Annotated in this window: 51 protein-coding genes and 3 pseudogenes (1 of these 54 cut by a window edge); 30 read left to right on the top strand and 24 right to left on the bottom strand. The window is 68.7% G+C overall.

The features are described from left to right. The 3 genes from LV78_RS27910 to LV78_RS27900 all read left to right on the top strand — a co-directional run. Positions 1 to 966: IS701 family transposase (locus tag LV78_RS27910; RefSeq protein WP_253848621.1), on the top strand; the 966-nt coding region annotated here is incomplete at its 5' end. 195 nt (positions 967 to 1,161) lie between these two features. Beyond that, positions 1,162 to 1,941: a transposase family protein gene (locus tag LV78_RS27905; protein WP_253848620.1), complete on the top strand. Its 780-nt coding sequence runs from the start codon at positions 1,162 to 1,164 to the stop codon at positions 1,939 to 1,941. Between the two features lie 61 nt (positions 1,942 to 2,002). Continuing rightward, the gene (locus LV78_RS27900) at positions 2,003 to 2,779 is read left to right on the top strand and encodes a nucleotidyltransferase domain-containing protein (protein WP_253848619.1); all 777 of its coding nucleotides are present in this window, start codon (positions 2,003 to 2,005) and stop codon (positions 2,777 to 2,779) included. Here LV78_RS27900 and LV78_RS27895 read toward each other — a convergent pair. Continuing rightward, positions 2,766 to 4,001, bottom strand: coding sequence for a GMC oxidoreductase (locus tag LV78_RS27895; RefSeq protein ID WP_253848618.1), 1,236 nt, complete (start codon positions 3,999 to 4,001; stop codon positions 2,766 to 2,768). The two genes, LV78_RS27900 and LV78_RS27895, sit on opposite strands and share 14 nt — an antisense overlap. A 47-nt stretch (positions 4,002 to 4,048) precedes the next feature. Continuing rightward, positions 4,049 to 4,216 carry a hypothetical protein gene (locus LV78_RS27890; protein ID WP_253848617.1) on the bottom strand — a complete coding sequence of 56 codons (168 nt, stop codon included), beginning with the start codon at positions 4,214 to 4,216 and terminating at the stop codon, positions 4,049 to 4,051. A 25-nt stretch (positions 4,217 to 4,241) separates the two neighbouring features. Here LV78_RS27890 and LV78_RS27885 point away from each other — a divergent pair, with 25 nt between their 5' ends. Continuing rightward, on the top strand, positions 4,242 to 7,274 hold the full coding sequence (locus tag LV78_RS27885; RefSeq protein WP_253848616.1) for a non-ribosomal peptide synthetase: 3,033 nt from the start codon (positions 4,242 to 4,244) through the stop codon (positions 7,272 to 7,274). Here LV78_RS27885 and LV78_RS27880 read toward each other — a convergent pair. Continuing rightward, positions 7,267 to 7,872: a nucleotidyltransferase domain-containing protein gene (locus LV78_RS27880; RefSeq protein WP_253848615.1), complete on the bottom strand. Its 606-nt coding sequence runs from the start codon at positions 7,870 to 7,872 to the stop codon at positions 7,267 to 7,269. The two genes, LV78_RS27885 and LV78_RS27880, sit on opposite strands and share 8 nt — an antisense overlap. 204 nt (positions 7,873 to 8,076) lie before the next feature. Here LV78_RS27880 and LV78_RS27875 point away from each other — a divergent pair, with 204 nt between their 5' ends. Then, positions 8,077 to 8,613: a 2'-5' RNA ligase family protein gene (locus tag LV78_RS27875; protein WP_118947195.1), complete on the top strand. Its 537-nt coding sequence runs from the start codon at positions 8,077 to 8,079 to the stop codon at positions 8,611 to 8,613. A 96-nt stretch (positions 8,614 to 8,709) separates the two neighbouring features. Then, on the top strand, positions 8,710 to 8,952 hold the full coding sequence (locus LV78_RS42080) for an HNH endonuclease (protein WP_372495000.1): 243 nt from the start codon (positions 8,710 to 8,712) through the stop codon (positions 8,950 to 8,952). Here the strand turns inward: LV78_RS42080 and LV78_RS27870 are convergent. The 3 genes from LV78_RS27870 to LV78_RS41075 form a co-directional block, all read right to left on the bottom strand. Then, positions 8,885 to 9,175, bottom strand: a complete 291-nt coding sequence (locus tag LV78_RS27870; RefSeq protein WP_253848614.1) for a DUF4342 domain-containing protein — start codon at positions 9,173 to 9,175, stop codon at positions 8,885 to 8,887. The two genes, LV78_RS42080 and LV78_RS27870, sit on opposite strands and share 68 nt — an antisense overlap. 92 nt (positions 9,176 to 9,267) lie before the next feature. Next, a complete protein-coding gene (locus LV78_RS27865) occupies positions 9,268 to 9,552 on the bottom strand; it encodes an IS110 family transposase (RefSeq protein ID WP_301307466.1) in 285 nt (94 codons plus the stop codon). 15 nt (positions 9,553 to 9,567) lie between these two features. Continuing rightward, positions 9,568 to 9,696 carry a hypothetical protein gene (locus LV78_RS41075; RefSeq protein ID WP_301307435.1) on the bottom strand — a complete coding sequence of 43 codons (129 nt, stop codon included), beginning with the start codon at positions 9,694 to 9,696 and terminating at the stop codon, positions 9,568 to 9,570. On the opposite strand from LV78_RS41075, the gene LV78_RS42075 reads away from it, so the two are divergent. Beyond that, entirely contained in the window at positions 9,635 to 9,799 is a 165-nt protein-coding gene (locus tag LV78_RS42075; protein WP_372495001.1) for an IS3 family transposase, read from the top strand. The genes LV78_RS41075 and LV78_RS42075 overlap by 62 nt on opposite strands. 11 nt (positions 9,800 to 9,810) lie before the next feature. On the opposite strand, the pseudogene LV78_RS27860 reads toward LV78_RS42075, so the two are convergent. From LV78_RS27860 to LV78_RS27850, 3 genes and pseudogenes are all read right to left on the bottom strand, one after another. After that, a pseudogene (locus LV78_RS27860) lies at positions 9,811 to 11,045 on the bottom strand (IS3 family transposase). 32 nt (positions 11,046 to 11,077) lie between these two features. After that, the gene (locus LV78_RS27855; protein WP_253848612.1) at positions 11,078 to 11,386 is read right to left on the bottom strand and encodes a hypothetical protein; all 309 of its coding nucleotides are present in this window, start codon (positions 11,384 to 11,386) and stop codon (positions 11,078 to 11,080) included. 63 nt (positions 11,387 to 11,449) lie between these two features. After that, positions 11,450 to 11,656 (bottom strand): hypothetical protein, encoded by a 207-nt coding sequence (locus LV78_RS27850; protein ID WP_253848611.1) that lies wholly within the window; start codon positions 11,654 to 11,656, stop codon positions 11,450 to 11,452. 20 nt (positions 11,657 to 11,676) lie between these two features. Here LV78_RS27850 and LV78_RS27845 point away from each other — a divergent pair. The 3 genes and pseudogenes from LV78_RS27845 to LV78_RS27835 form a co-directional block, all read left to right on the top strand. After that, positions 11,677 to 11,916, top strand: a pseudogene (locus tag LV78_RS27845) (shikimate dehydrogenase); the annotation flags it as partial. Further along, a complete protein-coding gene (locus LV78_RS27840; protein ID WP_253848610.1) occupies positions 11,913 to 12,266 on the top strand; it encodes a hypothetical protein in 354 nt (117 codons plus the stop codon). The pseudogene LV78_RS27845 and the gene LV78_RS27840, both read left to right, overlap by 4 nt. A 415-nt stretch (positions 12,267 to 12,681) precedes the next feature. Continuing rightward, complete coding sequence (locus LV78_RS27835; protein ID WP_253848609.1) at positions 12,682 to 14,469, top strand: recombinase family protein; 1,788 nt, start codon at positions 12,682 to 12,684, stop codon at positions 14,467 to 14,469. A 157-nt stretch (positions 14,470 to 14,626) separates the two neighbouring features. Here the strand turns inward: LV78_RS27835 and LV78_RS27830 are convergent. Then, positions 14,627 to 15,388 (bottom strand): annotated as a pseudogene (locus LV78_RS27830) (transposase family protein). Between the two features lie 166 nt (positions 15,389 to 15,554). Next, a complete protein-coding gene (locus tag LV78_RS27825; protein ID WP_308208765.1) occupies positions 15,555 to 16,052 on the bottom strand; it encodes a transposase in 498 nt (165 codons plus the stop codon). An 862-nt stretch (positions 16,053 to 16,914) separates the two neighbouring features. Between LV78_RS27825 and LV78_RS27820 the strand changes: the two genes are divergently transcribed. The 3 genes from LV78_RS27820 (at position 16,915) to LV78_RS27810 (ending at position 21,204) form a co-directional block, all read left to right on the top strand. Beyond that, the gene (locus LV78_RS27820; protein ID WP_253848607.1) at positions 16,915 to 17,436 is read left to right on the top strand and encodes a hypothetical protein; all 522 of its coding nucleotides are present in this window, start codon (positions 16,915 to 16,917) and stop codon (positions 17,434 to 17,436) included. Next, a complete protein-coding gene (locus LV78_RS27815) occupies positions 17,426 to 18,457 on the top strand; it encodes a tyrosine-type recombinase/integrase (RefSeq protein WP_253848606.1) in 1,032 nt (343 codons plus the stop codon). Before LV78_RS27820 ends, LV78_RS27815 begins: the two co-directional genes overlap by 11 nt. 392 nt (positions 18,458 to 18,849) lie before the next feature. Then, complete coding sequence (locus tag LV78_RS27810) at positions 18,850 to 21,204, top strand: ATP-binding protein (protein ID WP_253848605.1); 2,355 nt, start codon at positions 18,850 to 18,852, stop codon at positions 21,202 to 21,204. A gap of 41 nt (positions 21,205 to 21,245) precedes the next feature. Here LV78_RS27810 and LV78_RS27805 read toward each other — a convergent pair whose 3' ends face one another. Further along, entirely contained in the window at positions 21,246 to 22,451 is a 1,206-nt protein-coding gene (locus LV78_RS27805; protein ID WP_253848604.1) for a cytochrome P450 family protein, read from the bottom strand. A gap of 1,050 nt (positions 22,452 to 23,501) precedes the next feature. Between LV78_RS27805 and LV78_RS27800 the strand changes: the two genes are divergently transcribed. Then, complete coding sequence (locus LV78_RS27800; protein WP_253848603.1) at positions 23,502 to 23,870, top strand: helix-turn-helix domain-containing protein; 369 nt, start codon at positions 23,502 to 23,504, stop codon at positions 23,868 to 23,870. Beyond that, on the top strand, positions 23,864 to 24,448 hold the full coding sequence (locus LV78_RS27795; RefSeq protein WP_253848602.1) for a hypothetical protein: 585 nt from the start codon (positions 23,864 to 23,866) through the stop codon (positions 24,446 to 24,448). The genes LV78_RS27800 and LV78_RS27795 overlap by 7 nt, the downstream gene beginning before the upstream one ends. A gap of 323 nt (positions 24,449 to 24,771) precedes the next feature. Here LV78_RS27795 and LV78_RS27790 read toward each other — a convergent pair whose 3' ends face one another. The 6 genes from LV78_RS27790 to LV78_RS27765 form a co-directional block, all read right to left on the bottom strand. Then, positions 24,772 to 24,945, bottom strand: a complete 174-nt coding sequence (locus tag LV78_RS27790) for a hypothetical protein (protein ID WP_253848601.1) — start codon at positions 24,943 to 24,945, stop codon at positions 24,772 to 24,774. 9 nt (positions 24,946 to 24,954) lie between these two features. Continuing rightward, the gene (locus LV78_RS27785; protein WP_253848600.1) at positions 24,955 to 25,218 is read right to left on the bottom strand and encodes a hypothetical protein; all 264 of its coding nucleotides are present in this window, start codon (positions 25,216 to 25,218) and stop codon (positions 24,955 to 24,957) included. 529 nt (positions 25,219 to 25,747) lie between these two features. Beyond that, a complete protein-coding gene (locus tag LV78_RS27780; RefSeq protein ID WP_253848599.1) occupies positions 25,748 to 26,452 on the bottom strand; it encodes a DUF3558 domain-containing protein in 705 nt (234 codons plus the stop codon). Between the two features lie 24 nt (positions 26,453 to 26,476). After that, positions 26,477 to 27,181: a hypothetical protein gene (locus tag LV78_RS27775; RefSeq protein WP_253848598.1), complete on the bottom strand. Its 705-nt coding sequence runs from the start codon at positions 27,179 to 27,181 to the stop codon at positions 26,477 to 26,479. Next, positions 27,178 to 28,251 (bottom strand): hypothetical protein, encoded by a 1,074-nt coding sequence (locus LV78_RS27770; RefSeq protein WP_253848597.1) that lies wholly within the window; start codon positions 28,249 to 28,251, stop codon positions 27,178 to 27,180. The genes LV78_RS27775 and LV78_RS27770 overlap by 4 nt, the downstream gene beginning before the upstream one ends. A 39-nt stretch (positions 28,252 to 28,290) precedes the next feature. Continuing rightward, complete coding sequence (locus LV78_RS27765; RefSeq protein WP_253848596.1) at positions 28,291 to 29,088, bottom strand: YczE/YyaS/YitT family protein; 798 nt, start codon at positions 29,086 to 29,088, stop codon at positions 28,291 to 28,293. 645 nt (positions 29,089 to 29,733) lie between these two features. On the opposite strand from LV78_RS27765, the gene LV78_RS27760 reads away from it, so the two are divergent. The 4 genes from LV78_RS27760 (at position 29,734) to LV78_RS27745 (ending at position 32,886) form a co-directional block, all read left to right on the top strand. Next, positions 29,734 to 30,591, top strand: coding sequence for a hypothetical protein (locus LV78_RS27760; protein WP_253848595.1), 858 nt, complete (start codon positions 29,734 to 29,736; stop codon positions 30,589 to 30,591). Between the two features lie 32 nt (positions 30,592 to 30,623). Further along, entirely contained in the window at positions 30,624 to 31,019 is a 396-nt protein-coding gene (locus LV78_RS27755; protein ID WP_253848594.1) for a hypothetical protein, read from the top strand. A gap of 250 nt (positions 31,020 to 31,269) precedes the next feature. Next, positions 31,270 to 31,818 (top strand): DUF6355 family natural product biosynthesis protein, encoded by a 549-nt coding sequence (locus LV78_RS27750; RefSeq protein WP_253848593.1) that lies wholly within the window; start codon positions 31,270 to 31,272, stop codon positions 31,816 to 31,818. Positions 31,819 to 31,944: 126 nt separating this feature from the next. Beyond that, the gene (locus LV78_RS27745; protein WP_253848627.1) at positions 31,945 to 32,886 is read left to right on the top strand and encodes a L,D-transpeptidase; all 942 of its coding nucleotides are present in this window, start codon (positions 31,945 to 31,947) and stop codon (positions 32,884 to 32,886) included. Positions 32,887 to 32,901: 15 nt separating this feature from the next. On the opposite strand, the gene LV78_RS27740 is transcribed toward LV78_RS27745, so the two are convergent. Then, complete coding sequence (locus LV78_RS27740; RefSeq protein WP_253848592.1) at positions 32,902 to 33,249, bottom strand: hypothetical protein; 348 nt, start codon at positions 33,247 to 33,249, stop codon at positions 32,902 to 32,904. A gap of 194 nt (positions 33,250 to 33,443) precedes the next feature. Between LV78_RS27740 and LV78_RS27735 the strand changes: the two genes are divergently transcribed. Continuing rightward, entirely contained in the window at positions 33,444 to 33,875 is a 432-nt protein-coding gene (locus tag LV78_RS27735; protein WP_253848591.1) for a hypothetical protein, read from the top strand. A gap of 247 nt (positions 33,876 to 34,122) precedes the next feature. After that, positions 34,123 to 35,154, top strand: a complete 1,032-nt coding sequence (locus LV78_RS27730; RefSeq protein ID WP_308208766.1) for a DUF6545 domain-containing protein — start codon at positions 34,123 to 34,125, stop codon at positions 35,152 to 35,154. Positions 35,155 to 35,248: 94 nt separating this feature from the next. On the opposite strand, the gene LV78_RS27725 is transcribed toward LV78_RS27730, so the two are convergent. Further along, on the bottom strand, positions 35,249 to 35,713 hold the full coding sequence (locus LV78_RS27725; protein ID WP_253848589.1) for an XRE family transcriptional regulator: 465 nt from the start codon (positions 35,711 to 35,713) through the stop codon (positions 35,249 to 35,251). A gap of 612 nt (positions 35,714 to 36,325) precedes the next feature. Between LV78_RS27725 and LV78_RS27720 the strand changes: the two genes are divergently transcribed. Genes LV78_RS27720 through LV78_RS27680 form a run of 9 tightly spaced genes read left to right on the top strand, consistent with a single transcriptional unit; the run spans position 36,326 to position 46,911 of the window. Beyond that, entirely contained in the window at positions 36,326 to 37,717 is a 1,392-nt protein-coding gene (locus tag LV78_RS27720) for a hypothetical protein (protein ID WP_253848588.1), read from the top strand. Beyond that, positions 37,714 to 38,016 (top strand): NapC/NirT family cytochrome c, encoded by a 303-nt coding sequence (locus tag LV78_RS27715; protein ID WP_253848587.1) that lies wholly within the window; start codon positions 37,714 to 37,716, stop codon positions 38,014 to 38,016. Before LV78_RS27720 ends, LV78_RS27715 begins: the two co-directional genes overlap by 4 nt. Continuing rightward, positions 38,013 to 38,846: a hypothetical protein gene (locus LV78_RS27710; protein ID WP_253848586.1), complete on the top strand. Its 834-nt coding sequence runs from the start codon at positions 38,013 to 38,015 to the stop codon at positions 38,844 to 38,846. The genes LV78_RS27715 and LV78_RS27710 overlap by 4 nt, the downstream gene beginning before the upstream one ends. 4 nt (positions 38,847 to 38,850) lie before the next feature. Then, complete coding sequence (locus LV78_RS27705; protein ID WP_253848585.1) at positions 38,851 to 40,221, top strand: hypothetical protein; 1,371 nt, start codon at positions 38,851 to 38,853, stop codon at positions 40,219 to 40,221. Continuing rightward, entirely contained in the window at positions 40,218 to 41,723 is a 1,506-nt protein-coding gene (locus LV78_RS27700; protein ID WP_344621236.1) for an SCO6880 family protein, read from the top strand. Before LV78_RS27705 ends, LV78_RS27700 begins: the two co-directional genes overlap by 4 nt. Then, complete coding sequence (locus LV78_RS27695; RefSeq protein ID WP_253848583.1) at positions 41,720 to 43,222, top strand: putative type IV secretion/conjugal transfer ATPase; 1,503 nt, start codon at positions 41,720 to 41,722, stop codon at positions 43,220 to 43,222. The genes LV78_RS27700 and LV78_RS27695 overlap by 4 nt, the downstream gene beginning before the upstream one ends. A gap of 4 nt (positions 43,223 to 43,226) precedes the next feature. Continuing rightward, positions 43,227 to 44,390 (top strand): C40 family peptidase, encoded by a 1,164-nt coding sequence (locus tag LV78_RS27690; protein WP_253848582.1) that lies wholly within the window; start codon positions 43,227 to 43,229, stop codon positions 44,388 to 44,390. Then, positions 44,387 to 46,264 carry a type IV secretory system conjugative DNA transfer family protein gene (locus LV78_RS27685; RefSeq protein ID WP_253848581.1) on the top strand — a complete coding sequence of 626 codons (1,878 nt, stop codon included), beginning with the start codon at positions 44,387 to 44,389 and terminating at the stop codon, positions 46,262 to 46,264. Before LV78_RS27690 ends, LV78_RS27685 begins: the two co-directional genes overlap by 4 nt. Then, the gene (locus LV78_RS27680) at positions 46,261 to 46,911 is read left to right on the top strand and encodes a hypothetical protein (RefSeq protein WP_253848580.1); all 651 of its coding nucleotides are present in this window, start codon (positions 46,261 to 46,263) and stop codon (positions 46,909 to 46,911) included. Before LV78_RS27685 ends, LV78_RS27680 begins: the two co-directional genes overlap by 4 nt. Positions 46,912 to 47,146: 235 nt before the next feature. Here the strand turns inward: LV78_RS27680 and LV78_RS27675 are convergent, their stop codons facing one another. The 4 genes from LV78_RS27675 to LV78_RS27660 form a co-directional block, all read right to left on the bottom strand. Then, a complete protein-coding gene (locus tag LV78_RS27675; protein ID WP_253848579.1) occupies positions 47,147 to 48,250 on the bottom strand; it encodes a hypothetical protein in 1,104 nt (367 codons plus the stop codon). Positions 48,251 to 48,316: 66 nt separating this feature from the next. Next, positions 48,317 to 53,197, bottom strand: a complete 4,881-nt coding sequence (mobF, locus tag LV78_RS27670) for a MobF family relaxase (RefSeq protein ID WP_253848578.1) — start codon at positions 53,195 to 53,197, stop codon at positions 48,317 to 48,319. 350 nt (positions 53,198 to 53,547) lie between these two features. After that, entirely contained in the window at positions 53,548 to 54,561 is a 1,014-nt protein-coding gene (locus LV78_RS27665) for a hypothetical protein (protein WP_253848577.1), read from the bottom strand. A 587-nt stretch (positions 54,562 to 55,148) separates the two neighbouring features. Next, positions 55,149 to 56,194: the 3' portion of a hypothetical protein gene (locus LV78_RS27660; protein WP_253848576.1), read on the bottom strand. It continues 277 nt past the right edge of the window; 1,046 of the gene's 1,323 nt are visible here — the last part of the coding sequence; its start codon lies off the right edge, out of view; the stop codon is at positions 55,149 to 55,151.

The raw sequence follows: 56,194 nt of genomic DNA, 5'->3' as shown, positions 1-56,194 counted from the left end.
ACCGGCTTCCCCAAGGACGGCACCTCCTCGCCCGGAGTGGCGCGGATGTACTGCGGAGCGTTGGGCAAGCGGGGCAACTGCCAGGTCGGAGTCAGCGTGCACGCGGTCACCGACTGGACCTCCGCGGCGGTGGACTGGCGGCTGTTCCTGCCCGAGTCCTGGGACGACCGCAAAACCGACGACGAGTCGACAGCCGCGCAGATCGTCCGGAAGCGGGCCCGTTGCGCGATCCCGGACGACCGGCGGCACCGGGAGAAGTGGCGCCTGGCCCTGGACATGATCGACGAACTGCTGGGCTGGGGCATGCCCCGGCGGCCGGTGGTGGCCGACGCCGCCTACGGCGACAACACCGCCTTCCGTCAGGGGTTGACCGACCGCGGCCTGACCTACGCGCTGGCGGTCTCGGCCTCCACCAGCCTGCACCCGGCCTCCTCGGTCCCGGTCCCGCCGACCTGGTCGGGCACCGGCCGTCCACCGACGAAGACGACCTACCCGGACAAGCCCGTTACCGCCAAGACCCTCGTGACGGCGGCCGGGCGTTCGGCGGGGCGGTTCGTCCTCTGGCGCCACGGCTCCCGCAGGAGCGCCGGCAATCCGACCGCGACCATGCGCTCGCGCTTCCTGGCGTTGCGGGTGCGCCCGGCCAACCGCAACATCCCGCGCCATCCCGACGGCAGCCTGCCCGAGTGCTGGCTGCTGGCCGAATGGCCCACCGGCGAACCCGAACCCACCGACTACTGGCTCTCGACCCTGCCCACCGACATCCGGCTGCGCGACATGGTCAGGATCGCCAAGATCCGCTGGCGCATCGAACACGACTACCGCGAACTCAAAGACGGCCTCGGCCTGGACCATTTCGAGGGCCGCTCCTGGCTGGGCTGGCACCGCCACGTCACCCTCGCCTCCGTCGCCCAGGCGATCTGCACGAAGCTGCGCCGCACCCCAAAAGTCCCTGCGCAGGTCTGACCCTCTACGCCGTCCTGCGCGAACTTCAGGCATTACTCGCGGCCTGGACCGGTGTCTGCCACACCTGCGGACAACCCGTCCGGGCCACATCCACAGCACAGAAACCGCAGGTCAACAGCACCTAACAAAGCCCTACTAAGGGGTGTCACGTAACTCGGTGATCGGTCGCCGGATTGGATCGGGGATCATGATCGGGTGCAGGTGATCTCGGCGTCCCGGTCGGAGTGGATCGCACCGTTCACGGGCTTGCAGCCAGGGCAGTTCCGCAAGCTGGTGCGGGTGGTGGCCGAGCGAGGCGGTGACGCGATCGCGGACGGACGTCCCGGCGGACAGTGGCGGTTGGACCTCGCTGACCGGGTGTTGTTGGTGGCCACGTATTGGCGCACCAACCTCACGATGCAGCAGCTGGGCCCGTTGTTCGGGGTGTCGCACGCCGCGGCGCACCGGGTGATCGACAGCGTCGGTCCGCTGCTCGCCCTGGCCCCGGTGAGGCGCCGTCGGGTCGACCAGGTCGCGATCGTGGACGGCACCCTGGTCCCCACCCGCGACCACCGCCTGGCCACACGGTCGAAGAACTACCGCTACTCGACCAATCTGCAGGTCGCCATCGACGCCGACACCCGCCTCGTGATCGCCACCGGCGACCCGCAGCCGGGCAACCGCAACGACTGCACCGTCTACCGCGACTGCGGCATCGCCGACGTGCTCGACGGCCGACCTGTCATGGCCGACGGTGGCCACCAGGGCAACCCGGAGGTGATCATGCCCTACCGCAAACCCCGCGACGGCAGCCAACCCACCGGCTCGCAGGAAGACCTCAACACCGTCCACCGCCCGATCCGTGCTCGTGCCGAACACGCACTGGTCCGCATGAAGAACTGGACCATCCTGCGCGACTACCGCCGCGCCGCCCACACCCTGCGCGACACCGCCTCCGACATCGCCCACCTCCACAACCTCGCCCTCACCAGCTGACCAAGAACCCCGCACCCCCGCCGCAAGATCAGTTACGTGACAGCCCTTAGCATCCGAATCCATGTTCACCCCAGACGAGCGAGAGCAGTTGCGGGCCGCACTGGTGTCGACGGCGCAGGCCGATCCCCGGATCACCGGCGCCGCACTGGTGGGGTCCGCCGCAGTCGACCGAGAGGACCGCTGGTCGGACATCGACCTCGCGCTGTGCCTGCACGAGGACGCGGACGTCGACGAGGTCGTGCGGGACTGGAGCGATCGCCTGTACCGCGACCACGACGTCGTGCACCACCTCGACGTCCGCAACGGCAAAACGCTGTTCCGGGTCTTCCTCCTGCGCGACACCCTGCAGCTCGACCTCTCGTTCTGGGCTCCTGCGGACTTCGGCGCGACCGGCCCGACGTTCCGCCTGCTGTTCGGCACCGCCGCCGACGTGCCGAAGGTGGGGCCGCCCGCGGCGCTCGGTCTTGTGGGGATGGGGTGGCTCTACGCCTTGCACGCGCGGTCCAGCATCGCGCGCGGCCGGGTCTGGCAGGCGGAGTACATGGTGAGCGGTGTGCGGGACCACGTGCTCGCCCTCGCGTGCCTCCGTCACGGCGTGTCGGCTGTGCAGGGGCGCGGCATGGACGACCTGCCCGCCGAGGTCACCGCGCCGTTGGACGAGGCGCTGGTCCGGGGGCTCGGGACGGCGGAGCTGGTGCGGGCCTTCGGGGTGACCGTCGAGGCGTTCCTGGCCGAGGTGGAGCTGGTGGACGCCGCGCTGGCCGCCCGCATCGCACCGACGATGCGGGCGCTGGTCGACACCAGCACGCCCGGTCCCGCGGTGGTCAGCCCCGCCTGACGCGGTCGGCGGTGCTGACCGCCAGGGCGCAGGCGGCGAGCGTCGGGTTCGTGGCGGTGGCGGAGGGGATCAGGCCCGTGCCGCCGAGGTAGAGGTTGTCGAAGCCCCACACCCGTCCGTGGGTGTCCGCCACGCTGTGGCCGTCGTCGGCCACCCCCATCCGGGTGGTGCCCATGACGTGCAGCGAGCTGCCGGGGCTCAGAACGCGCGGCTGGCTGCTCGGCAGGAACTCGCCCAGCCGGCCGGCTGTGGCCCGGAGGTCTTCGAGGGCCGCCCGTGCCACCTCCCGGCCAGCCTCGGTGGTGGTGTACTCGAACGTCGGTTGCGGCAGGCCGGTCGCGTCGAAGGCCTGACCGGTAAACCGGATCCGGTTCTCGTGCCGGGGCCGCGACAGCGAGTACCAGTACAGCGACACGATCAGCCGCTCGTCCACCCGTCCTTCGAGCAGGTTCGCGTCGTACGCATCGCACAACAACAGCGAGTGGAACGGGCGGTCGCCGTCGATCGGGATGATCACGAACGGGTCGGCGTCGTCCTCGGCCAGGTCCTGGTCGAGGACGAGCTGACCGTAGGAAACCGGGTGGTCGGCCAGGTAGCGGCCGAGCGCCGGCCGCTCCTCGGAGTGGATGCCGGAGGCCCAGAGCAGTGCGGGAGCGCGGAGGCCGCCGGTGGCGACCACGAAGGCGCCAGCCTCGATCACCACCCGCTCACCGGTGTCGAGCGCGACCGCGTCGGCCGACACCACGCGCCCGTTGCGGTGCGTGAGACGCTGGACGGAGAGTTCGGGGATCAACTGCCACGAGCCGTCGGCGGGCAGGACCTCCGCGGGCCCGGTCCACCGCACACCAGCGCCGTGGTGGCGGGCGGCGACCGGGGCCGGGCGCGCCCCCAAGTCCGCGAGCAGGCCCAGCACGCGTTCCTGGCGACCGCGGCTGACGGACGTGCCGACGGCGAGTGCGTCTTCGGCATACCGGTACAGGGTGGACCACTCGTCGCCATCGATGCCCTCCCAGTGCTCGACTGCGGGGTTCAGCCGGGGCGCGACGCAGTTCCACAGGATCCCCATCCCGCCCAGCATGTTGGTGACCCGCGCGCCGACGAGGTTGTCGCGCGCCCGCTGCCCGGCGTTCACACCCTTGCCGTCGGGCGTCGGTGGCAGGGCGCGGCCGGTCAACCCGCCGTTCGCCCGAGGCACCGAAGCCGGACGCAGCAACGCGCGCACGAGGTCGTAGTGGTAGGTCCGGTCCGAACGGCACGCCGGCTGATTCCTCAGGTGCGTTCCCCCGGAATGGCGGCGGCCGAACCCGAGTCGACCAACAGCACGCGTGCGCCCGACTCGGTGAGCCTGCGCGCCAACACGCTGCCCACCAGACCGAAGCCGATGACGACGACATCGGCTGAGTGGCGACGGTCCGGCACTGTCGTCTGCGAGAGCATTTCCCTATAGTGGGGGACGGGCCGCGTGAGTTCCAGTCCGCAGCCGGCGGAAACGGCGCCCCTCGCTTTCCGCTTATCTTTTCGGCGAGTCAACCCCCAGGTGGCTCGGATGAACGTGCGCTCCGAGTTCGGCACGGCCGGATCGCAACCGGTGCTCCTCCCGTTGTCGCCCGCGCAGAAACGGTTGTGGTTCCTGCACGAGTTGACCGGCACCGGCCCGGAATACCACATCGTCGAGGCGTTCCGCGTGCGCGGAACGCTCGACCGGTCGGCTTTGACGCGTGCGCTCACCGCCCTCGTCGTCCGGCACGAGGGCCTGAGAACGGCGTTCCGCTCGGTGGATGGCGAGCCCCGTCAGGTCGTCGTCGCTCCCGCACCGGTCGAGATTCCGGTGAGCGACCTCCGTCCGCCGGGAGCCGGGCAGGCCCGCTCGGTGGCCGAGGAGGCGCTGGAGGAGTGGGAACGCACCTTCGACCTCGCGGCGGGCCGGTTGCTGCGCGCGCGGCTCCTCCGGTTGGGCCCCGCCGATCACGTGCTGGTCCTGACGGTCCACCACATCGCCTCCGACGGGTGGTCGCAGGGCATCCTGCGGCACGAGCTCGGATCGCTCTACGGCGCGTTCGCCGCCGGTGACCCCGACCCGCTCCCGCGGTCGCCGGTGCGGTACGAGGACTTCTTGCTGCGGGAGGGGACGCGGGCCGACGACGGCGACCTGGCGTACTGGCGGGACCAGTTGGCCGGTCTGCCCGAACCGTCGACGCTGCCCGCGGACCGCGAGCCGCGGGCAGCGGCGCACAGGGCCGTGCCGGTCATCAGATCGGTCGTCGACCCGGCGCTCACCGCGAGGTTGCGCGAAGCGGGGCGCAGCCGCGGTGCGACCCTCCACATGACACTGCTGGCTGCGTTCGCCGCCTTGCAGTGGCGGCACAGCGGCGAACGCGACCTCGCGATCGGCACGCCGGTGGCCCACCGCTCCGAGGCCGGACTGGAACGACTCGTCGGGCTGTTGGTCGACACGCTCGTACTACGGGTGCGCATGACACCGCAGGACAGCTTCACCGACCTCCTCACGCACGTCCGGCAGACCGCGCTGGACGCATACCGGCACCAGGACACGCCGTTCGAGCGGATCGTCGAGGACCTCGCACCGCGGCGGCGGGTTGACCGGACACCGTTGTTCCAGACCACCTTCTCGCTGCAACCGGTAGCCGCCGAACCGTTGCGGCTGGCCGGCCTGGAGGTGGGGCAAGTCGACCTTGAGGACATCGTCTCCCGGTTCCACCTCGAACTGCACGCCTTGGAGAAGCCGGACGAACTGACCCTCGTGTGGGTGTACGACGGCGATGTCTTCGACCACCGCACGGTCGATCGGTTGGCCCGGCAGTACCTGCGCCTGCTGGAGCGGATCGGGAACGACCCCGGGCTCGCCGTCGAGGACCTGTTCTCGGTGGACGAGGAGGAGCGCGAGTGGTTGGCCACCCGGCGCGGTCCGGACCGCCGACCGCCCGACGCCGCGGTGCCCGAGCTGTTCTCCGCCCAAGCCGAGCGCACGCCCGATGCCGTCGCGGTGCGGCACGGCGGGACTCGGCTCACCTACCGCGACCTGGACCGGCGGTCCGCCGGGGTCGCGCGGCACCTGGCCGCTGCGGGTGTCGGCACCGGTGACCGGGTCGGCGTGGCCGTCGAAGCAGGCGTCGAACTCACGTGCGCCGTGTTGGGGGTGTTGCGCCTGGGCGCGGTGGTGGTCCCGCTGCTGCCGGGTGGTCCCGCCGGCGGGACCACCCGAGCCGTCGTCACCGACGTGCCCACGACCGCGCCCGACGACGCGGGCCTTCCGCCGGTCGCTCTGGCCGGCGCCGCGTACTCCGTCCCGGTGCCGTCGGCGAAGGGCGCGGTCGACGAGGTGGCGGGTTCGCACACCGCCTTGGCGCACCGGGTCACGTGGCTCGCCGAGCTGGTAGGGCTCCGGCCGGGTGACCGGGTCCTGCCGACACCGTTCGGTTCCGCCTCCTCCATCGTGGAGCTGCTGGCCCCCTTGGTCGCGGGCGCCACCCTCGTACCGCCCCACGGCGCCGACCCGCTCGACGTGATCGGTCGCGAAGGCGCGACCGTCGCCTTCCTCGACCCCGACGCGGTGGAACGGCTGGCCGACTCGTCGGTCCGGCACGACCTCCGCTCGCTGCGGTCCGTGGTCACCGGCGGTCAAGTGCTGAAACCCGAGGTGTGCCGGAACGCCGCCGCCGCGCTGCCGTCCCTGGCGCTGTGGCACGCCTACGGCGCCAGCGAGACGACCAGCACGTGCGCCTACTACGACTGCGCGAACCTGGGCCCAGACCGGAAGCGGGTGCCGATCGGGCGTCCGGTCGACGGTGTGGTCCTGCGCGTGCTGGACGAGCGGATGAACCTGGTCCCGCGCGGGGCCGTGGGCGAACTGCACGTCGGCGGGGCCGGCCTCGCCGACGGCTACACCGACCGGGACACCGAGTCGGCCCGTCCCCGGTTCGCACCCGACCCGTTCCAGCCCGGAGGCGTGCTGTGGCGGACCGGGGACGCGGTGCGCTGGAACGCGGACGGCGAGCTGGAGTTCATCGGTCGACTCGACCGCATGCTCAAGGTGGGTGGTCGCCGGGTTGAGCCCGCTCAGGTGGAGAGCCTCCTCCTCGATACGGGTGGCGTCCAGAACGTGGAGGTCGCCGCGACGGCGAACGGCCTGGTGGCGAGGGTCGAAGGCGACCTGCCCCACCCGGAGGCGCTCCGGTCGCTGCTGTCCACGATTCCCGTGCCCGTCGAGGTCGTCCGATCGGTCGACTCGACACCCCGGGAGCCGATTCCCCGGCCGCCGGCGACCGAGCAGGAGGAGTTGCTGTGCGGGCTGTTCGCCGACGTGCTCGACCGGACCCACGTGCAGGGGGAGGACAACTTCTTCGCGCTGGGCGGGCACTCGCTGCTCGCGCTGCGGCTGATCGCGAGGGTCTACGAGGCCACCGGCATCGAGCTGTCCGTGCGCGACGTCTTCGAAGCGCCCACGCCGGCCGAGCTGGCGGCGTTCCTCACGTGAGGTCGCGGGTGGGTGCGCCGGCAGCGTCGACGAGGTCGAGGAGGGGGCCCTCCAGCCTGCGCGCCTCCTCGGGGCTGCTCAGGCGCAGTTCGCGGAGGACCAGGTGAGTGGCGGCACGCAGGCAGCGCCGGAGCTCGTCCCGGCTGACGTCGCGGACCAGGGCCTCCCGGGCCGCGTCGGTCACCTCCGCGGGGAGGCGGTCGACGTGCTTGTTGAACTCCACCGGCAGACCCAGCCGTCTGCACGCCAGCGCGAGGCCCGTGTCCCGCAGCCGTCCGATCCAGTGCTCGGCCTGCCACCCCGCGCCGCGTTCGATGCAGACCCGCGCGTGCCGCACGTGGTGCCAGGCGTACCCGGCCGTCTGGTCCGGACCGCCGTCCACCGGCCCGCGCCGCACCGGTTCCCCGAACAGCACACGGAAGCCGCCTGCCCCCAGCGGGCCGAAAGCCGCTGCGGGCGTGAAGGCGAGGTCGAGTTCCAGCAGGTCGGCCAACAGGAACGCCCGGTAGACCGCGAGCCGCGAGTCGGTGTCGAAGTGGTGCAGGGCACTGAGTTCGTCGTACGCGAACCTGGTCCAGTCCGCCACGACGTCGTCCAACCGGTGCCCCGCCGCGACCCCGAAGAACAGGTCGATGTCCGATTACTCGTCCTCGGCGCCGCGTGCCGCGGACCCGACAACGGCCGCACCGCTGATGCGGTCGTCGGCTCGAGCGCGGTGGACTAGGATCTCGAGGATGTGCTCGCGTCGCCGGGAACCGGTCATGGATCGACCATAGCTGCGGACAACCACCAGGAGAACACGGTGCCCTTCGCCATCGAGCTGTTCTTGGACGAGCAGGCCGAGAGCCGGGTGAGGCGGATGTGGGCGGCGTTGGACGAGCACGGCATCCCGTCGCTCGGCGCGCTCGCCGATCACGACGTCGACCCGCACGTGTCCTTGACGGCTTTCGACCACGGTGACGTCGACGCGGTCGCGGATGCGCTGGCGTCGGTGTTCGCCGCCGAGGCGCCGTTCCCACTGTCGTTGACAGCGCTGGGTTTCTTCCTGACACCCGTCGCGCCGGTGTTCCTTGGCGTGACCCCAACGGCCGCGTTGTTGCGGGTGCACCGCGCAGTGCACAACGCTGTCGAACCGTTCGTCGAACGCATGGCGGAGTACTACCTCCCCGATGCACTCCTGCCACACTGCACGTTGGCCCTGGGCGTCAGCGACCACGCGGCGGTCTTCCGAGCCCTCTCCGGTTTCCGCCTGCCCGTCGTGGCGAGCGCGGTGTCGGCACGTCTGCTGGAAATCCCCGAAGGCCGTCCACTCGCGACATTCCTGCTCGGCGCCGGGTAGTCACCGACATGCCGTTGTGCAGGCCCGTGCCGCCGGAGTCGCGCCGGTCCGGGGGTCTGGGGGTTTAGTCGGCGTTGATGCGGACGTAGTCGTTGCATGATGGCGCGGGCCGACGCGGCGAAGTCGGCGGTGTCGAGGGTGGACTCCATCCACCCCGCCTTCATCTCCCGCTCGGCGACACTCGACCACGTCCGCCCCATCGCCAGGGGAGGCGATCCGACGGCCCTGGACAACCTGGTCACCGCGTGTTGGACCTACCTGCGGCTGCTCATCATGCTTGGTCGGTCTCGACCGTCGTCGCTGGTTGACTACCGGGCCGGCGGCGGTTCTCGATCGTGATTCCGCACTTGCCGACCAGCGCGACACCGGCACCGATGGTCGTGGCCACCGGAGCAGCCAGCGCCGCGACCAACCCGAGAGCCATCGGCACCTCCAGCACCACGCCATGCTTGCGGTCACGCACAACCACACGACGGTTGACGCCCTCGCTCACCAGCCCGCGAACGGCGTCGACCACCGAGTCGACGGCAGCACGCGTGGACTCGGACTTGAACTCGCTCATGACTCTCCTCGAACTGCGGATCCCCTTGACGACTCCAGCCTGCCCGCGGCCGCGCACCCCTGCCTCAGGGTTCCCCCTGACCCTCGCCTGATTCAGCCCTCAGAGCACCCAGTGGTCGATCTGAGGAGCTTGTGCTGGCGGTTCACTGTGTTGGTGCGGGCTCGGCCGAGCTCGCCGCGGCGGTCGACCAGCAGCCGCAGGGCCACCGTGTGATCGTCGGCCGCAACGCGATCCGGGCCGCCGGTGCGCAGCACGACCAGGGCGATCGAGCGGGCGCCGGTGGCGTCGGTCTTGTGGCCGTGCCCGGTGTCGAACACCCGTGCCCACGCCGCAAGCTCGGCGGGCACGTCCACGACCGGTTCGCCGTCGGCGACCAGGTGCTGCGCCAGGTGCTAGCCGACACCGTTCCTGCCCTCGAACGCCGTCGCCGAGTCGTTCTTCGCCGCCATCAAGACCGAACTGCCGGACCGACAGCCCTGGCCCACCAGGACCAGCGCGCACAAGGCGATCGTCGAATACATCGAGGGCTGGTACAACACCCGACGCCTGCACTCCAGCCTCGGCTACCTCAGCCCCGCCACCTACGAAGCAACCCGACACCACCCTGTCAAGTACCGGGTTTGATGGAGACTGGATTAGTTGGTTTCCAGGGTTGCGGTGACCGGCTGGGTCATCGCGTGGAGTGCTTCGTACTCGGCGGGCGGCACGTGCCCGAGTTCGCCGTGCAGGCGCCGGTTGTTGTACCAGTCGATGTACTCGACGGTGGCGATCTCGAGGTCGTCGATGCCGTGCCACGGGCCCTTGTTGCGGACGAGTTCGGCCTTGTACAACGAGTTGAACGCCTCGGCCATGGCGTTGTCGTAGGAATCTCCTTTGCTGCCAACAGATGCGACCGCATCAGCCTCGGCCAGGCGCTGGGTGTAGCGCACCGCCCGATACTGCACTCCGCGGTCGCTGTGATGAACAAGCCCGGCCAGGTCCGCGCCGCCGGCCCGGCGGCGCCAGATCGCCATCTGCAGCGCGTCCAGCGCCAGATCGGTGTAGAGGCTGGTGGCGACCTGCCAGCCCACGATCACACGGGAGAAGACGTCGAGCACGAACGCCGCGTAGACCCAGCCGGCGGCGGTACGCACGTAAGTGATGTCCGCGACCCACAGCTCGTTGACACGCGTCGCGGTGAAGTCACGTTCCACCAGGTCAGCGGGCCTGCCGGTCTCCGCCGCCGGTCGTGTCGTGCGCGGGGACCTGTCGCGTGGCAGGCCACGCAGCCCGCTCTCGCGCATGAGCCGCTCGACGGTGCACCGGGCCACGTCCACGCCGTCGCGGTTGAGCTGCCTCCACACTTTCCGCGCCCCGTAGACGCCGTAGTTGTCCCGGTGCACCCGCTTGATCGCCCCGGTCAACTCCCGGTCGCGGACCGTACGGGCCGATTCGGGGCGGGATCTGGCCGCGTAGTACGTCGACGGTGCGATCTCGGCGGGCGTCTGCGCGAGCGCCGCCAGGACCGGCTGGACACCGTGTTCCTCCCGCTGGGAGTCGACGAACGCGACCTTCATCGCGACGGACGGTCCAGCTCCGCCGCGAAGAAACTGGCCGCCGACCTCAGGATCTGGTTCGCCGGCCGCAGTTCGCGGTTCTCCCGCTCCAGCTGAGCGAGCCGCTGCGCATCGCCGGTCGTGATGCCCGGCCGGTCCCCGGTGTCGGTCTCCGCGCGCTTGACCCAGGTCCGTAGCGCCTCGGGGTGGATCCCGAACTGTTCGGCGATCCGCTTGATCGCGCCGGTCGCGGACGCCGGGTCCCGCCGGGCTTCCACGGCCATCCGGGTCGCCCGGTCACGCAGTTCGTCTGGGTACTTCTTCGGTGGGGCCATCGGTCCTCATCATCCAGGCTTGATGGTCTCCATCAAACCCGGTACGGAACAAGGAGTCGCATGGCCGGAGTCTGGGCTTGTGTGGCGCCTCCGAGCACCTCGGCGGCGTAGGCAGGCCCGCTCGATTGGCCGTCCTCGCTGTTGATCTCGTTCTCGATGCAGTTGGACACCTCGACGAGGAACCGCGCGATGTCGTGGACCACACGGTCGTCGGTTCCCAGGGCGGCGATAGCGCGAAAAGCCTGGTGGAACCGCTCCTCCTCGTGTGCGATGCGCTCGTCGTGCGCTGACGACGTCGGTCGGTGTGCGGCGAGTTCACCGAGGCTGGACAGCGTCGTCAATGCCTGGAAGGCGATGACGGTCGCGTCGGTCAGCGGGGTGGGCCAAGGGGCGAGCGCGTCACGCTAACGCGCAAGCAGGCTGTCCTCGGCGGGTGTCATTGCCGTGGAAAGGGCATAAGCGATAGGCAGGAGGGCCTTCTCCTCATATCGCGGCATGACCAGCACCGTGCCCCCGAGATCGCGCAGGTCGATCTTGTCGTGGACAGGGCCGCTGATCACCGCGTGCGCGTTCTTCCAGTCGGTGAAGTCGCGGATGTCCACGAAGATCACCGACTCGACGGGCGGCCTACCACCACCTCGGGCTGAAGGACTGGTACTACGACGCCCTCGGCCGCGCCCCCGACCAGCTTCCCGCCTTCCTCGACGGCCTGGACTCCAGTTGGGTCGGGCTGTCGCTGACCATGCCGCTCAAACGCGCCGTGCTCCGCCTGCTCGACGATCTCTCCCCCGCGATGGTCGCCACCGGCGCGGCGAACACCGTGATCCTGCGCGAGGGGCGGCGGGTGGGGGAGAACGCCGACTCGGCATGACCGGCGCGCTCACCGAGGCCGGGATCACCAGCGTCGTCGGGTCGGCGTGCGTGCTGGGCGCGGGGGCCACCGCGGCCAGCGCTCTGGCTGCCCTGAACACCCTGGGCTGCACCACGGTGATCGTGCTGGCCCGCGACACCACCCGCACCACCGCCCTGCACGAAGCGGCCGAACGCCTGGGGGTGGCCGGGCGGGGTAAAGGGGCGGGCGGTTTGCTGCTCATCCCAGGATCATCCGGGATCGGCCTCAGGATGTTCGTATCCCCCTTGCTCCTCGGGATCGGCCGAGTCTGGTCGGTTCGAGTCGAGCGCGTCGCTGAGCGGCGTGTGGCCACTCGTGCGGCACGGTGATCGAAGTCGTACCCGTGTCAGTCCCACGATCCCTGCTCGCCGGTTTGGGCGAAGGGGTACCACAGGATCAAGACCTGTTCGACGAACGGAAGGCTGTTCGGGTGATGGCCTCTGCTCTGTGTCGGTGAAAGATCGTCGGTGCTCCACCGTCGCCCTCCGAGAGGCCGAGTATGGGCCCGTCCTGTTGCGTGACGGTGGAGAGGAACGTGATGGCAGCACCCACGAAGGACCGACGCCTTCCCGGTGTCCGGTCATTCGGCCTGCGTCCCGGTCGTTCTCCTAAACTGTCATGGACCAGTCCGTTCGTGAGTGTCCACAGTAGCCGCTACGTGCGACGGTCGATCGGCTGTCGCCGTACGGATCACATCGGTGTCATCCGGCGGCAGGACCGTCCGTGTGGCAAGGCGTGGGCGGCATGACCGCCATCGCGCCATCCAGCCCCACCACACTCGCCGAGTGGATCGCCGTCACTGCCGAACCCGGTATCCCCGTAACGGGCACCACTCCCGCCGGAGGACTGCGGTTCCTGTTCTACGGCAGGGCCTCCACGTGCGAGCACCAGGACCCGCGCACCTCGCTGGCCTGGCAGCTCGACGTCTCTCGCGGCGTCATCGGCGGACGCGGCACCGTCGAACGCCAGTACTTCGAGGTCGGGTGTTCCCGTCAGGTGCCGCTGCACAGGCGCCCGCAGATGAAAGCGTTGCTGTGCCACATCGCCGCGCGTCCCTGCGAGGTCGATGCCGTGGTGGTGGGCGAGTTCGAGCGCGCGTTCTTCGACACCGCCCAGGTTCGCGCCCTGCGCGCGGTGCTGCGGGAGTACGGGGTGCAACTGTGGTTGCCGGAGGCCGACGGCCCGGTGGACTTCGGCACGTCCGAGCACCAGGCGCTGCTCAAGTTGCTGGCCGCGCGCTCGCAGTACGAGGTCAAGCGCGCCCGCCACCGGGTCATGGCCGCCATGAGGGTCCAAGCGCGCGAGCAGGGCCGCTACCTGGGTGGCAGGCCGCCCTACGGCTACCTGCTGGTCAAGGTCGCACCGCACCCGAACCGGGCGTGGGCCCGTCGTGGGGTGTTCCTGCAGCAGTTCGCGCCGCACCCTGACACGGCGCCCGTAGTGGAGTTGATCTTCTCGTTGCGCATGGCCGGGTGCAGCGGCGCGGGTATCGCCCGGCACCTGGACGAGCAGGGCTTTCCCGGTCCGTCGGCGGTCGACCCGGAGCGCAATCCGCACCGCGTCGACTGCGGCTGGTCGGTGCGCAGCGTCGCGGAGATCCTGCGCAACCCCCGTTACACCGGTCGTCAGGTGTGGAACCGCACCAGCGCCGACCGCGCCACCCGCTCGGCGAGCGGGCGTCGCACCAGCGTGCGCAACGACCGTCAGGAGTGGGTGATCTCCAAGCGCGTGACCCACCCGCCGCTGGTGTCCGAACAGGACTTCGTCGCCGTCCAGAACATCCGGTACGCGAAGAGGGGCGGTCAGGCTGACGCCGAGGGCGGTGAGCGTGCCTATCTCCTGGCGGGCAGGCTGCAATGCGCGGTGTGCGGGCGGGTGATGGACTCGCACTGGTCGCACGGCCGTCCCGCCTACCGGTGCCGTCACGGATACACCAGCGCCCGGCCGCAGGACGCGCCGCGGAACCTGTACCTGCGCGAGGACTGCCTACTCGAACTCGTCGCAGCCCACCTCGCCGCCACCGGCGTCGCGGATCGTCCCGACCCTGCCCGGGCCGCACGGCTGGTGGCCGAGCACGACCTGGCCTTCCGCTGCGACAGCGACGGCGTCACGGTCCTCGACCAGAGCGCGGTCGCACTCGTCCAGCGCAAGGCCCGCGAACGCCGTGCGCCCGCTCCGTCCCGGCAGGAGGATCAGCCCCAACTCCTGCTGGAGTTGACCCACGGTGACGAGCCGGTCGACGCGGACCTGTCCGACGCTCCCGGCTCACCGGACGTGCGCGACGCCCCTGACACATCGGGCGAGATCATCAGGTGCATGAGGCAGGGATCTGCTGGGCGTCGTCAGGTTCCAGCGGGGGAGCCCCACCGGGGACGAGGCGCGGGTCCCACCCGTTGTCGGCCGGGTGGGTCGGTGCCGCCGCGGCGTGCGGTGTTACGTCGTTCCAGGAAATCGGGAAAGCAAAAACCCCACGCAGTTTCCCGTTTCAAACGGGATTACTACGTGGGGCAATTGATGTGTCCGAGGACTTGAACCTCCAGGCGTGGGATGCATCCCCGCCAGGGGGTCGAATCCCCGCGCCTCGTCACCACGATGATCTTGTGTAATCCTCGTCCCCCCTGGGGACGTGTCACACGTAGAACCTAGCACAGACCATCTTCGGTGTCACATCGTCCGCACTGAACCTTTTTCATCGTGGTTGGCGGGGGATCTCGACGTGGTGCAGAACGAGGATGGCCGCGACGATCGCGGTGGCCCTGCGTGGACAGCAGCGCGGCTTGACCGGCACTTTCCAGTCCTTGAGCAGTGAGACGGCGCGTTCGCCGAGTGCGCGGATGCGGGCGTGGGTCCGGTTGACCGCCTTCTGACCTCGTGACAGCCGTGGTCGTGTGGCGTGGCGCTTGAACGGGGTGCGCACCGTGCCGCCGGCGCCTTGGTGGGCCTTGTCGGCGAAGGGGGTGACGTCGTGGGCGGTCGGCATCTCGATCACGCCGTGGGTTCGGGCCGCGGTGAGGTCGTGGACGACGCCGGGCAGTGCCGCCGAGGCCCGTGCCAACCGGCCCGCCGGGTCGGCGGGGATCTGGACGTTGACGCCGTGGCGATGGTGTTTGCCCGAGTGGTAGGTCTTCTGGTCGGCGACGCGGTCGATCGGGACCAGGGTGCCGTCGAGGATCGCGTAGGCCGGTCGTGCGACGCGTTCGCCGGCGGCGTGCAGGTCGTCGGCCAGGACGGTGAGCAGGTCCACTGCTTCCCTGACGTAGCGCTAGGCGGTGCTGCGGGAGATGTCGAACCCGGCGGCGAGGCGGGTGTGGATGTCGCCGTTGCGCAGGTGGGCGAGCACGGGCAGCGCTTGGCGGCTGGGATCGAGCCGCCGCCATCGGGACCGGCGCCGCGCCCGTTCCGCGCGGATGAGATCAGCCAGGCGGACCAGGGTGTGGTTGGACAGAGGAATCGCGGCAGGGTGGGACGGCCCGGCGAGGCTCCCGGTTGGGGCATCGGATCTTGGTCGACTGCTGTCTTACCTGGAGCCTCGCCCACCGCGCCTCCCTGCTCGGCCTGCGACGTGACCTGCGACGTCACGATGAAAATGGCTCATTGAGTTGAAAGTGTTCGGTTGCCTACATATCGGCGTAGCGGACGTGCGGGGCGCGGAAGTAGCCGCAGACGAGGTGTGCCTGACGCTGACGGCGTCGCAGGAAGCGTCGGGTCTCGTGGGCGAGCCGGTCGACGTTGTGGGCGCGGGAGGCGTTGACGTTGCGCTTGAGGTCGGCGCCCCGCAGCTCGTCGGGGTTCAGCTCGGGGCTGTGGCCGGGCATCAGGTGCAGCTCGATGCGGTCGGTGTTGGCCTGCGGCCAGGTGTGGACGGCCTTGCTGCGTTGCACGGGGTGCCGGTCGGCGATGATGTGGACCTTCCGGTCCGCCTGACGGGCGACGCGGCCGAGGAACGCGGTGAACACCGGTGCGGTGAAGCGTTCGGTGAACACGGTGAACCACAACGCGCCGCGTGAGGCGATGGCGGACATGACGTTGACCCGCAGCCGTTTCCCGGTCACCCGAACGATCGGCGTGCACCCCGCAGAGCCCAGGACAGTCCGGGCGGCGTGGCGTCCGAGCACAGTCCGCACTGGTCGACCCAGGCGATCGCGGCGCCCTGGGCCTTCGCGCGTGCCGCGATCGCCGGATACTCCTCGTCCAGCCAGGCCCGCACCGCGGCGGGCTGCGCGCTGTGCCGGACATTGCGGGGTGAAGCCGTGGCGACGCAGCCAGCCCGACGCCCTGCTCTGTCATCTCGACCCCGACGACCAGGCGGATCAGCTCGACCACCGCCTGACGGGGCCACAGCGGGTCGCCGACCAGCAACTCCTCCGGGGTGTGGTCGGCCATCGCCGCGAACAGCGTGCCCCAGTCCTCCGCACTGACGGACTCGGCCGGACCGGGACGCCCCCGACGGGTCGCCAACCCGTCACGATCGTCCTGCCGGTAGGCCCGCCACCATGTGCCCACCGAGACCCCGAACACCTCCGCCGCCTGCCGATAGCCCGAACACCTTCGCCGCCCGCTGATAGCCCTCGACCCGCCCGGACTCCAGCACCGCGACCACCCGCAACCGCAGCACCTCCTGTTCCGCAGGAGATAACTGGTGCGCACCCTCGACCTCGATCGCCCAGTCGGCCTACAGACAACCGATTGCTTTCGATTCAATACGTGACCTCGGTCAGCAACTTGTGGGTGCTGCGCACGATGGGCGCAGTAGTCGGGCCCAGCTTCTTGGTGGCATTATTTCGATGAACGGAATATGGTCTTTTCTTTGATTGAAAGTCTTGCGAGAACGTTGGAGTCGGTGAGACTGCTGCGTCAGTTGTCTTTCGGTCTTTGAAATATTCGCCATGTCTCGGATGTCGGGTTAACCTCGTTGTTGCAGTAGCACTGGCCTAGTTCGCAACGGGGGTGTTGAAGTTGTCACCGGTAGGTGTTGAAGTGCGAGGCGAGCGTACGGCGGCGGGCTCCGGCTTTCGGAGTGCCGACGAGCTGGTCATCCGATCTCTTGCTCTTCCAAAGCTCGACGCTGACGAGAACCGCGGAAAGATGGTGAAGTTCGACCTAGGTGAACTTCACGCTCTGGTAGACAGGGGTGATTTGGAGTTCGCTCTTGGTTTGATGGATGACCGGGGGCGGGTTTCGAATCGGTCGATCTTGAACCATCTTGGTTGGGACTCGTACTCATCGCTGACACCGGGGATGGGGCGGAACTTTCTGGTGATCCGCCCGGATTCGCGCGGTGAGTCACTGGTGGATGACCGCATGCGGGTGGCACTGCCCCTCGCGATGTTGAGACTGTGTGGCCTTGGTGCAGGACGCCGCGTCCTGCTGGTGGCCACCGGAGGTAATGGTGTGCTGGTCGTCCATCCGTTGGTGAACTTCGCGCACATGGTTCGACAGTTCCACGGACAGGGTGTCGGGACCGCTTCGGCGAGCGATTCGGTGGCCGATGGCGGCTGAAGCCGACTTGAGCATGGTGCGTGCGCTGTTGGTGCGCATGGACATCGCTCCGGAGGATCTTCTTGGCGCTCTCCCCGCCGACCGTTCCCCATTGCCTAGTTTTGCGGAGTTCATTCCGACTGTCGAACGACTAGTTTCGGAAGGCACTCGTCGTTGTTACGGGTCGTACTGGAAAAAGATTTTGGCAGCGTGGCCGGAGCGGAGGCTGGACGAGCCGCTACCGTCGGAGATCGCCGAACTGGCGGAGCAGGTCAAGGCCCAGGCGGTCGTGCGACGTTCGGGCCGGGGCGGCAGAAGTGCGGCCGAGCACCTCATCGGCGCATTCCGACGCATCTACAAGGTCGCTGTCGACGATGGCCTGATCGCTGCAGCGGACGACCCTTCGCAGAAGGTGAAGAAACCCAAGCGACTGCCGTCGAGACGCCGTGGTTTGCAAAATGAGCTGGTCGAACGGATTGAGGAGGCGGCACGGACGACGGGCGACGACCCGGCGCTGGACGCGCTGTTGATCCGGTTCCATGTCGAGACCGCCTCCCGACGCGGGGGTGCGCTTGCGTTGACGCTGGACGGCCTTGACCAGGAACAGTGCCTGGTCCTGTTGCATGAGAAGGGCGGGACCAGCCGCTGGCAGCCGGTGTCATCGACTCTGATGACGCACCTGGTCGACCACGCCTACTTGAGAGGTGCGCGGGACGGCAAGAGCCGTGTGCTCCGCTATCACAACGGCAATCCGCTGACCTACAGGCGCTACGACGGACTGTGGCAGCGCATCGGTCGGCACGTCGAACCGGTGTACAAGCAGGGCATCTCAACGCACTGGTTGCGGCACACCACCTTGAAGTGGGTGGAGCGCAATTTCGGCTACGCGGTGGCCCAGGCGTTCGCCGGCCATGCCGACAGCACCTCGGACCACTACGGTGCGACAGCCACCTACGTTCGGGCAGGCATCGAGGAGGTCGCTGCGGCGCTGTCGGCGTTGACCGGTGAACCGCATCCGCTCGCTGGCGTGACACAGCGGTGAGTACGACAGTGTTCCCAGCAGAGTGCGGTGCCGTGTCGGGAGGGTAGTTCTTGCTGTTCAGAAGCTTCTCACGCTGTTGATCACAGTCCTTCGCCATGGGGCGGAGGCCAGCGTTCCCATATTCGCTCCCAGGCCGCACTTTTGCGGTGTACGGTCGTTAACTGCTGTGAGTGATCACTGACTCTCAGTGCGGTGTCCGGTCAGCGACGTCGCACCGAGGCGGGGAGCTCTCGTGTTCGCATGAAAGAGCCAGCGCTCCTCGGAGCGCTGGCTGTACGACTGCCGGGGGGCAACGAGACATGACCAGGGGTGCCCAGGGGAACGGGCCGGACATTGCCGTACCTGCGCCATCGGTGCAGCGGGCTTCAAGCTTCCTGGCCAGCGCGGCGGGGATGACCACCTTCATCGGTCGCGAGGGGCTGCTGCGGAAGACGATGGAGCTGCTCGGCTCGGTGGCGAGACTGGTGACGTTGACTGGAGCGGGTGGTATTGGGAAGACCAGGTTGCTGTTGCGCGTGGCGACTGAGGCCGCAGGGGACTACGACGACGTGGTGGTGGTCCCGCTGGCAGGGCTCAAGGCGACCGATGACCGGCTGGCCTCTGCCATCGCCGGGGCAGTGGGGCTGCTGGACAACAGTCGCGTGCCAGCGGCCGCCCGACTGATCGAGTACCTGTCGACTCGGGGGAGGGTCCTGCTCGCGCTGGACAACTGCGAACACTTAGTCGGTAGCGAGCCCGGGACGGGGCAGGTGCCGAAGCTGTTGCGTCATCTGCTGGCCGCAGTGCCTCGCCTGAAGGTGTTGGCCACTAGCAGGGAAAACCTCGGAGTCCAGGGCGAGTACATCGTCCCTGTGCCGCCGCTGTCGGTGGCAAACAACGAACCCGTCTGTGCGGAGAAGTGCACCTGCTGTGTGCCGGAGGCGTTGCAACTGCTGCTGGACCGGGCGCGGGCGGTCGGAGTGGAGATCCGGCCGTCGGACTACGAGGTCGCGATCGAGCTGTGCGAGGCCCTGGACGGTATCCCACTGAACATCGAACTGGCCGCGGTCCAGTTGGAAACGATGACGCTGCAGGAGATGCTGGAGCAGCGTCGCGCGCTGCTTGACACGCTGGTCGGAGGTGACGCACTCCAGGAGCAGCATCGGTCGGTTCGCGCAACCTTGGACTGGTCCTACGGCTTACTGACAGAACCGCTGCGGCGGATGTGGGCGTTGGTGTCCGTGTTCGCGGGCGGGTTCGATCTCGACGCCGCAGCGGCGGTATGCGAGGACCGCGGTATCGCGCGTGCCGAGGTGCGCTCGCTGCTGGCCCGGCTCAAGCGCAAGTCCTTGCTCGTGGTCGACCAACACGGGGACCGCACACGGTTCCGTCTGCTGGAGAGCATCCGGTTGTACGGGGAGGAGTTGGTCGAAGCATCCGGAGAGGCGGTCGAACTGCGCCGGGCCCATGCGATGCACTTCGAATCGCTGGTCGAGCGAGCGGCCGAACAGTGGCTGGGGCCCGACGAGGTCAGGTGGATGCAACGCATCCACACGGAACTGTCCAACATCCTTGCCACACAAGAGTTTTTCCTGACCACTGGCCAGGTGCGACGCGCCTTGCGACTGGAGGTCAACACCGGCCGCTGCCGGGCGTTGATCTTCGCGGGAAGGATCAACGACGCCCGCGACATGCTGTCCACCGGCCTGGACGAGCACCCCGAGGAACCAACCCGCGACCAAGTGGCGGGACTGTCGTTTGCGGCGTGGATGGCCTTGATCGAAGGCAACCCGTCGGTGGCGTTGCCGCTGCTGGAACAAGCCGAGGAGGCGGCCGCGACCCTGGGCTGCCAGGACGCGTTTCCTCCGCTGCTGTACGCGCGGGCGACCCGCCTGTGGCTGGTCGAGACGGATGAGGATCTGGCGCGCGAGTCGATCGAGGGGTACCGGAAGGCCGAACTTGCCTTCCTGGAGGTCGGGGCCGAGGGCGACGCCTACATGGCGTTGGTGTTCGGCGCCATGAGCGCGACGTTCCTTTCCGACGGGGAAACCGCGTTCGCCTGGTGCAGACGCCTTTTGGCCAAGGCCAAGGCTTCTGGTGCCGAGTGGTCGATTTCCTGGGCTCTGTGGACTCTGGCCCTTGCCGAGTTGCTGCACGGCGATCCCCGGCAGGCCCACCGTTTGGCCCGACGGGTGCTGCTCATCCAGGACCGGATCGGCGACACCTGGGGACCAGCTTGGACAAAGTGGTTGCTGTTCCTCGTCGCCATCGCCTTAGGTGACCATGAACGCGGCGCACAGCTGATGGGGGCGGCCAATGCAGCCCGCAAGCTGACCAACGCCAGCATCCTCGGGCTCCTGTCGTGGCTGCGGATGCAGCGGGAAGCCGAGGAAAAGGCCCGTGAGGAATTGGGCGATGAGGAGTTCGACATCAACGTCGCCTTGGGTGAGCGGCTGGTGGTCAGTGAGGTCATCGCACTGGCTTCCGATCTCCGCCCGCGTTTCGTCGCCGGGGTCAGGCGTCCTGCTGGTCTGTCCAAGCAAGAGTACAAGGTGGCCGCGTTGGTAGCCAAGGACATGAGCAACCGCGAGATCGCCGAAGCGTTGGGTGGACTGTCGCACCGCACGGTCGAAGTCCACGTCTCGAGGATTATCGACAAGCTGCGGGGCGCCTATCCGGACCGCGTCTTCAAGCGACGCCCGCACATCCGCGAGTGGTTCATCAGCCTGCCGCCCGAAGAGGCCGCCGCAGCGTTGACCGAGAGGTGACCGTGGGATGGCGCGGATGCTCGCGCCATCCCACGGCTATGTCAGGATCGACCGAGGAACACGGGCAGTTCCTCGAGCCCGGCCATGATCGCGCTGCGCTGATGTCGAAGCTGCTCCGGCCGGACGGCCAGCCGGGCGTGCGGAAAGCGATCGATGAACCGACCCAAAGCGACGACGGCCTCCATACGCCCCAGGGGCGCTCCCAGGCAGTGGTGGACACCGAAGCCGAAGGACAGGTGCCGCCGCGCGTCCCTGCGGTCAATGTCCAGTTCGGTGACGCGGGCGAACATCGCGGGGTCGCGGTTGGCGCTGATCAACGACACCAGGACGATTTCGCCTGCGGGGATTTCGACATTGCCGTAGACGACGGGGTTGACCGTGATCCGGTGGGTTGCCATGCGCACCGGGGAGTCGAATCGCCACACCTCCTCGATCGCGTCGGCGATCCGGCGCGGGTTAGCAGCCAGGCGGCGCCACAGCTCGGGGTCGGCCAGTAGCCAGCGGACGGCCTTAGTGATGGCGTTGGTCGAGGTTTCGTGGCCAGCGACGAGGATCAGGTAGATCGTGCCCATCAGCTCGTCGTCGCTGAGTCGGTCCGTCCCTGAGTCGTGCACCAGCGCCGAGAGCAGGTCGTCCGAGGGACTGCGTCGCTTGGCGCTGAGCAGCTCGGCGAAGTAGCTCTCCATCGCCCGCGAGGCCGGAAGCATGCGTGCGGGCACGTCGTCCATCAGCGCTGCAGTCCAGTCACGTAGCGCCTCGCGATCGTGCTCGGGCACCCCCATCAGCTCACAGATGACGGTGAGCGGGAGAGGGAATGCGAATCGGCTCACCAGGTCGACAGGCTGGTCGGTTGGCAGGGTGTCGAGCAGCGCCATCGCGATCTGCTCCACTCTGGGACGTAGTCGCTCGATTCGTGCGCGGGTGAAGTGGTCGGCCAGCAGACGTCGAAGGCGCGTGTGCTCGGGCGGGTCCTGGAACAGCATGTGCGGCCGGAACATCCCGCTGAGTTCGGTGGGCAACCCGGCCGCGCGCAGGTGGCGTTCCAGGACCGGGCGGATCCGTGCGGCGTCCTTGCTCAGGCGCGGGTCGTTCAGCGCACTGCGTGCGTCCTCGTAGCGACTGATTACCCAGACCGGCAGGTACCCGCCCACCTCCGCGCGGTGCACGGCCGAGTCCGCCCGTAGGGCGTCACCCACCTCCAGTGCCCGCTGCCAGTAGCCATCCTGGAACAGCCGGACGCGCGTCACGTCCTTCGTGTCAGTTTGCATGGTTTGTCCCCAGTCGTTGTCGTGTCGCTTCCGGACGCGACGTGATCGGAAGTTGTTATTTAGGGTAAGTATCGAACGATTCGGTAGTGTGCGCCATAGGGGACACCACGTAGTGGTCCTGTGGACCACGTATACGCGACGGGAAAACCACGTAGTGGTCCTGTGGACCACGTATACGTGATGGGAAAACCCGCGTAGCGGCTCTCGTCGCCCACGTGCTCGATACTCGGGTGCGGTTTGCCCGCATGGTGGGACGGTCTAAATGCTCACTTTTCACACTGTGATCATCTGAGGTGTAGCACTTGTCACGTTTGGCGGCCTGCGCCGTGGTTCTTGGGTGTGATCGAAGGTGTCTTGAGCTGCCTATACGTGTTGTCGCGACACGGTGCTAAGGGTTCATCCGTGTGGGAAGTACGTGTTTATGTGGAGAGGCTTAGCCTGTTGGAAATCCGCCGGACTGGACTGGTCACGTTGACATGAAATATCCCTGACATATGCTTTCGGTCGTTGGCGGAAGTTCAGACCGCGTAATCAAGATTGTTGCGCCCGAAACGGCCCGGAGGTCGTCGAGGGCGTCGCCTATGCGGCACCCCGAAGCGGAAGGCGATATGAGTGACAGTGTGAACACTTTCCGTTTGATGGCCAGGACTGCCGATCCGGCCATAGTGCCCTCCAATCGCGGCGACCGCGACGTGCGCGGCTGCCGCCCGCTTTCACATGTCGAGCACGGATGTCTCGACCGCACCGGGCGATTACCCCTGGTGTAACCAGGGTGCCAGTGCTCCGACGAGGTTGTGTCGTGATGAAGCGTCGCCGCGATGCACGGGGACCCCGCCCCGTGTCATCGCGGCAGGGCCTGGTGGCGATGTAGGGAGCTTTCGTCACCGGGTGAAAGGCCGGGCATGAACCGGCCTGTAACGAGGGCGGATGCCGCACGACGGCGTCGAGCGCATAACCGCGCGCCCTCGGCCTTCGGCAACATGCATGACCGCCGCGCGGTCGGTCGTGTCGACAAGGGAGGGAACCCAGGTGTCGCTCAACGAGGACGGACGGAACACGGGGTCGCTGCGGCTTGACCGCCCCATGAGAGATCAGCACGTCGAACTGAGAGCTTCCGGTGGCCCGGCGGACCAGGACGCGGGGTCCGGAGGCAGATCCTCGGTGCTGGTGCGCGCGTTCCAGATGCTGGAGCTGGTCGCCAACGAGGACCGGCCGATGAACCTGACCGAGATGAGCCGCGGGGTGCAGTTGCCGCTGCCGACGACGCACCGCCTGGCCAAGACGCTGGTGCGGTTGCGTGCCCTGGAGCGGGATCACGGTCGCTACACGTTGGGGCCGGTGTGGTCGGAGTGGACGGATGCCACGCCGCAGCGGGAACCGGCCGGCTCGTTGTGCTGACCGATGCCGCCGAGCACAAGGACGTCACCTGGACGCTCCCGACCCTCGGGCTGCATCACTTCAAAGGGGCGATGCGGCGTCCGCTCCGGAGCGAACGGAAAGGCATTAGGGGGAAGATGGACGAGCTGGCTGCAACGCGGCATCGCCGTGCGGTGGAGGCGGTGGTGCGTGGCGGCTTGGCGGCGGGGGACGCCGGTGCGATTCACGCGCTTCGGGCACATGTCCGGGCACTGGAGTTGGACGCGGTGCTGATGTCGTTGATGGAGAACGCAATCGCCTGCATGATCGACGATGCCGGGAAGTCGTCGTGGGAAACGGTCGTGCGATGCGACCACTGTGGAGTCGAACCGTCGCCTGACGGAGTGAAGTCGGGTCTGGGGTTGGCAGTTCGTGCACTGGAAACGGCACACCGCGGTGACCGTGCGGAGGCGCGCCGACTGGTCGAGCGGCTACTGGATTTAAACGACGTGGACAGCCGCAACGACGGGCTGGTGTGGCTGCTGCGCGTGACCGTGCGGTCCATCGGAGAAGTGTTGACTCGCGACGGCGGACTGCCACGCGTGTCCAGTGCCGACTGAGTGCTGTAACCGGCTGGCTGGCATCACCGATACCCCGGATATGAACGACGAGGACGCCGGACCGTGCGGTGCATCGACGCGGTTGACGACGTTGGTCGTTGTCTTCGCGCTCATCGCTGGCACCGACGTGCTTCTCGCGGTGTGGGCGGCGGAGCTGTGGCCGGTCGTATGCGGGATGTTCGCCGTCATCTTGTGGGATCGTGCCAGCATGCCTTATCGCCCAGGTGGCCCGTGCCAACGGTACGGGCCACCTGGGGCGAGCATGGTGTGACCGGGCGAATTCCTTCGTACCCGCTGCCTGTCACGGTGCCGGTGGTGGGGTGTCAGCGCTGCAGGACGATCGCGCCTGCGGGGATCTCGGCCAGGGCGCGATGTAGCCCATCGGTCACGACAAGGCGATTCTGGGTGTCGAGCTGGCCCAACGGTGAGGTCGACGGCAGACCGGGCACGCTGGTCGCACCGAGCAGGGCGGTGCAGATGCGTTCATCGATGATCACCAGGGGAAGTCAGATCCGGGCCAGCCAGCTACTTCCTGTGGTGCTGGGAGTGATCGCGACGAACGTGCGTGGTCGACTCCCTGTGGGCGCGTGCGTGGTCGGTGGTGTGCCACTGGCCGTGATGCGGCTGAGCTGAGCGAACACCGTCACGCTGTCCGTGGCGTGGTCGATGTCGATCCGGTGACCGTTCTGGGGCAGGCGCAGCGTGTCGTCCAGGTGGATCCAGCCGGTGGGTGCGATACCGCCGTCGAGCGGGCGGGCGGGCAGCAGCACGCGTACCCAGCCGGGAAAGGCTGTCCGCCGGGTGCGTTGTACACCACGGTGTCGGTGGTCGGGTGCAGTACGTCTGCGCCTGGGTCGCTGGCGGGATCGGGATCGGCAGGTGTGCGCGGGAGGACTTGCCCGACCACTGCGAGGGGTAGTCGGTCGAGGTGCTCCGGGCTGGGGCGCTGTGGAGGGATCGCGGCCGGGGCCGATGTCGCGGTGATCGTGGAGGGTGTCGACGCGATGTGCGCCGTGTCAACCAGTGTCGTCACCGTCGCGGTGACCATGCTCTGCTCGGCCGACAATGTGGAGGCGTCGTCCTGGTGACGCAGCAGTACGACCAGAATCGACAGGGCAATGGCGGCCCCGATCAGTCGAACGATTGGACTGCGCGCTGCGGCGCTCGCCCGTTGTCGCGCGCGGTTCCGCAGTCGTGAGGACTGCGACAAGTCCACCGGTGTGTCGACTGTGCTGGCGGGAACGTCACCTTCGACGGCAACGTCCCCGGATAGGGTGTGGATGCGGGCGTGCGGTTCGGTCACGGCGCGGTCGCGGCGATCTTGTCGGCGACGGTGCGGGCGATCGAGCAGGTGTCGACCTGAGCGAATCGTCCGTTGGTGAGGCTGACGCCCCCGGCTCCGTTGGTGAGCTGCACGATGGCGGTGCACATGGCGTTGCCCTTGCTGTCCTGCCCCGGCTTGAGCAGGCCGGGCTTGCTGCTGAAGGAGGTCGCGGTCGCGCCTGTGTGGTCCGCAGGGTTGGCCGACGCCTGTCCCGGCCGTGCCCAGACGATCAACGCGATGAAATCGCGGCCGGTGTTGCTGCTGGCGTTGCCGTGCTCATCGACGTTGACCTCGACGGTGTCACCGTTGTCGTATCGGCAGGCGATGGCGAAGTTGTCGGTGTCACGTGGCGGGCGCAGCGTCGGCTTGGCGTCGGCCTTGGAGGGACGGATCTCGGCGGGGAACGCGCCCCACCCGATTGCGCACGGGTCGTAGGGCGCGCCGACGCTTGCGGCGTCGACGCGCTGGTCGAGGTCGCCCAGGGCGAGGGCGTTCTCGGGCCGGTTCTGCTCGGAGGGCACGGACGAGCCGGGGGGCGCCGTCGTGGTGACGGACGAGTGGCCAGATCTCGGGGTGTCATTCTGCGGCGTGGCGGTGCCAGGGATGGTGGACGTGCACGCGGCCAGTGTGACCGCTGCGCTCAGGCCGAGCAGCAGCTTTGGGATGTGGTTGATGCGCATGGTCGAACTCCGGGATCGTTGGAATCAAAGGGGAAACAGCGCGCCGAGCAGTGCGCCTGCCAGGTCGTTGCGAAACGCGATGCGACTGCGGTCGACCGTGCTGGTGTCGGGTTTGCCGCGAGGAGGGCGCAGTTCGAGGTGGATCAGCAGCACGCCGGGTCGACTGGCACCGCCGTGAGGCGCCAGGGTGATCTGTTCCCCGTCGCGGCCGACGCCGTCGGCATCGGTAGCCAGGCCGGTGGTCATGGCGGGCACGCTGGCGATCTGGATCTGGCGGGTGTGCTGGGCCAGGCGCGGATCGGACTGGAATCGCGCCAGGTAGTCCCGCAACGGCGAGGCTCCGTACAGGCCGAGCTTGATCGCGACCTGGTCGTCAGCCGACCACAGCTCGCACCAGCCTCCACCGCTGACATACCGGTAGAAGCCCTCGCCCAGCCACTGCCGCCAGTCCTGGTCGGACAGTGCGCTGCACAGCATCTGCGAGCTGGTGACCTCGTCGGAGGCCCACGCGGCGAACAGGTCTTGCCCTTGAGCTGGCTCGATGCGCTGGAACTCGGCACAGGTGTTCGGATCGGGGCTGCGGTCGCATACGGCGGGTCCGCTGGTCGTGGCGGAGGTGGCGGTGGAGCCGCCTTTGGGACGGGCGATGCCGTCGACGGTGGTGGTACAGCCCGACACGGCCGCGACGGTGGCCAGCAGCAGGGCGCCGAACAGGCGAGCGCGGATCACGGCTTGCCCACTGCGGTCAGGATCTTCTCGACTAGCCTGCGCGACTGTGGTTCGCAGTCGGGCGTGTCGATCCGCACGACCTGCACGGCCAGCAGCGCGTCCTCGTCACGGTTGTCCTCGACGATGCCTGTGTTGGGGTCCCAGACCGCGACGGTGCGGCACTGCCCGGCGCGAGTGCCCATGACTGCCCGGAAGCCAACCAGCTCCACCGCCTGGTACTGGTCCGGTGAGACGGACACGTCGCGGGCGGGGTCCTCGGCAATGCCGAAGGTCACGGTGATCTCGCCTGTCGCGGCCTTGCTCTTTGGGTTCACTGCGCCGCCGGTGCCGGGGCGGATGCTGCACTCGAAGACTTCGCGTGGCTCGATCTCCGCTCCTTCGGCCAGGTCCTCGGCAACCGCAGCGACCGCCTGGCAAGGATCGCGCCCGGCCAGCGGCAGCGCGGGGGTGGTGCGGCCGGAACCGTGTCGCGGAGGATCTCGCCACAACGGGGCGAGCTGGGCGACGTAATCGCGGGCCATGTCGCAGATCGGTCGCACCGGGGCGTCGCGGTCGGCGGGGTTGACGTCGAGCACGATCGCGTAGGTGTCGTCCAGAGGACGGGCCACCTCACAGGAAGGCAGCGGAGCGCCTTGCTCCTTGACGTAGACATTGAGGCCGCCGATCTGCTCGGGTGCCGCTTCGCGGCGCACGGCAGCGTCGTACTCCTGAGCCACCCGCAGGTACAGCGTCCAGGTGGAGTTGAACTCCGACTTGTGCAGTCTGAGGGTGCAGGTGTCGAAGCCGTCGTCGCTGGGCATCAACTCGTCGCCCTTACTGCCTTCGCCGGACGCCTTCTCGGCCGCAACCGGATCGTGCAGGCCGCAGGCGTCGATCTCTCGATAGCGCGCGTACGCCTCGGCTGCTGGGCGCAGGTCTTCCGGTATCGCCTGGCTGATCTGCGCCTTACCCGGCGAGTTCGGAGCTTGGGGCGAGGCGGACGGTGACGGATCTAGTGAAGAACCTGTGCAGGCCGATGCCGCGAGCGCGGTGGCGCACAGCAGCAGGGCGGCTCGAATGAGACCGCGCAAGGTGACTCTCCTTGTAGGTACGGGAAGTGCGATGACTCGTCAGCGCCTGAGGTGGGCGCTGGCATCCATGGCCGCGATATCGACGGCCGTCGACCGTCGGCGTGAGACCTCGGGGCGCTCGTGGTTCTGGGCCCCGTCCGTGGTCTGCGGTCGCACCGGGTCGGCGAGCAGGCCCAGCACGGAGTCGGCTGAGGACGAGGGCCGGACCAGGTGCTGCTCGATTCGGCGCACGAGGAACGCGATGCCCGGTCCGAGCAGACCTGCCAGCAGCAACGTCGCTGGCCCGACCGTGCCGTCGACCACTGCGGCGATTGGTCCCAGCACCGCCCAGCCGGCCAGAAGGCAGACGGTGTCCACGACGACGCGGATCAGCGCCGGTCGCATCCACGGACGGCGACGGTGCAGCTCCAGCATCAGGCCGTCGCGGGAAAGCGCCCCCATCCGCGCGCTGAGGTAGAGGGCGACACCGAAGGCGAACAGCGCTGCTCCCAGCGGGAGAAGCAGCAGCCTCCAGACGAGAGCCTGTGGTGCTGGCACCCAGCCCAGTGCCGCGTCGCACACCACGGCCGGCACCGTGGCGGCCGCGACGGTGCCCGCTCCGGGACGGATGCGCAGTGGCAGGTAGGCCACCAGTAGCGTCGCCTGGACGGCCAGGAAGGCACCCCCCAGCGTCCACCCAGTGTGTGTGCTGATGGCGACGTGGAGCACATCCAGCGGTAGCAGGCCGAGTTGCGCACGAACCAGCTGGGCAATGCCCAGCCCCATCAGGACCGTGCCCACCAACAGGCGGACGAACGGCCATCCCCACGCCCTGTAGCGGCGGCTGGCGTCGGTCATGCCCCCGCCTGCCTACCCTCGCGCTCGGTGACCACGTTCCCTGGCGGGACCAGACTCCGAACGGACGAGCAAATGGAACTTGAACCGCGATAACACATCGCTGTCTCCTTCGAATTTCGCCGCATGAAAACTGCGACAAGCGTGGGGCGTCGATCGTGCGCTCAGCACGATAGTCGACGGAAACCGATAAAGGGATTATTTCATTGGATGGAAGGGTTGTCTGTGGCGCTGTTCACGAGAAGGTTCCGTGTAGTGAAAGTGAACCTTTTCGTGCCGTGGAACCTTTTCACTGAAAGAAACCTTTCCATGTTTACGTGTTCCGCGTTTGCGCAGTTAGAGGGCTTTTTCGTAGGAGTTCCGAGATTTTTCGTGACGCGGTGCAGGTGATTGTGTCATCGTTTCTTCGGCGACGGCACTCGCTGTTGTCGGAGGAGTCGGGGCTTGTCGGTGTCACCGATGGCTCGTTGCGGTTGCGCGGGTCGTCGCCGTACGACGGAGTTGCCCGTGCTCAACGGATGGATTGTTCGTCGACTGCCAGGGGGCGGCCGTCGTGCGATACCGGGTAATGCGGTTCGACCATGGCCTGTTGGTGGTGGATAAGTGGGGGAACGGATGGAGACACGTCGTGCGCGGTGGCGACACACCGTGGAAGGACGGCTGCTGGTGCTGCTCGGACACCGAGCGGACGAGGTGCCGGTGCCGATCGCCCAGCGGCTGATCGGGGATGGGACGAACCAGGAGCTGACTGCGGACGCTGCCCACGATCTGGTGCTGTTAGAGGCGGCGCTGCGGCAGGAGGCAGCCGAAGCTTTGGAACGGATCGATGCCGCGCAGCGGCGCATCGCGGTGATCAGAGCCGCGTCGCAGCCCGACATCAGCGCCCTGGAACAGGCTGTGGGTGATCACACCGGAGCAGTGGAGCAACTGGAACACACACGCTGCCTGGCCGAGGACCTCCGCGAGTTCGTGATCGGGCTCGACCCGCCCGCCGGCCCGCTGTGGGCGGCTGCCGAAGGCTGGCGCCGCTCGCCGGATGTGCCCGCCCAGGTGACCGTCTTCGACGACGAGACCACGTTTCTCACCCTCGACCCGCGGCGAGCCACTACCACCGGACTGGGCGTGTTCGTCCTGGACGGTGTCGAGGAGTGGGGCTCGGCCTGGCGTCGCGACGGCGACGACGACGACCTGTCCGCCGCCCTACAACCGGATCAGTGCGGCCAGTGGGCCCTGGGCTACCTGCCCGCCATTCGCGAGATCTACGCCGTCCTGCGCGGAGCCGGACTGCCCGCGAGGATCTGGCTGCTCGGCCGGGACTTCGCACCCGAGACCGCCCATGCCGTCCTCGACGACCTGGCGCCACGGATGGGGCAACCGAACTCTCTGATCCTGGCTGCCGGGACGATCCACTCGGCGTCGCTGTGGCGGTCCCGGAAGACGGTCCCGCTGTCGGCTTCGATGTTCTGGGACGTGAACGCTCCGGTCGACAAAGGCGACCTGCGATGAGGCGTCATCGGCGCACCTGTGCCGTGCTGGGAGTGTCGAGCGGCCTGGTGGCCGCGGTCGCTTGTGTGACACGGCAGGCGGAGAACGTCGTCGTGCCGGAGTCCGCGCAGGCGGAACACTCCTATACCCGAGTGATGACCTCGGTGGTGGTTCCGCCGCCGCAGGCCCGCGGCTCGATGGTCACCGTCGCCGGACGTGTCGACTGGGCCGGTCGTCAGCCTGGATGCGTGATGCTGGAGCTGCCCAGCGGACAGCGTTTCCAGCTCACGGGCACGGTCGCCGACGACGGCGAACGCCAGGCACGAGCCGGTGCCCGACCGGTGAGGCAGGACGTTGAAGCCACCGGGCACATTCCGCCCGTGGGGGCGGCCTCTTGCGACCCGATCCGCGTTTTCTGGGCACACAACCTGACCTCAAGCCGACGCTGAACCCGTTCCACAGCAACAACTTCATGTCTTCCGGGTGTCGGTCTGCGCGCCACGCGCCCCGCCCGGTGACAACCACAGACCACCCGCCTGTCACGCGGGTCGGAGTCTCACCGCCGGCTGGCAGGTGAGCACAGAACTGCCGGTCAATCCCGACCGGCGGGGTGTGCCGCGCCGTCGCTCAGGCCCGAAATCCCCCTGGGGCACGGCGAGCGGCGCGGCACACCATCCCCACCCAGAAGTAAGGACACCGATGACACGCACGTTCATCCTGCGCCTGCTTGGTGTGTTTGGCCTCGCACTCGGCCTGTCGCTGGCCGTCACCGCAGGAAGCGCCTCGGCGCAGATCGCCATGGGCGGTCCCTACAAGCCCGCCGGAAGCACTACGGGCTCCCAGAGCGAGGTGCAGTCTGCACAACCCGTTGCCTGGCAGGCGCCCTACGCGACGCCGGGGGCACAGATCCAGAACGCCGGCAGTCCCGGTTCGCAGATCCAGGCGCAGGCCGGAGCACCCCTGCCGGGATCCCGGATCCAGAGCGAAAGCGGCCTTGCCGTTCCGGCGCGAGCTCAAGCGGGCACCGACGGAGTGACGGCCCAGGCATGCGGCTGGTACGCGCCCAATGTCAACTCCTACTACATCCACTGCGGCTCCGGGCGGATCTCGATCAACGTCGAGTTCTGGTGGGGTGCAGGCGCGACACGCTCGATCTGCGTGTGGCCCGGCAAGTCCAACCTGTCTGCCCACCCTGCCCTCCAGGGCGGGCTGATCACCTACGCCTACTACAACGGCCGTGGCTGCTGACGAATCCACAACCGGGAACCGCCTGTCCCGAATCACCAGGTGCACCGCCGCCGTCGGGGGCGTCCGGCGTACCACACTCTCACCGCACCATCTCACCATCCACTTGCTACTAAGGAGGTGACCGCCATGCGCCACGGCGAGACCAGTGCAGCCTCACATATGGGTTCACGCCGCAGCCGGAGACTCGTCCTCGGCGGGCTTGCGCTGTCCGTCCTGACCGTGGCCGCACTCGCCTACGCCACTGCCGAGGACCGGGGGCGCGATCAGCCCGCCCCCGGCCTCGCGGCTGGCCGGCAATCACAACAGAATGCCAGTTCGGCGGCCGACCGGACGGCAACTCCTCAGGCTCAACCGGTGTCCCAGGAACAGCTCGATCTGTTGCCGCAGAGTGACGTCTTCACGTCGATCCCCGCCGCTCCACGCGACCCGGCACCCGGCCAGCCGCCGACCGGCATGATGGCGCACCCCATCCGCACCGTGGCGGCCTACACCGCACCGGGTGGCGATCCCGTCGCTGCGGTGCCCAGCACCCAGCTTATCGGTATCGAACCCACACGCGCCCGAGTCGACACCTGGCTCCCGGTCCTGGACCGCCAACCGGGCTGGGTCATGGTCGCCCTGCCGTCACGCCCCAATAACAGCGTCGCCTGGCTGGCAGTGGAACCGCCCATCACGTTCACCTCGACGCCGTACCTCATCACCGTCGACCGATCGAGTTTCACCATGACGCTGCACCACCACGACCGCGAAATCGGCCGCTGGACGGTCGGCATCGGCGCCCCGAACTCGGTCACCCCCACGGGACGCACGTTCATGGTCGCCGTGATCCGCGACCCCGCGGCGACCTACAGCCCGGTGCTGGTGGTGCTCGGCGCGCACTCCGACACCTACACCACCTACGGCGGAGGCCCCGGCACCATCGGTATCCACGGCTGGCCTGACCACGGCGTGTTCGGCACCGCCAGCTCCGATGGCTGCGTCCGCGTTCCCGCCGACGCACTCCACGCCGTGACCACCGGCAACGACGGACAGCCCATTCCGGCAGGCACCGCCGTAGTCATCACCTAGACCGCAGTGCATCGCCTAGTACTCGAAAAACCAGTCAATCACAAGGAGAACAGTGGCAACCACCAGATCTGCCCGCATCGCCCTGGCCGGTATGGCAGCCGGTGCCCTCGTCGCCGGTGCGGCCACCCTGCTGGTCACGACCAACGCATCGGCACAGGCGGCGGGAATAAGCATCCCACCGTCCACGACGACAACCGCGCCCACGATCACCACGCCCAAGCCGACCACGAGCGTACCCAAGCCGACCACCACGACGTCCCGCCCGACCACCACCCCGTCGACAACCTCGTCGTTGACGCCGGCGTCGGCACCGGAGGTCCCGGCATCGACCAATCCGTCGACTGGTTCGCCGACGACCAGCATGGTCGTGATCCCGGCACCGGCGCCGTCGGTCGTCGTCGCCCAACACCCCGTCACCGGGTGAACCGGGTGATCGACCCTCGGCGCGTGGCCCGCCCCCACTTCCCAGGAGGGCGGGCCACGCCTCTACCGCCGATCCCCAGGAAGGAGAGACAACTTGTTCCCCATCGACATCGACACGCGTCAACACCGAGCGCATGGCAAGCTACACCGCGGTCCTGTCCTGGTGGACAGGCGTCACCGTGCGCGGAAAAGCACGGGCGCCCGACACGCGCCGCGAGGCGAACGAGTTGGAGGCCACGCTGCTCGACATCCCGCCCGGTACCCGTGTCACCGTGCGCGAGGGCTACCTGGTGCCTGCCGTCGGCGACCCGACCGTGCACCTGGCCACGGTGACCGCGTTGGTGTACGAACCGGCCCTGGGCCTCGGGATCGACGGGCACACGGTGCCGAGAGAGGGCAGCGTCCTACTGGGGGAACTACTCGGCACGGCGGTGCAACGCGCCACCCAGTTCACCGTGCGCATCGCCGGACCGGTGCGTGCAGACGTCCCGGCGCTGGACTTCCAGGCCCGTCTGCTGCTGGCGGAGCGACCGGCGGCCGTGGTGACCGAGACGACCTACTGGTGACCGCTGCCGCAACGCGCGCCTACGACGATGCCGTAGTTCGTGCAGGCTGGTTCCTGGACGGCACGGTCGTGCCGATATGGCGACGGAGCGGTCGTAGTCAAGGACGCGTGGCGGCCGATCAAACCGTACACGTCCGAACGCATGATCATGCAGGATATTTCAGACGAATTTGCACGGAAAACAGAACACCCATCGTCCAGTGCTCGTGCGCAGTGTTGGACCGCCAAAGGAGCCCGCGGCCTTGAGCATGGTGGCACGCTGTGAAAGACTGATCAGTACGCTAGTTATCCCTCGTCCGTTTGATATCGATCAGTTCCTGGCCGCGCTGTCTACGAAGCGGGGCAAGAAGATCGAGCTCGTTCCGGGGCGTCCCGGTGTCGATCAGCCCTGTGGGATGCTGATCCGCACAGTGGAAGTCGATTACATCTTCTACGTCGAAGATGTACCGCCCTTGCAAGCACAACACACAGTGTTGCATGAGGTCGGTCACTTGCTTTTGGATCACACTCCCTCGGGCCCCGACGGTGATGGGTCTGCGCTTATTGCTCGTGACGATGTGCTGCGGCTGCTGTTGCCGACATTGTCGCCCGCGCTGGTGCGGCGCATCCTGCGGCGAACCATCTACGACTCCCTCCACGAGCGCGAGGCTGAGCTGTTCGCCTCGTTGGTGCTCTCGCGAGTCAGCGGTGCCCGCAACCGTCATCTGGAAGGCATGTCAGCGCAGCAAGATACTTCTGAGGATGCGGAGGCTATTTCTGATCATCCGGTCCGTCGACGGGCGTGGCAGATCACCCAGGACCTTGCGCCGTTGTGGCGGCAACTGACCGCCGAAATCCCGCAGGTGCGACTGCACAGTGTGGACGAGGATTCCCTGAGTCCGAGCAAACGCGCGAGGTTTCGGCTCTACCGTCGTGTTCTGGAGATCCGGGATGCCCAGCTCGTGCTGCGCCCATACATCCCGCCAGAACTTCCGGGGTGGGCGTTGGCCACCGCCGACATGCGAGGCCTAGACGCCACGGCAGCCGATGTGCTGCTGGAGGCGGCCGAACTCGGTGCCGCTCTAGACGCTCGCCGTGCCGGTCGTCGGCACCACGATGAGGTGGTTGACCTCATTCTGCCCCGGAACCGTTCCGGAACGCCGGATCTGCTCGCTGAGGCGCATCGATTGGTCCGGGTAGGCACCGCTCTGCGCGGGGACCCGAATGTGATCGCCTTACGCCGACAGGCCGAGGAGGCAGTCGGTTGGACCGCCGTCGGCGGAGCTCGGAGTGACCGGTGACGATGCGCTGGCCACCACGTGCTCGGCCGTGCTCAGGCTCGGCCAGCTGCTCTGTGGCACAGGACCGTCATCGGTTGCTAGGCCAACAGGTGCGTCAGGTCGACGACTGCCTCGATTCGGCTGCGGACGCATCGTTGCCGATGTCACCAGCTTGCTTCGCCTGCATGGTGCGCATGATTTCCAGGATCTGCGCCCGGTTGGCTGGCGAGAGACTCAGAGCGCGCAGGGCGACTGCCTGCACCCCAGTATCGCGCACTGCGGCCACCAGTTCGAGGTCGGCCTGGATCTGCCGGGAACTTTCCGAGTCGAGGAAGATCGCCGGGGCGACATCGAAGAAGGCCGCGAGCGCTTCAAGGTGGTTCTTGGTGGGATTATTCGCGGCCCCCGAGCGAAGCTGACGCATGTACTCCTTGGAAAAGGACTTGCCCTGATCGCGCTCGCGCAGCCAGGCGGTGCACGCCTTGGCGACCGCCTCCATGGAGTGCTCGCGGCCGTCGGGCCGCTTGATCGTCTTGAAGAGCTTGTCGATGGTCTGCGCGAGCGTGGGTGTCTCTGCCACGGCAGTGCCTCCTCGTTGGTCCGGGACGTGTCATGGACGGTCGACGACCGCCCGTGAAGGCAGAATCTAGACGACCGCACTCTCGCGCGTCCACATCAGTTGACATCCCTGACATATCACATATCCTTTAACTGGTAGCACGTCAACTGAAATGGACGTTCGGGGGGCGGGTTGGTGACTGCTAACCGCCGACGAGGTCATTGCGTGGGCGGACCGTCCACGCAAGACCCGACCGGCTCTACAGGCCCAGGAGACCGAGGGGCACCGGGGTTGTTCCGGTGAACCGCACAAGGGCTTGATGCATGACCGACACACGAGGTCGAGCAGCCGCACCGCGTCGTAGCGGCGCGCCGACCGTCTCGCCGATGCCGATGACCAAGGCTTCGACAACAAAAGAACCAGACACAGCGGGGTGTCGGACTCCGGTTCCAGGAACCGCCGCGGCTGCCTGGCGTGCCCTCGCACGCCCTGTCTAGGGCCGTCGGGCGGTCGGCAGAGGCCGCTAGCAGACCACCCCCGCATCGCCGAAGGCAGTTCCACCCCGCACACCAGACGTCACGGGACGCCCTCGGCCGCCTACCCGCACCGGCGCTACCCAGGAAGGAGAAGGGCGTGACCGCCACGAGCCACAATGCCCGTGGGCACGATGGTCCCACTGGCTCCACGACCCCGGTGACGTCGGTGTCCTTCGATAAGGGCACCCGACTTGGTGAACAGCTGGGCACCATCTCGCCACCCGTCCCGGCGCACGCGCCCCATGACCAGGCGCTGGCGGGCTTTACCGAACCGGTGCTCGCGGAGCACCCGGCCAGACACGCTCTCCACCGGCAGGGTGCTTCACCCCCCTCCGGCGACACGCCGCCGACGGACACCCCCTCCTCGATGGCGCAGAGCACCACGCCGTTCTCAAACATGCCACCGATTCCCCCGGCAGATCCTGCCGAACCCAAGGGCCTGCACACTGTCGAGTCCGATCTCGTGCTGGCCGCCCGGCGACCGTGGCCGGGACTGCCCGGCGCCGACATCGACGCCGCGGTGGAAGCGGGGATGCTCGCCGCCGCGGCCGCCGCAGTCGAGAACACCGTCCGCGCTCAACAGGTCTTCGGTGGTGACCGACCCACTGCGCCCGAGAGCATCGCGCACACGACGACGGGTGCGGTCGCGACCGCTGCGGCGGCGCTGCAACGCCAAGGACTGCCGCCCGATGTCATCACGCCGGTGAACTGGACCGGCTTCGGGGCGGTGATCCCGGTGTTGGCCGGCTCGCCCGGCGCAGGGGCCTCGGTGTTGGCCGCGGTGCTGGCCGACGTTCTTCAACTCGGGCGGCACCGCGTGCTACTGGTCGACCCGGCCGACCCTCCGCGCTCGGGTCTGTCCGCCGCCGCTCGGGCGCAGGGCCCGTGGTTGGCCCACCCGCACCCACAGGTGCGCATCCGCTTCTCTTGGCGGGCACAAGCCCTGCTGGCGCAGTTGGAAACCTGCCTTCCGGTCCTGTCACCGGGCATGGTGCCGCCGCCGCGCTGGTGGCGGCCACCGATGCAGCAACCGCACGCCACCGTGGTCGACCTCGGCCACGACCCGTGGCGGGTGACCGCCCATCCGCTGGCGGGGGCGGGCGCATGGCTTCGGCGCGGCATACCTCAGCCCCGACCACTGGTGGTGGTGCGCCCCAGCCGTCCCTCGCTGCTGCATGCCGAACAGGTTCTCGCCCGGCTCGACCACTGGATTTCGGCCGCAGTGGCCACCGCACCCGTGCAGCTGGTGGTGATGGGTACGAAACGCTGGCCGACAGGGGTTGCCGGTGCCGCCGGACGGAGGGTGAGCGCTCTGCTACCCGACGCGGTGTTCGTGCCGCACGATCCCGATCTCGCCGCGGCAGGCATCACCGCCGAGGTCACCCCACCCCGCCTGCGGCAGGCGATCACGCCGGTACTGCGCCGCTGGGGCCTTCTTCCCGACACCGCCACGCACAGCAGGCGGTCCAGTACGAGGAGGCGCTCATGATCGAGCACTTCGACACCCTGTTGGTTCTGGCCCCGGAGCAAATTCCCAACCCGGCACCGGTCGCGCCGCCGGGCAACGAGAAGATCCTGGAAGTGGTCGGAAACGCCAAGTGGGGCGCGGGAGTCGCCCTGCTGGTGGGCTTTTTTGTCGGCCTACTGGTGTGGGCCGGGGGACGCTGGGTCGACCACCACCGCGCCGGTCGCATCGGCCTGGTCATGATGCTGTGCGCCATCGGCGGCGGGTTGCTCTACGGCATCGGTTGGCAACTGATCAACTACTTCACCGGGGGTGGGGCGTGACCACCCCCCCGATCCGCAGCCGCGTCAGCACGCGGCCCAGCCGACTTCTCGGTGTGGCACTCGCCGCGCTCGTGCTGATCGGCGGCCTGGCGGCGGTGGTGATCGCGCGCCAGGTCACCGACCCGGCACCTCCGACAACGTCGTCGACGGCACCGGGCATCGGTACCGCGCCCGCGGCGGTTCCGACATCATCCAGACCCGCCAGCGACACCGCAGAGAACGAACTGGCAGCCCGGTCGATGATGCAACTGCCCGCCCAGGCGGCGCAGCCCCAGGCCATGACGACCACTACGGCAGGACCGGCGATCACCGTGCCCACGCCGTCGGCCACGACCGGGCAATGGATACCGGGTGGCTTCCCCGATACCCCCGAGGGCGCACTGGGGCAGCTCAAGGCGCTGGACGAGACCGTGACCGCGTCCGCGGACCCGCAGGTCTACGCGCACGGTTTCCGCGAGCTCGCCGAGCCGGGCGCACCCAACCCCGGTACGACCGGCTGGGCCTCGCTGCTGACCAGCCTGCGCTCCCGCGCACAACTGCCCGTCACCGGGCCAGTCGCCGGCCTGAGCGCGCGCTACCAGGTCACCCACGGCCAGATCAAAGGGGCGACCTCGCAGGGACGCTACGTCGTCGTGTGCGTGCTGGGCCAGTTCTCCGCAGGCATCAATGGCCGGCTGGTCAGCGCCGGTGTCGGCGACTGCCAGGCCATGCGCTGGAACGGGACCCGGTGGCAAATCGCCTCCGGAGCGCTGCCTGCGACCGCGCCCAGCGCGTGGCCGGGAAGCGCGGACGCGGTCAAGGCTGGCTACCGAGAACTGCGCGAGGGCTGAGCCGATGCCACCCTTCGACACCATCGGCGGGACGATGGGTCTGGAGATCATGGTCATGATCTCCTCGGCGTTCGAGGCCGCCATGCAGGCGATCTGGGATGCAAGCCTGTTCCTGCTGCGCGGCGCGTTTGGCCTGGCCGACCAGTTCTCGATGTTCAGCGTCGACACCCGTACCGGTCCGATCTCAGTGGTGTGGCCGATGATGTTGTGGATCAGCGGCGTCATGGCGATGGGACTGTTCTTCTGGCAGTTGATCGTGACCACCCTGCGTGGCGGTCGTGGCTTCACGAGGCTGGTCGTCGGTCCGGTCCAGTACGGCATCGCCCTGGCGGTGACCGTGGGCATGGTCGCGGCGTTCCTGACCGGTGTCGACGGATTGACCAACGGCATCCTCGAGTACGGGTTGCAGTCGAAAAACTTCACCGACGCGCTCGAGCACACCAGCTTCGGTGACAGCGCCATCGATGGAGTCAAGGGCATCGTGCTGGGCATCTGCGCTCTCGTCGGGGTGATCCCAGCTTCGATCGGCTACACCCTGGAGATGTTGTTCCGCGAGGCCGCGATCTACGTCCTCGTGGGCACCGTGCCGGTGACCGCAGCTGGGCTGTTGGCCAATGTCACCGCCGGTTGGTTCTGGACTACTTGCCGTTGGCTGCTGGCCTGTATCGGCATGAAACCCGTGCTTGCCCTGGCACTGGTGCTAGGCGTGGCGATCTCCGGCGGCTCGCAGGGCCTGTCCGGGCTGCTCGCTGGCGTAGGCGTGCTGATCATCTCGCTGTTCTGCCCGTTCGTGTTGTTCCGGCTGTTCGCGTTCGTCGACCCGAACAGCGACGCAGGCTCGGCGTTCCGCGACGCCCTGTCCGGGATCGGCGTCGACTCCTACGGCACGGGCAACCCGGCGGTGATGGCCGCCGGAGCCGCTGGTGGTGGTGGCGGTGGCGGGGCGATGGAGGACGCCAACACCGGCCGGTTCGACGCCGCGATCGGTGACCAAGCCGAGGATTCCATGGACGGCTCTGGTGTCGGCCGGTCCGGCGGTGCACACAGCGACGAGAGCGGGCGGGACTCCGACGACGACGGCGCGACCGACAGCGAAGACAGTGGCGGAGGGAAGATCGGTGCCAGTGGAACCGGCAACGACGACACCGGTGGGGACGACGGCGGTGCCGCCGTGCCACCGGCCGCGAACCTCGAGCAGGCCGTGCCCTCCAGCCCCGGCAGCGGCCCTTCGGGCGCCTACGACGGCGGAGGAGACGGTGGTGACAGGAACGATGGCGGTGAAGGTGATGCCCGTGGCGGAGGCGACGGCTCGAAGTCCGGCGGCGGCAGCGGAGGAACTGCAGCCGGGGCGGAGGAAGCGGCGGTGATCCTGTGACTTCACCTCGGATCTACCGAGGACTCAACCGGCGCGAGCATGCGGGATGGATTCTCGGCCTGACCCCCGTGCAGGCCCTGGCCTGCCTCGCGCTGGCCGCACCGGTGCTGTGGACGATCTCCGACGGGCGGTTCACCGACACGGCGATCCTGCTGCTGGTCTGCGGGACGATCGCCGCGCTGGTGGTGGTCCCGGTCCGCGGACGTCCGGCGTTGCGTTGGCTGCTGCACCTGGTGCTGTTCCAGGTCGGCATCCTCACCGGCTGGTCGTGCTGGCAGTCCAAGGTCGCCGCTGGCGCGTCTGTGGACCCCGATGAGCCCGACCTGCCCGGCGTGCTGCAGCGCGTGGACTTCCCCGACGGGCCGCAGTTCAAGGACACCGGACGGGTGTGCCTGATCCACGACACCGGCGATGGCCGGTGGGGCGCCACCGCGCGCCTGACCCACTCCGGGGTCGGGATGCTGTCCGACGAGCAGTGCGAACGCCTGGCCTCCCGACTGGGCAACCTGCTGTTGTCACTCGGACACCGCGAGGTCGTCGACCGGATGAGCCTGCTGGTGCGCACCATCCCCGACGACGGCACCGAGTACGAGGTGTGGCGCGCCGACCACGAGGTTCGCGACGCGCCCCGGCTGGCGCGGCAGGCCACCGACGAACTGGACCGCACGATCGGCAACGTCTCGGTCCGGCACGAGGTGTTCGTGACCGTCTCCGGGCCCGAGGACAGGCTCCGCAAGCCCGCCGCGGCCGCTGGCGGCGGCGTCGCCGGACGAGCGTTGGCCCTCTATCGGGTTCTCGACAGCTTGGAGGACCCGCTCAAGGCACTCGGAGCGCGCACCGTGGAGTGGCTGGACGGGCCGGGCATGGCAGAGGCCCTGCGGACCGGGTTCAACCCGGCCGCGCGCGCAGCGCTGGCCGCCGCGCACGAGCGCGGCACCGGCGGACGCGGGCTGGAAAAGGCCGCTGCGGGGCCGACCCAGGCACCGCCCCCGTCACTGCGGTCCTACTCCCACGACGGGTTCACCACCGTGTCCTACACCGCGTTGATGCCCGAGGCCGGCACCGTGTTCGGCTCCCTGGCGCCGCTGCTCGCGGTGCGTACCGCCGGGGAGCGGCGGACCCTGGCCATCCATTACGAGGTCATGGACTCCCGCCGCGCGCACCGCGCCGTACAGTCCAACCGGTTTCGTACCGGCGTGATGACCGACTGGAAGCGCAGCAAGGGCTTCAACACCACGGCGGTGGATGAGCGCGAGGCCGGTGGCGCCCGCGCCCAGGAACGCGCCGTCGCGGCCGGGCACTCGGTGGTGCGCTTTGCCATCGCCGCGTCGGTCACCGTGCCCAGCGATAGGCACGTCGAGGACCACGCCGCCCGACTGGAAAACGACGCCAGCGGCCGATTCCGGCTGCTGCGCCTGGACCTCGCCCAGGACTCCACATTCGTCGTCGCGGTGCTCCCGGTGGGCATCGGCCTGCCCCGTCGCCGAGGAGGGCTGCTGTGAGCAGGCGAAACCGACAGCAGCGCAGCGCAGCCCAACTGTTGGGCGACTTCGGCTCGCCCCCGGCCGCCAAATTCCGCGAGCAGCCGCCGCGCATGGACCGAGACCGGGTCAACCGCGCGATCGCACCCCGCCGAGGCCGTGCCCGGCCCGGCGAGGGCTGGTCCCCGGTCGAGGCCCCGTTGGCGGTCTACCAAGCTGCCACCAGCGAGATCGGCGGTCTGTTCCCGCTGTTGGCGGCCAACGGCATCCCCGCGGTCGGGGCACGCATGGGTTACGACACGCTTTCCGGTGGCGCGTTCTACGCCCACCCCATCGAGTGGGTGCTGCGCGGCCTGGCCACCAACCCCAACCTCGTGGTGTTCGGCGAGCCCGGTCGGGGCAAAAGCTCCACAGTGGTGGCGTTCTTGCTGCGAATGATGCTATTCGGCGTCAAAACCCTGATCAGCGGTGACGTCAAGGGCGAGTACACCCCATTGCTGCGGGCACTGGGCATCACCCCCATCGCACTCGGGCGCGGCAGCCCCGCCCGGCTCAACGCACTCGACCTCGGACCGCTGCGCAGCCGCTGGAGCAGTTGGTCGGTGACCCAGCAGCGCGAAGAACTCGCCGGTGTGCTGGGCCGGTGGGTCAAGTTGCTTGTCGCGCTGGCCGAGGCGCAGGGCTACCGGCCCACCGTCACCGATGAGGCGGTGCTGTCGGCGGTGCTGCGGCGGCTGGTCGGCGCGGACGACGGCTACACGGGTCTGCGCCCGGTCACCATCCCCGACGTGCAGCGCGAGCTGGCCGACCCTGATGACGCGCTGTGGCAGGTCACGCGGTTCGCTGGCCGCCGCCAGTTCCTCGACACCCTGCGGCCGATCACCGACGCGCTGGGCAACCTGGTCAACGGTTCGCTGGCCGGGTTGTTCGATCAGGAGACCAACTTCGCGCTGGACTGGGACGCACCGATCCAGTCGATGGACCTGTCGCTGCTGCGCTCGCGCGGTGACCAGGCCGTCGCCGTTGCACTGACCTGCCTGGGCTCTTGGTCGAGCATGGTTACCGACCTGCAGGACGACGGCGAGATCCGCATCGTCGTGCGCGACGAGGTGTGGCGGCAGATGCGACTGGGCCTGCGCGCGGTCCAGGCCGTTGACTCCGACCTGCGCCTGTCCCGCGCCGAACGCAAGATCCAGATCCTGGTCATGCACAAGCCGTCCGACCCGTTGTCGGTCGGCGCGGCAGGCTCCCAGGAAGTGGCCATCGCCAAGGACCTGCTCGCCCTGTGCAGCACACGCGTCCTGTTCGGACAGTCCACACGCGTGGCCGACGAACTCGCCGAGGACTTCGGCCTGTCCGAACGCGAGCAGGACGTCACCACCGGGTGGGCGATGGAGCGCACCGGCCGGGCGCTGTGGAAGATCGAGAACAACCCCGGTTACAAGGTCCAAACCGTCCTGTCAAGCACCGAACGGCTCCTCTTCGACACCAATGCGCAACTGCGCAGACGGGACCGGTAGCACCGTGGCAGCGCACCCGACCCGCACAGGGCCGCTGGTCGCCGGCATCGGGGCTGCCGTCTACTTGCTGCTGATGGTCCCGGCCCTGCTGGTCGCCACCGTGCTGATGGTGTCCCAGTCCGGCACCCTCGCTGCCACCGCCGCCGTCGTGGAGTGCTCGCCCTTCCAGCGCCTGGGCCTGGGCCCAGGAGGCTTCACCCAGCAGATCGGCGACGAGACATTCACCGGCGAACAGCTGACCAACGCCCAGACCATTGTCACTGTCGCCGTGCGGCGCAGCCTGCCCAGGCGAGCCGCGGTGCTGGCTCTGGCCACCGCGATGGTCGAGTCCGGACTGGTCAATGTTGACCACGGCGACCGCGACAGCCTCGGACTGTTTCAGCAGCGACCCAGTCAGGGGTGGGGCAGCCCAGCGGAGATCCTCGCCCCCGTCTACGCGACGAACAAGTTCTATGACGCGCTGATCGCCCTGCCAGGCTGGCACACCATGCCACCCGGTGCCGCCGAGCAGGCGGTCCAGCGCTCGCAGTTTCCCGACCGATATGCCCCGCGCGAATCGGCGGCCGCCATGCTCACCGATCGGTACTGGCAGGGTCCGGACAATCACGCACCACCTGCGCCGGGTGCCGACCCGGTGGTGGACGTCGACCCGGCCTACGGCGGCTGCCAGGACATGGGCAAGGGCAACCTCGACCCCGGCGACCTGGATCCGAAGAAGCTGCCGCCGGACTTCACACTGCCGGGAGACCCGCAGCAAAGCCGAGCGGTGGTGTACGCGCTGGCACAGTTGGGCAAGCCCTATGTCTGGGGCGCCACGGGACCAGACGCCTTCGACTGCTCCGGCCTGACTCAGGCCGCTTGGGCCCACGCGGGCGTCGCGATCTCGCGCACCACCTACACCCAGGTCCACGACGGCATCCCGGTCGGCTCCCTGACCTGGATCCAACCCGGAGACCTGGTGTTCATCCCCGGCTCCGACGGCACCCCGGCCGCACCCGGCCACGTCGGCATCTACGTCGGCAACGGCTACATGGTCGACGCCTACGACACCGACCACGGCGTCATCCTCACCACCCTGGACTCCTGGGCGCCCAAGGTGGTCTCGATCCGCCGAATCGCAACCGGCGACAACGGAAAACCACCACCGGAAGGTGACCCGCGCACATGAGAAATACCGTCTCGGTGAACGCCGACCGTGACCTGGCGCTGATGGGCCTGCTGGTGGCCGCGCTCGGCCTGCTCGTCACGGTCGCCGCCGTCCTCATGGTCGCCGCTGCGGCCACCACCGCGTTGTTCGGCGGCCCCTGGGCGGTCCCGGCCGTCGACAACTGGCCGGCCGGAGTGTTCGGGGTCCTGGCGCACCCCGCCCGGCCGGGCAGTGGGCTGGGTGAACCGTGGGCGCAGGCCTTGGCTGGCCGGACCGGCTGGTACTGGACGATCACCACGGCTCTGCTGGCAGCGGCCACCACCCTGGTGCTGACGGTCGCGGTGGCGGTGTGGCGGCGATTCGGACCCTCGCAGCCAGGGCATGCCAGCCGCGAGGACATCCGGCAGGAACTGTCACTGGCTGCAGCGCGCCGCACGGCGGAATGGACCCGACCGGGGTTGCCCCGTGCGCAGGCTCTGCAGGCACCGCTGGACGAGGTCGCCGCACCGCTGCACCTAAGTCCGCAACGGCGGCCGATGTGCACCCCGCTGGAGAACCCCACCGGAACCCTGGCGCCGACCCAGTCCGGCAAGTCCCGCCGCGACTTGGTGCACAAGGCCATTGCCGCGCCCGGTGCCCTGTTGTGCTCCACTACCAAACCCGACCTGCTGGAGTTCAGCGCGCTGCTACGTGCCGCCCGCCACCCAACGAGCCCGGTGAAGATCGCCGACGTCACCGGCGCGGTGCCCTGGCCCGCGCAGGTGCAGTGGTGGCCAGCGCAAGGCTGCGAGGACATCGCGGTGGCCTACCGCCGCGCGCACACGATGGTCGAGGCCGCCTCGGTCGGCTTAGCGGGCGTCGGCGGCAATGACAAGGTCTTCCGCGACCGGGCGAAGGTGGTGCTCCAGGCGTACTTCCTTGCTGCGGCGATCCACCACCGAGGCATCGACGACCTGGTGCGGTGGTCGATGAGCAAGCCCATCGACCAGGAACCGGTGCGGCTGCTGCAACAGGCCGGACTCACCGAGTACGCCCGCAACCTGCGCGCGGAGATCGGCATGGTCGCCGAGACCTCCGACGCGGTGTGGATGAGCGTGCGCCGGGTCATCGAGCCGGCCATGGACCCGCAGATCCGCAGATTGTGCTCCCCGGCACCGGGCAACGACCTCGACGTGCGGACCCTGATCGCCCAACACGGCTCGCTGTACCTGATCGCCGGACAGCACCAGGCCGCCCAGGCCGCGCCGATCCTGACCGCCCTGGTCGAGCACTGGCTGACCACCGCACAGGAGATGGCCCTGCACACCCCGCACCGCCGCCTGGATCCACCGGCCACCGCGATCCTCGACGAGCTCACCAACGCCACCCCCGTGCCACAACTGCCCGACATCGTCTCCGACTCTGCTGGCAGGGGCGTGCTGATTCACTGGGGCGCCCAGTCCGTAGCGGCCCTGGAAAGTGCGTTCACGCCGCAACGCACCCGCCAGTTGCTGGACAACACTACGACGCTGAGCGTGTGGGGCGGCATCAAGGACCGCACCACCCTCGAATGGGTCTCCCTGCTTACCGGGCACCACGACCGGCGCCGCGTCCAGCAGCAGAACGACGGGCTGTTCGGTCACGTCCGAACCTCGGTGGGCGTTGAGACGGTGCCCACCTACCGGCCCGGCGACGTCCGGCGCGTGCGTCGTGGCCGCGTCCTGGTCATCCACCGCCACCTCGACCCGATCCTCGCCCGCACCCTCGACGTACGCGGGCGCCCCGACTGGAAGCAGATTCGCGAGCACGTCCGGGCCGTGCGTGACGGGCACGTCCCGATCGGCACGGACGGACTCGCGGTGGCACCGCCGGTCACCCGACCGAACCTCGGCACGACAGGCAGGTTCACCACATGAGCGAACAGTCCCAGCACGAACAGCCAGCAGACGACAAGGACCGGGACGCCCAGATCAGGACCCTTACCGAGATCATCGCCACGCTCGCGCAGAGCCAGCGCCGTCTGGAGAACAAAGTCGCCCAACTGGCCAAGAAATCCTCGGCCGACGGCCGAGCCGCAGAGGAGGACCCCAGCGAACCAGCCGCGTGGGTGTGGTTCACCCCGCCGATGGCCGCCGAGGACAATCCCGACGACCAGAAAGACCCACGGTTTACCGTCACCAACTTCGTGGCCTGGTACAACCGTACCTTCGTCGGCGTCGACGGCAGCCGAGCCCGGCCGATCCCACCATGCTGGGCCTCGCATCCAGCGCTGGCGATAGAGGTCGCGACGCTGGCCTACAGCTGGCGCGCGGCCAACATCGGCCCCGCAGCGAACGAACGCGACGGCCAAACATGGCTGCACCAGTGGCGTCCTGGGTTCAGCGACCGGCTCACCCGCGACTGGGTCCGCCCTGACTGCCTCGACGGCGACCACCGCAACGAGGGCTCGCCGCCCCGCACCGACCGGTTCGAACTGGCCGAACAACACGCTACAGCGGTACCTACCTCCACCGGCAGGCCCGGCCCGCCATCGCTACAGCGGCCGCATCAACCACTGGCGTAACGAGAGCTTCATGAGCCGAATCGCTGTAGACGACGGTCATAGGCGGTCGCCATGATCCGCTACCGCTCTGGCCTTCACCACCCGGCCAACTGGCCACGGGTGGCCAGCAACACGCGGTCCGGCTGCTGCTGCTCGAAGTTTGCGTCCCTACCCGACCAGATCGGCTGGTGCTGACTATGTGCTCGAGCCGCAACGGCGGAGGCATCACCAGTCCGATGGCTGCCGAATCGGGGCCTCAATCCGTCGAGCCGGTCGCATCTCCCGCGCAATCGTCGCGGTAGCTCTCTCGGGATACCTCCTCGTCGTGCAGAACGCGGACCCGACCAACGAGGAACGCGCCGGATCCGACGAGGTCGACGGCGTGGTTAGAAGTCAGGTGTACGCAGCCGCAACGGTCACCAGTCGCAGAGGCCTGCTCCTCGGCAAAATCGGCGATCTCGTCGGCCAGCTGCTCGGGCACCGACGTACTGTCCCAGTGGCGCGTGCACGGGCCGACTACGAGTTCGACATCACCGGCGCTCTGCGCGGCCTGAGCCCATCCGTCGGGCAGGTCCAACGCAGTCAGTATCAGATGGTGCCGAGCCCTGTCGTCGTTCCCTTCACGGTCGGTGCGAAGTGCGATCCACGACGGCCGCGCGCTGGCCTGATCGGTGACGACCCGCAACCACCAGTCAGTCTTAGCGTCATTGTCCAACTCGTGCACGTCGCCGATCCCTTGGCTGCCCAGGTACAACTCGAGCTCAGTCAGCCAAGCGAAGACGCCGCGGCCGTGGTCCTCGACGACGCGGACGGTGAGCAGCAGCATGGCGTGCTGGGCGCCATCCTCGGGGTCGACGTCGAGCAGGGCGTAGACGTTGAGTTCGAACCTGCCCATAAGGCCCTGCCTAACGCTCATGGGTAGGTCGAGGTACCGAGGGCCGACCGGGATGTCAGTGTCGTTCACCCAGATGACTGAGGACGGAGCGCAGGTCGCGTGATACTTCTTCGTGTCCAAGTGCCGGGTGACTGGCGCGAGATCCGGGTCGTAAGCGGTGACCATCGGCGAGATGCTGCACTCGGCTGTGCGGGCATCGCCCGGTTCACCGCACCGGTCGCACGTAAAGGTCGGGCCCTCGTTATCCAGCCAGGCGTATAGGTTGCGGTGGTCGCTGCGGCGGCTGTCACCGGACAGCCAGTTGCGTACGTCGTCGGTGAGCACCCACAGATGTTTCGACTGCCACGGCTCGACCGCACCGACCACCTGCCGCAGCGCGGCTGCGTACGACATGCCGGGGCGAGTGGACAGCGCGCGGGCTTGTGACTTGCGGGCATCGGGCTGCTCGCGGTTGGTAAAGGGCATGATGGAAGTCCTGTTCGGAATAGAACACGTTTCCCGGATCCGGCACTTCGGCTGACGCCGGAGTGATCAGTGGCCGAAGCCAGAGCTGAGGTCTGTGCTCTCCCCGATGTCCTCGGCGTCGTCGTAGCGGTGCAATTCCTCAGCTACCTCCGCCGCATGGGCGTCGGAACCGTAGTTCTCCGCCGATCCCACTGCGTCATCCTGGAGGCTCTCGGCGTGGTCGAGAACTTGGTCGCGTAGCGCGTCGATGCGCTCCTGGTTGGCCGAGAACTGGTCGTCGGGCGTGGTCATGATGGGCCTCCACTGGTCGGTGAGGTTCTTCCACGCGCGAGCGCGGGCGTCGTTGCCCCGAGGCTGCGCGCCCAAGGGAATGTCGGGACTGCGAGTAGTGACGCGGTAGGTCTCCCGGTAGGCGGCTGCTGCGGCGGCGAGGTCGTCCCAGCGGACCGCGGCGGCGGGGGCGTCGGGTCGGGGGCCGAGCCCTGCGGTCCAGCCCGGTTGGGTTACGGCGATCTCATCGCGCAGTCGGGACGCGCGGTCGGCGATCGCCTGGGCGAGCTGGTCGAGGTGCTGCGCGAGTTCAGGTTGGTCGGCCAGCGCGGCCGGGTTCGCGGCGTCCAACCAGGGCAGAGGGCCGCGGGGGCGCGCCGGTTCGCTGGGTGGGTCGGTGCGCTGGAGGCGCTGTTCGATGCGCCGGTAGAGCACGGCGGCGGGGTTGCGGGCACCGTCGATGCTGGCAAGGCTGTCAGAGTCGGGCACTACGTGCTCCACGGCCCAGCCCTGGTCGTAGGCGCGGTGCAGCAGCCGTCGCAGTGCCGGTTCGGCGTCGCCGTCCAGTACCGACGGGGCACGGGTGGTGAGCACCTGGGTGATGCGGTCGTCGAGGTGCTGTCCGTCCGCTGCCCGTGCGCCGCGTTCGTAGCGGCGCACGAGGTCGGACAGCCCTTCCTCCAAGGGCTCGGAGGCGGCCAACTCGTCGGCGGCGAGCGCCGCGAGCAGCTCGTCGAGGTCGATGGTGTCACGCAGCCGGTCCAGCGCGCTGGTCTGCACCACACCGGTCGCCGCCTGCGCGGTGTCGGCGGACTCGTCGGCGGTCGGCGGAGTCCACCGGGCGATGAGGTCGTGCCAGGCGCGGGCCCGCAAGCCGTCATCCTGGGGCTCCTCACCCAGCGGATGACGCGGGTCGTCGGTGGTGACGCCGTAGGTGTCGCGATAGGCCGCGCCGAGTCCGGCCAGTTCGTCCCAGCGGGCCGCGACCACGGGATCGTCGGGGCGGGGACCCAGCGCGCCGGTCCAGTCCGGTTCTTCGGCGGCGACGGTGGCGTGCAGCTGCCCGACGCGCGCGGCGATGGCGTCGTTGACGCGGTGCAGGTAGTCCAGCAGCTCGGGCTGCTCGACCAGCCGATGGTGGTCGAGGTGCGCCAGCCACGGCAGCGCGGGCTGCCACCCACCGCCCTGTTCGCGTTGTCTGCGTAGTGCGTCCTGGAGAGCGAACAGGGCGAAGCGCTGCTCCGGCATGGGGTCGTTGGTTGGTCGTGTGGCCAGTCCTCGGGCGATGTCGACGATCGCGGCATCGACGTCCAGACCCTCGGCGAGGGCCGCGGCTGCCACCTGCCACACCGGTTCCCAGGTGGTGTCCTCGACTGCGGCGGTGGGGTCGTGCCGCTCGACGAGGCCGCGCCACCGGTTGGTCGCGGCGAGCGTGGGCGCGGCTGTGCGGGCGGGTGGTGGCTCGTGCAGGACGCGCTGTTGGATGCGCCAGCGCAGCACCGCGGCCGGGCCCTCGACGGCGCGGTGGCCGTCACCGCCCTCGGACAGGCCGCCAGCCATCGCGGCCGACACCAGGTGGTCGGCCTGCCAGCCCAGGGCCTGGGCGGTGTGCAGGGTCTGCCGCAGCGCCGGCGCGGCCGGGTAATCCAGCAGTGCCGGGACGTACTCGGTGAGTACGGCATCGATGTGCTCTTCGGTGCCCAGCAGCGCGACGTAGTCGTGCCGGCCGACCAGGGTACGCAGCGATTCGGCCACCACCAGGGCGTTGCGCAGCTCTTCGTTGGCCGAGGTTTCCGCCGACGAGCGGGACAGGGCGGCCTCCAGTACGTCGCGTGCGCTTAGCTCGGGCGGGGTCTCCTGGTGGGAGTCGATGGTGTGTTGGTGGGTTTCGACGTAGATCCGGTTGTCGTCGACCGCGCGTGTGATCAGCGTGTAGAGCTGTTCGCGGGAGATGCCCTGGGTGGCGATCGCGTGCGCGGAGCCGGTGCTGGTCATGCCCTGGACGCGGTTAATGGTGGCCGCGTAGGCCAGTTCGACGTGCGCGGCGACATAGTCGGCTGGCACTACTACGGTGCCGTGGTTAGCCTGGTGGCGCAGTTTGAGCGCGCCGTCGCGGCGTACGGCCAGCACGTCCCAGGTGTCGCCGTTCTTGACGAAGTCGCGCCCGCCGAACAGCGTCTTGAGACGGTCGTTGTGGCGGGTGACGACCCAGTCGCCACGGCTGGCGGCGGTGCCGTCGTGCAGTTGCGCGGAGCGTCCTTCTTCGTCGACGTCGCCGCGGGCCAGGCGCAGCGCGCGCGCTTCGAGGTTGAGCGCGGTGACGTCGGAGTTGGTGGGCACGATCAGCAGCGACTGGCGCCCGGCGTCCAGGTCGGCACGCCAGGCGCGGTGGGCGGCGTCGCGGATGCTCTCGCGGCTGCCGCCCTCGACCCAGCCCTGCGCGAAGTAGAAGTCCAAACCCGCCGCAGAGCCCGCGTGCAGCGTGAGGGACGCGGAGCGCTGGTCGGGGTCGAGGAAGCGCACCACCTCCTTGAGCCGCACGGCGCCGTTGAGGTGTTCGAACCAGCGCACTGCGCCGCCAGCCTCGACCGCGGCGAGCTGCCGGTCGTCGCCGACCAGGCGCACGTCGGCGCCGCGGCGCAACGCGTAGGCGACCACCTCATGCAGTGTGTGGGTGCCAGCCATCGACACCTCGTCGATGATCAGCACGTCGCCGCGGCGGAACGGGAAGCCCTTCTCCGCCACACCCATCCGCTGTGCGGTGGTGACTTGGTGCAGGGTGTGCGGGCGCGCGTTGATCGCCTCGGCGAGCACCTGCGCGGCCCGCGCACTGGGCCCGAAGGCGAACACCCGGCCGCCTTCGGCGCGCACGGCGTCGGCGTAGACCTTCATCGTGGTGGTCTTGCCCGCGCCGGCCGGAGCGTAGAGCAGCTGCACGCGCCGGCCGGAGGTGGCGAAGGCACTGACGGCGGTGCGCTGGCCGTGGTTAAGTTTGCTGGCCTTGGCCAGCGCCTGGTCGACGGTGGCGGGTCGGAGTCGACGGCCGTCGGTGAGCCTGCCCCAGGCAGCCAGCGCGGACTCCTCGCGCAGGGTCCGCTTGGTGGTGAACCGGCGGCTGTTGTGTTCGACGAAGACGCTTTCGCCCGAGCGCCGCCGCAGCCCATCGGGTTCGTCGACCAGCGACGGCGCCTCCAGCGCGACGATGTCGTCCGAGCCGAGTACCGCCTGCACCACGTCGCCAATCAGCCGGTCGCGGCCGCCGTCGGCCACCCGCAGGTGTGCGCTCTGTCGGTGTGCTTCGGCCTCGATGTTCCAGGCGTTGAAGTGGCTGTAGTAGTCCGAGACGGTGGTCAACGTGGCCTGGGCCAGCGCGGCGACGTCGACCTCGGACAGCGGTTCGGGTTCGCCACCGAACACCCGCTGCCCGAGCTGCTCGACCACCTCGGAGCCGACCATCTCCTCGGCCTGGGCGCGCCAGCGGCGCAGGTGTTCGGCCAGTGACCGCGGGGTTTGCTTGGCGTCGCGGGTGCCGTACTGCGCCCGCCGGGAGACCTCCAGGACCTCCTTGGGCGTGGGCTCGCGACCGTGTGCACGGCGGAAGGCGGCGATGCGCCGGGCGCGATCCTGCTCGACCTGGGCGGTGCGTCGGGAGAACCCGGCCAGCAGTTCGTCGGGCACGCCGTCCAGTTCCCAGGTGGGGCGTTTGAGGTCGATGCCGCCAGCGGGCCGTTCGGTCCAGGCCGCGCCGTGTTCGCGGAACAGGTCGCGGATGCGGGAGTTGTAGTACTCGCTCATGGTCACCGAGGCGGCCAGGATGGTGCGGCCGTCCAGCGCGGTCCAGCGCCCGTCCGGGCCCTGCACCTTCGTGCTGATCGGCACGTGGGTGTGCAGGTGCGGGTCGCCCGCACGCGAATCCCAGTGCTCGAAGACGGCCGCGGTGATGCCGGTGACGTCGTGCTGGGTGTGGCCGCCGTCGCCGCGGCGGGTGAACGCGACGTTGTCCTCCAGGTAAGTCAGGGTGTCGAGCACAGCCCGGCGGTGCAGGCGCACCACCAGATCACGGTGGGTGTCATCGAGCGCGAACACCGTGCTGGCCGACTTCGGCGGCGCCAGCACCAATTCGTAGCCGCTGGTGGCCGACTTCATCGCCTTATGCTGCTCGGCCAGCCACCTGCCCAGGTCGGCGTCGGTGGGCTGGCGGCCGTCGTGGGCGTCGGCGTACGCGTTGGCTTGGACGTCGCGGCGGATGGCCGCACGGACCGTGTCGTCGATTGGGGTGTTGAGCGGGCGGTCGTGGTCGAGGTTGTACTGCTTGTATGCCTCGATGACCTGGCTGCGCACCCGGTCCGGGCCCTCGTACTGGTAGAAGCGGTGCCCGAGTTTGGTCGCGGTCACGGCCTCGGCCCGGGTGTGCCCGGCGGCGATCATCTTTGCCTGGATGCGGTCGGCGTCGGGATGACGGCCCTCGCCGAACAGCGCGTTCATCTGTGCCGCAGTGACCTCGCCGTGCATACCCAGCACGGCCGCGCTGCGGCCGAACCACTGGCCGGGTGGATAGCCGTGCGCCAGGTAGTAGTCCGACAGCGACTCGCCGGGGTCCAGGTCGCGGTCCGCGCAGGCCACCGACCCGGTCAGGTACTCGTACCCGCCGGGTGACAGCTTGCGCACGCCGATCACCGGATACCTACGTTCGCCCACATCAGTTGACGTCCATATTAGTTGACAAAACGTGGTCCCGTTACGTCCACTGAAACGATGCAGTACCTGCAAATGCGGCACATGCAAGAGGTGCTGTGTGTCGGTGGGCGCAGGAGTGCAGTAAGGAGCGGCAGGGTGAGCAGGCCGGAAGGCGAGCGAAGGCTGGCAGGTGCGGGCGGGTCGGGGCGGCTGGGACAGGCGGCCGTGGCGGGATGGTAGGCGGCGGGTCCGTGCGCTGGCTGGGCGTGCGGAAAAGCCCCCCGGCGACAGCCGGGGGGGCTTGAACGGAATGGGGCGGGGTCCGACCCGGCGGGCCGGACCCCGCGCGGTCAGGCGACGGGAACGGTGGTCACAGCCTGCTCGCTGTCGGCGCGACACTCGGCGCACATGCCGTCGTCAACGGCCACGCCGCGCAGATCACGAGCGGTGCGCTCGTCCGGGCAGGTCGCGCACGTGCCCAACTCGGCGGGAACCTCGGCGGGTTCCTGGACCGGAAGGTTCGCGGTCACGAAATCCGCGATGACGGCACGGACTGCGGGCGCGGTGGCCTGCCGCCACTCCGCGCGCAGGACCACCCGCGCGGCGGCGGCGTCCGACTGGGCCAGGATGAACGCGCACCGCGCGGTGACAGCGTCAGCGGGGTTGTGCCAGGGAGGAAGGGCGGGGATGCCAGGACGGCCGGACTCCCGGCACTCGGCACACAGTCCATCGTCGCCGTGTCCGGCGGCCATGCGGTCGTGGTCCAGGTCGTAGCGGCCTCGGCTGATCGAGCACGAGAGGCACCGGAAGGCAACATCGGTGCCGTAGAGGGCGGCGCGGTCGTAGTCGAATCCGGAGGCGTAGACCTGTTCGGCCTGGGCGCGCTCGTCACGGTCGGGGATCTGGTCTCCCTCGGCCACTGCGGCGCGCTCGCGCTGGTAGTTGGCGAATGCGGCGGCGTCGTCCTGTTCCTGACGGCTCCGGCGGCGGCGGCGCAGCTCGGCGCGCTGGTCCGTCTTGACGGTGCCTGGGGCCTGGTACCGGTTGCGGCGGTTCCACCGGGGCGCGCGGTCGGTGTCGGCCTGCGGGCGGTGACGCTGTTCGCCGTTCTTTGGCGCGCACGCGGCGATGATCGCCCGGTCGGCCTCGGTGGGGGCGGTGGCCCACCAGTGCCGCAGGATGTCAACGGCGGTGTTCGGGCGGTTCTCCAGCAGCTTGGCGATCCGGTCGATCAGCCACAACTCGCGGGTGTCCGCGACGTTGATCAGCTTCCGGCCCAGCTTCTTGGCGGCGGGAATGTCACCAGCCTGCACAAGAGCGGTCAACTCGGCAATGACCTCGGGAGTAGAGGCGACAGCAGACATGTAATGAACCCCACAACTGATTTTTTCGCTTTTACCGGGCTTGGCCTTCCCGGTTTGCCTTACTTATCTAGTCTATCAGTGAAAACCGGCATTTTGCAAGCTTTGGACCGCTTCTAAGTCATTTTTATCTGTAACTTTCAGATCTCGCCTTGGTTCGCTTACCGGGGGTTTTGCTGCCGCTGATACAGAAGTGCACAACGGAAACCCATTCGTGCTTAACTCTCTGCCGCCCTTTCCTCCCCGTTTCCCCCGCCCCTGCCAATCCTTGTGTCGGGGCAGACGGGTCAAGGGTTCTCCGGAAAAATTTTGGCGGAGCTTGCGGAGTCAAAAATTTTCCGGAGGTTCCTTGAGGCGGCTGCCCCGACATAAGATGATCGAGGTCAGGGGGGCTCTGGTGACCACCCAGCGCACCCAGAGTAGGGCGCTGGGCGGCGGCCGGGATGGGAATGGCCGCGAGCTGCCCGCCGGTCGGGAACGCGGGCCGTAGGCACGCCCACTGGCCCGCTCGCTCAGGGCAGGCAGGGCATACCTGCCGCCAGAGGACGCCGCCGTCCGGAGTGGGGTACCGGGCGGCGACGGCGCAAGGCTTAGGACGACCTTGCCGGGCTCGCGGCGGGCAGGGTGAGAGTGTCGCGGTCCGGACCTTCGTCGACCCGACAGACCGGGGCATGGGGACGGGTGCGGTCGCCGACGGGGTGCGCCGGGCACCACATGCCGACCGGTCCCAGGCCGGAGGACTCAGCGGCCAGTTCATGAACGTAGGGCACGAAGTCGTGCCGACCCACTGGGCCGCAGCTCATCGGCGCGCTGCACCGACGGCAGGCGGCCGACCAACTCACCTCGTGATCGATGATGGGCAGCGTGCCTTCGATCAGGACCGGTTCGTGCAGCGCGACCTGGCCTGCTTCGACCGGCCTGGCCATGCCGCCGCCAACATAACCGGACTCGACGTAGACGCGTTCGCCGGGCGGGCGCGTCTCGACGTCGGCGCGAACCTGCACGCCGAGCAGGGAGCCGTACACGCCGTCGAAGCTGGGGCTGACGGCGCCCCGGAGGCTGCCGGGCTTGTGGTACTCGTAGTGAAGATCACCGCCGTAGTGCGACCGTTCGAAGCGGGCCAGGGCTAGCAGGCGGGTGCCGCCGTACCAACCGGGCACCCACTGGCTGTCCGTGCCGGTATTCAGTGCTGCGGCCAGGCCGGGGTGTCGGGATGCGGCGCCGGTAACGGTGAACCCGAGTTCGGTCAGGGTCTCCAATGCCTGACGGGGAGGGAGGAAACGCCAGCCACCGCCCGTGGTCGGCCGGCGCAGCGCGCCCTCCCACAACGCCGCGAGAGCGGGCAGGCCCTGCACCGTGGTGGCTTTCAGCCGGCCGGGGGCGAGGTGGGGCTGGTAGTGGTGCGTGGTCGGGCCGATCAAGGGGCTGCCGTCGAGGTCGGCGAGCAGGAACGACAGCGATAGCCGCCCGGACCGCTCGACCTGCACCACGTGCAGCGGCGGATCCAGCGTCGGCAGGGTGCTGCATTGGGCCAGGTTGTGCTCGACGACCCGCACCCGGTCGTAATCGGCATCGGCTGCTGCCCAGTCGACGGCGGCGGCGGCGGTGAAGTCAACCCGGTCGCCGCGGATCGGCG

It is taken from the genome of Actinosynnema pretiosum (assembly GCF_024171695.1).
Lineage (GTDB): Bacteria > Actinomycetota > Actinomycetes > Mycobacteriales > Pseudonocardiaceae > Actinosynnema > Actinosynnema pretiosum.
Note: the sequence above shows the minus strand (reverse complement) of the source record. Positions and strands in the feature narration are given on the sequence as shown.

Excerpts from the sequence above, each read along its gene's own strand:
- LV78_RS27900 (WP_253848619.1), top strand. The coding sequence starts at position 2,003 with ATGTTCACCCCAGACGAGCGAGAGCAGTTGCGGGCCGCACTGGTGTCG.
- LV78_RS27890 (WP_253848617.1), bottom strand. The coding sequence starts at position 4,216 with ATGCTCTCGCAGACGACAGTGCCGGACCGTCGCCACTCAGCCGATGTC.
- LV78_RS42080 (WP_372495000.1), top strand. The coding sequence starts at position 8,710 with ATGATGGCGCGGGCCGACGCGGCGAAGTCGGCGGTGTCGAGGGTGGAC.
- LV78_RS27870 (WP_253848614.1), bottom strand. The coding sequence starts at position 9,175 with ATGAGCGAGTTCAAGTCCGAGTCCACGCGTGCTGCCGTCGACTCGGTG.
- LV78_RS41075 (WP_301307435.1), bottom strand. The coding sequence starts at position 9,696 with ATGTATTCGACGATCGCCTTGTGCGCGCTGGTCCTGGTGGGCCAGGGC.
- LV78_RS27840 (WP_253848610.1), top strand. The coding sequence starts at position 11,913 with ATGACCGGCGCGCTCACCGAGGCCGGGATCACCAGCGTCGTCGGGTCG.
- LV78_RS27835 (WP_253848609.1), top strand. The coding sequence starts at position 12,682 with ATGACCGCCATCGCGCCATCCAGCCCCACCACACTCGCCGAGTGGATC.
- LV78_RS27815 (WP_253848606.1), top strand. The coding sequence starts at position 17,426 with ATGGCGGCTGAAGCCGACTTGAGCATGGTGCGTGCGCTGTTGGTGCGC.
- LV78_RS27810 (WP_253848605.1), top strand. The coding sequence starts at position 18,850 with ATGACCACCTTCATCGGTCGCGAGGGGCTGCTGCGGAAGACGATGGAG.
- LV78_RS27780 (WP_253848599.1), bottom strand. The coding sequence starts at position 26,452 with ATGCGCATCAACCACATCCCAAAGCTGCTGCTCGGCCTGAGCGCAGCG.
- LV78_RS27765 (WP_253848596.1), bottom strand. The coding sequence starts at position 29,088 with ATGACCGACGCCAGCCGCCGCTACAGGGCGTGGGGATGGCCGTTCGTC.
- LV78_RS27750 (WP_253848593.1), top strand. The coding sequence starts at position 31,270 with ATGACACGCACGTTCATCCTGCGCCTGCTTGGTGTGTTTGGCCTCGCA.
- LV78_RS27745 (WP_253848627.1), top strand. The coding sequence starts at position 31,945 with ATGCGCCACGGCGAGACCAGTGCAGCCTCACATATGGGTTCACGCCGC.
- LV78_RS27740 (WP_253848592.1), bottom strand. The coding sequence starts at position 33,249 with ATGCTGGTCGTCGGCGAACCAGTCGACGGATTGGTCGATGCCGGGACC.
- LV78_RS27735 (WP_253848591.1), top strand. The coding sequence starts at position 33,444 with ATGGCAAGCTACACCGCGGTCCTGTCCTGGTGGACAGGCGTCACCGTG.
- LV78_RS27730 (WP_308208766.1), top strand. The coding sequence starts at position 34,123 with ATGGTGGCACGCTGTGAAAGACTGATCAGTACGCTAGTTATCCCTCGT.
- LV78_RS27715 (WP_253848587.1), top strand. The coding sequence starts at position 37,714 with ATGATCGAGCACTTCGACACCCTGTTGGTTCTGGCCCCGGAGCAAATT.
- LV78_RS27705 (WP_253848585.1), top strand. The coding sequence starts at position 38,851 with ATGCCACCCTTCGACACCATCGGCGGGACGATGGGTCTGGAGATCATG.
- LV78_RS27685 (WP_253848581.1), top strand. The coding sequence starts at position 44,387 with ATGAGAAATACCGTCTCGGTGAACGCCGACCGTGACCTGGCGCTGATG.
- LV78_RS27680 (WP_253848580.1), top strand. The coding sequence starts at position 46,261 with ATGAGCGAACAGTCCCAGCACGAACAGCCAGCAGACGACAAGGACCGG.
- LV78_RS27675 (WP_253848579.1), bottom strand. The coding sequence starts at position 48,250 with ATGCCCTTTACCAACCGCGAGCAGCCCGATGCCCGCAAGTCACAAGCC.
- LV78_RS27665 (WP_253848577.1), bottom strand. The coding sequence starts at position 54,561 with ATGTCTGCTGTCGCCTCTACTCCCGAGGTCATTGCCGAGTTGACCGCT.